The following is a 56300-nucleotide window of genomic DNA, read 5'->3' on the forward strand; positions in this document are numbered from 1 at the left end:
AGGAGCGGAGCGGGCGGGAGGGAGGACCGCAGCGAAGGCCCAGCGGAGCGGGCTTCGCGAGGACCGGACCTTCCGACCGGCGCAGTGACGTCCCATCGCACCCGACCAACATGCCGCACCACAGGGCTCCCCGCAGCCGACCACCACCCCCACCACAAAGAAAGCCCGCCCCCGGGTGCGTGTCCCCCCACATCGTGACAGTGCCCCACCGCGAGAGCTCCCGCCACCCCGCCACCCAGTCGCCCAGCCGCCCAGTCGCCCAGTCGGCCTTCCTACGCCCGAGGGCCTCCTTATCCCGTCCCCCGTCGGGGCGCCTGAGGGGTCTTCGGCCTTTCTACGTCCACGTGGACGCCGTGAGCCGACACGCCGTGTCGAGCCCTGAAATTCAGGGGCGGGGACCATCGACCGGCCCGGTGCACGCGCGAGAGAATCGGCGGGTGCTTCTGGAGAGACCACGGCTGTGTCTACGCCGCTCCCGGCCTGAGGGCGCGTGGGCGATCGTCGCCTACCGTTCTCGGCCGCGACGCCGGCACGGTGGCGGACGACGCCCTGTACGGCCTGCTCGCCCTGAACTGGCACCAGCCACCAGCACGTGGCGTCGCCGATGTCTCCCACCGGCCGCGAGGCCGGAGATGCGGTTCGGCATCACCGGGTTCACAACCCTCTCCGGTATCTCCGTACTCCGCTCGTGGAGCGTGAGCAGGATGCGGGTCGGTGCCGCTTCGAAAACCGTGGGCCGGTCGAAATGGTCCTCGATATCGGTTCCGCGGGAGGCGTTGCGAGGAAAGAGTTTCCCCTGGCCGTTCCCCCAATTGCGGTCACTGCCGTTCGCGGAGGGGCGCGCGGAGAGCGATGATCATTTCCGCGCACCGCTGTCGAAAATATTTTCGATACACGAATTCGGTGCGTCTCGGCGCACAATTCGATCTTCATTGGCACCGCCTCGATTTGCGCCTCTGGGTGGCGGCATACCGGCCCCTACCAGCAAGATCGTATTTCGGGAACCCGGCATCGGCGGCGTCCGTTGTGATCTACTGAAGGCATGTCGTCGTTCGAGGTGACTGTGAGAAATGTTTGCGAAGCGTTCCACGGGGTAGACGGGTTCGCGAGTTACCCTGGAAGGGCTGACGGAATTGACGATGAAGACATACGTGCCCGGCCTCCACATTATCCAGCCAACAACACTTAAACGGCCGGGCGTGTCGGCGGGGGTTCGCTGAATCGTCGATTACGGTCCCGCATGTCGGGACGAGCCCGGAAAAGGACAAGCCGGAAAAGGACGAACCGATGGGGGCTGTGCGCAAGGTGGCGAGCTACCTTGGCCTGGGTGGGGCAGAGCAGTACGACGACGAGACCTATGCCGAGGACGAGTACGAGGACGACTGGATGCCGGCGGCCGAGCGTGCCGCCAAGCGCTGGCAGCCCAACGCCGACCCGGCCCGTATTGTTATGGTCCGCCCGCAGAAGTATGACGACGCCCTGACGATCGGCCGCCACTTCCGCGAGGGCCACACGGTGGTCATGGACGTGGCGAGCATGTCGACGGCGGAGGCCACGCGGATGGTGGATTTCGCCGCGGGTTTGGCCTACGGCTGTGAGGGACGTATCGAACGGATCGCGGACAAGGTCTTCCTGATCACTCCGGCGACGGTGGAGGTCTCCACCGCCTGAACCGGCCGGTCCGAGTCCGAGTCCTGTGCCCGCCGCCCGCTCGGTCGGCGGGCACTGTCGTCTGCGGAACCGGCTCTTGCATCGTCCGCAAACCTGGCGCAGGCGCCGGCGTCCCAGGGGTTCGCGGGCTCCATCGAAGGCGCCGCGTCCCACGCGGGCTACGTGGAAAGCGCCGGCGTCCCACGCGGGCTCCATCGAAGGCGCCGCGTCCCACGCGGGCTCCGCCGAAGGCGCCGCGTCCCACGCGGGCTACGTGGAAAGCGCCGGCGTCCCACGCGGCCCGCGCGGGCTCCGTGGAAGGCGGCGAGGTCCTACGTGCGGCCTGCAGGCCGCAGTGAAGTCACCAACGTTCTACGCGGCCCGGCAAGCCTCCGCGCAGGCCCTGGCGCGAGCGCAGGCGTCCTACGCGGCCCGCGGGCCCCGGCGCAGGAGCGTGGACACCTCTGCCAGGTCCCGGGCGGCGGTGGTGGCGCGCTCCTCGGACTCCCTGGCGTACTCGTGCAGGGCCCAGACGGCCTTGTCGGCGAGGTCGGCGAGCTTGCCCGCCCGTGTCTGGACGTACCGCACGTCGGAGTGTTCCCGGACGCGGTGCCGCCACAGCAGGTGGCCGCCCACGGCGGCGATCAGCAGGCCGACGAGGGCGAGCGGCGGCGAGACCACGAACCCGGCGGCGAAGACGACGACGGCGAGGACCAGGAGGACGTATCCGGGCCAGGGCCGGGTGCGCTTCGGCACGCACTCGGTGACGAGCCGCTGCTCGGCGGCCGCCATCGACTCCTGGTCGGGGCCCTCGGGTCTGAGCGTGATCGGGTAGCCGAGGATCGGCACGTCCAGAGTGTCGGGCGGCGGCTCGCGCACCACCTCGACGAGGGACTCCGCCGCCGCCCTGACCGCCGGCGCCGCCACGTGCAGGGCGAGCGCGGCCATGTGGGGATCGGCGTCGGGACCCAGGTCCTGGAGGAGATGCCCGGTGAGCGAGCTCAGCGGCCCTTCCTGGCCGCTCTGGCCGGCCAGGGCGTGGAGCACGGCCAGCGGCTCGTCCTCGGCCCACACGGTGCCGCGTACGACCTTGGTGACCTCGCCGGCCTGCCGGGTGGAGGTGATCTCGGTGCAGCGCTCGCGCAGGCGGCGCAGGGTGACCGACGCCCGCAGCGACCGCTCGATCTCGGCGACCTTCGCCAGTTCTGGGAACGCCTCCAGTGAGGCGGGCACGGACGTCTCCGGCAGACCGGGCACGAGGGCCTTCAGCCACCGGTCGTCGGTGGCCGGCACGTCCACAGCGTCCAGCTTGCGCAGGACGAAGATCTTGCCGACCGGTCCGTACGCCCCTCGGGCGGCGGCGAGCCACAGCGCCCGCTGGCCGGGGGTCACCGGACGGTCCTCGGACAGGTCGCCGAAGGCGGTGCCCAGCCAGGAGGCGTGGATCCGGTCGCCGTGGCCGCAGACGGCGAGGGCCAGACACAGGAACAGGGCGGTGCGCCGCTCGTCCAGCTGGTTGGCCAGGGCCAGCGGCTCCAGAGCGTCCTTGCCGGACATGATGAGGACGAGGGCCTCGACGGCGGGCCCCAGCCAGTAGCCCGGCACGTCGGTGATCCCCGGCGGCAGGTCGGGCGCGCTCCCGTCGGCCGCCAGGCTGACGATCAGCGCCTCGGCGTAGCGGTGCAGCTCCGTGGCCTCGGCCAGGTTTCCTGGGTCCGGACTCGTGGTCAGGTCCATGCTCACGCGGAACGCTCCCCGAGGGGTCGGCTGGCACTCCCTTGACCGCGCCAGACTAGACGCTTGGTGCGACTGTCACGGACGAGGCGCGCCGTGGACGACCCTGACCGGCGGAAACCGGGGAGCCGGTCCGCCCTGGATCGGTCCGCCCTGGATCGGTCCGCCCTGGATCGGGGGGCAGCGGTATGGGCGGCCGGCTGTGGCCGGCCGGGGACGCCGTCCCCGGCCTCAGGGACGGCGTCCCCAGCGTCGGAGACGCCCTCCCCGGTGTCCGCGGAAGCGGAGTCGGGCACCCCGCTCACATCCGCTCGGGGACTTCGATGCCCAGCAGGTCGAGCCCGCGCAGCAGCACACGCAGGGTGAGTGCCGACAGGGCCAGACGCGACTGCCGTACGGACTCCTCCTCGGCCTTGAGAACCGGGCAGCTCTCGTAGAACGAGGTGAACGCCTGGGCCAGGTCGAACAGGTAGTTACAAAGCCGGTGGGGCTCGGACAGCTCGGCGACGGCGGCGACGACCGAGCCGAAGCCGAGCAGCTGCAGCGCGAGCGTCCGCTCGGCCGGATGGCCCAGCGTGATCGGGCCGGTGACCGACTCAGAGTCGATCCCGCCGTTGCGGAAGATCGACCGGATGCGGGCGGTGGCGTACTGGAGGTACGGCCCGGTGTTGCCGGTGAGGGCGAGCATGCGGTCGAAGTCGAACACGTACTCGCTGTCGTGGCTGACCGACAGGTCCGCGTACTTGACGGCGCCCATGCCGACCTGGCGCGCGATCTGCCGGCGGGCCTCCGGGTCGTACCCACGGTCGGCGATGACGGCCTCGGCCCGGACGACGGCCTCGTCCAGCAGCTCGGTGAGCTTGACCGAGGCGCCGCTGCGGGTCTTGAACATCTTGCCGTCGCTGCCGAGCACGCTGCCGATCTGGACGTGCTCCGCCTTGACGTCGTCGTGCAGCCAGCCGGCCATCCGAGCCGCCGCGAAGACCATCTGGAAGTGGAGCGACTGGGTGGCGCCCACGACGTACATGATCCGGTCGGCCTTCAGGTCGCGCACCCGGTAGCGGATCGCGGCGAGGTCGGTCGTGGCGTAGCCGTACCCGCCGTCGCTCTTGCGGACGATGAGCGGCAGCGGCTGGTCGTCCCGGCCCTTGAAACCGGGCGGGAACACGCACAGCGCGCCCTCGCTGATCTCGGCCACGCCCGTGCGCTCCAGTTCGTCGCAGACGTTGGCGAGCATGGGGTTGTACATACTCTCGCCCGCGATGTCGTCGTCGGTGAGCGTGACACCGAGCGTCCGGTACACCTTGTTGAAGTAGCGCTTGGTGTATTCGATGAACTCGTGCCACAGGCGCAGGGTGGGCGGGTCGCCGCCCTGCAGCAGCGGCACTCTCCGGCGGGAGCGCTCCTCGAACTCCTTGTCGGTGTCGAACTTGTGCCGCGCCTCCTGGTAGAAGGCGTTGCCGTCGCCCGCGGCCAGCCGGCCCAGCGCCTCCTCCTCGCCGATGTCGAGCAGGTGCTCGATGAGCATGCCGAACGGCGTGCCCCAGTCGCCGAGGTGGTTCTGCCGGATCACCTGGTTGCCCAGGTGCTCGTGGGTGCGCGCGAGGGTGTCGCCGACGATCGTGGTGCGCAGGTGGCCGACGTGCATCTCCTTGGCGGCGTTCGGCGCCGAGTAGTCGACGATCACGGTCTGCGGGGCCGGCTGCGGCACGCCGATGCGCTCGTCGAGCAGCTGCTGCCCGGCCTGCTCGGCGATCCAGCCGTCACGAAGCGTCAGGTTGAGGAACCCGGGCCCGCTGACCTCCACGCTCACGTCGGCCGTGGCGAGGTGGTCGGCGATGGCCTGGGCGACCTCCCGCGGGGCACGTCGGAGCCGCTTGGCCAGGCTGAGTGCGACGTTCGCCTGATAGTCGGCGAACTGGGAGGGCCTGATCAGCGGGTCTTCGGTGGCGTACTCCGATCCGAAGGCGGAACCCAGCGCCTGCTGGACCCGCTCGGTGAGCACGAGCTGCGGGTCGGTCATGCACCAAGCTTATCGGCGCGCGCCTTCCGCCCGCCGTTCCATATCCGGCGGTCACCAGCGGCGGTGCGACTTGTTGGTGGAGGCGATCCGCTCGCCGATTCTGGTCACGATGCCCTGGGCCGACAGGCGGGCCGCGAGCTCGCAGGCGGCGGCCACGCCACGCGCCCGCGACGAGCCGTGTGCGATCACCACGGTGCCGTTGAGGCCGAGCAGCACGGCCCCGCCGTGCGCCTCCGGATCGAGCCGGCCGGCAAGCTCCCGGAGCCGGGCACGCTGCAGCATCCCGCCGATCCTGGCCACCCGGCTCTCCGCGATCGTCTCTCTGAGCTGCTCGAAGGCGTACCGCACGGTGCCCTCGACGGTCTTGAGCGCCACGTTGCCGGTGAACCCGTCGGTGACGACCACGTCGACCTTCCGGGTGAGCAGGTCGTGCCCCTCGATGTTGCCGGTGAAGTCGACGCCGGGCGTGGCGGCGAGCAGTTCGTGGGCCCGTTTGGCGAGCTTGTTGCCCTTTTCGGCCTCGGCGCCGATCGTGAGCAGGCCGACGCGCGGACGACGCATGCCGAGCGCCGTCTCGGCGTACGCCACGCCGAGGTGGGCGAACTGCACCAGCATCTCCGGTTTGGCGTCGGCCGTGGCGCCCGCGTCGAGCAGCACGGTCGGCTGGGGCAGGGTCGGCAGGCCGACCGCGATCGCGGGCCGTACGACTCCCTGCTGAGCCCGAAGCCGCAGCCGGCCGGTGGCGACGACGCCCGCCGTCGACCCGGCGGACACGACCGCGCAGGCGTCGCCGCGGCGTACGAGGTGGCAGGCGATGGCGATGCTGGACCGGGGCCGTCTCAGGCTCGCGAGCGCGCCCTCGTCCATCGCGAGCGCCTCCTCGGCGCGCACGATGGGGACCTCGGTGACCGCGTCGTGCCGGGCCAGCTCCTGGTAGAGCAGGCGGGGATGGCCGACGAGCACGACGGGCACGCCCCGCTCCCGCACGGCCTGTACGGCTCCCGCGACGATCTCTCCGGGCGCGTTGTCGCCGCCCATGGCGTCGAGGGCCACGGGCAGCGCACGGCCTGCGGGCTGCATGGCCGCATCGTAGGCCGTCAGCGACGCGTCCCGCGGTAGACCACGATCTTGCCGAAGCGCGCGTTGCCGGTGACGCGGATCAGCGGGCCGTCGCCATCGCCGTTCCCTCCGGTCACCGAGCGCTTCGAGAAGAGCGCGCTGCCCTCGTCGACCACCCTCGCGTTGGCCGGCACGGTGACGATGAGCTTGCCGCAGAAGGAGTTCAGCTCCAGCGTCACCTCGCGGCCGGGAAGGACCGCGTCGCTGAGATCCACGATCAGCGCGCCGAAGACCGAGCTGAGTTCGGTGTGCCGCCCGGCGACCCAGCGTCCGCGCCGTATGATCTTGCTGAACACCGCGGAGACCCGGTGTCTCTCGGTGGAGAGCGCGGCCGTCGGGTGAGACGCGTCGGGCAGATCTCTGATCAGGGGCGCGAGGTCGCCGATGGTCACGGCGCTGTAGGCGGCGTCGAGCCTGTCGGCGTGCTCGACGCTCGTCAGGCGGCCGGTGGCCAGCGCCTCGCCGAGGACGGCCGCGACCTGGTCGCGCTCGGTGTCCGAAGCGCGCTGCGCGGGGTCGTCGCCCGCGTACGGTGTGAGGGAAGTCACCTCGCCAGCGTAGCTCTTATCGAGATATGTCGCGATAGGCCGGGTTGGTGGCCGGTCCTGGCCGGGCCGCGCCACCCCGCCGGGTCGCATCACGCTCCCGAGTCGCGTCGCGTCACGCTCCCGGGTCGCGTCACGCCGCTCGGGTCCGTGACGGCTTCGGCAGTGCCGCGTCACGCCGACGGTCGGCGCGTCGCTAAAAGTGAGCGGAAAGATCTGCCGCAGGGCCTGGGCGGCGTGTTTACCGTCGCTTTCTCCGGAGGCGGGATTGGGGTGACCGCGAAGTGGTCGTCCGATGCTCGATATACCGACTTTCCCGGCGGGCCCGCCGCCGGGCATCCCCTGGTCGGCAGGGCTTTCCGCCGTGATCGGCAGTGATAGAAATGCCGACGTCTTTGTCGGCGTGCTCGCCGACGCACGGGGGTTCTTGGGTTCGTCATTCCCACTCTCGTGAAAAGGAATATGAACCGGGGGCAAGTCAATGAAACGAGTGGTTAGGACAGCCGTCGTCGCCGTCACGATCGGCATCGCCGGCATGCTCGCCGCGCCCGCGCAGGCCGACGTGTGCGCTCAGAAGTGCACGGAGCACCGGGTCGCGACGCTGGCGAGGCTTCTGGCCGATCTGCAGGGCACGGCCGTCGCCGGGGCGACGAGCGGCGTCGTCGCGCAGGCCGACGCGGCCGCCGAGGTGGCGGTGAGCCTGACCGCTGACATCAGGGCCGACCTCGTCGCGGTCGCGAATCTCGCCGGCACCGTGACGGCCGGTCTGTCCGCCGAGGCGAACGCGCAGATCAACGCGGCCGCCGAGATCGCGACCGACATCGTGGCCGACGCCGACGGCAACGCCAACGCCAACGTCTTCGCCAGGCTGGAGGCCCACCTGACGGCCGCCCTGACCGCGGTCGCGAACGTCAACGCCGACGTCAGCGCGGCCGTCGCCGCCAAGGTGAACGTCGCCGCGGACCTCGCCGCCCAGGTCGGCAAGCCGGTCGTCGCGGCCTCCGGTCAGACCGCCGCGGCTGTGGACGCCTCGGCTGCGGCCGTCGCCACCGCGGGCGCCGCGGTCCGCGCCGGGCTCAACGTCACCGCCAGGCTCAACGCGCTGCTCAGCCTCAAGGGCGCCGTCGGGGCGGCCGCCGGCAGCGCGGGCGGTTTGCTGGCGCTGGTGCCGTGCGACACTCCGGCCGACGGCGCGATGAGCAGCACTCGGACGACGGCCGCCGAGGCCGCCGCCCGGGCCGACGCCAACGCCCACGCGGCCACCAGGACCGTACGGAGCACCACGGACGCTCCGGCGCAGGGAGCCGCCGCGACGACGGGAGCGGCGGCCGGGCTCGCCACCTCCGCCACGGCCACGGCCGACGCCGCGGCGTCGAGCGCGGTCTCGTCCGCCCCCGGCACGGTGTCCAGCGTCGCGCCGCCGACCGCGCGCCAGGGCGGGTACGGCAGGTGACCCACGCCTGAGGGCCTGCGTCACCGTTGAGGCGACATGCCGGGCGGCGCCGGAGGCCCCGCGTACGGCAGGACCCGGAAAAGGACCGCGGCAACGGGACGGCAGCAACAAGGACCGCAGCAACGGGACCTCAGAAACAGGACGTCAGCAAACGGGCCTCAGAAACAGGACCACGGAAAGACGCCGATGACGGAAGCGGCCGGCGCCCCCGAGGGGCGCCGGCCGTCCGGCGTCACGTCAAGGTGCACGCCGCAGAGCGTACGCACCGGGACCGCAGGCGCCCGCGACAGGCTCTGCGGACCGCTAGTTCGGCGAGTGCGGCGAGTCGAAACGAGCGCGCAGGTGGGTGCGTCTGGCGATCTGGGCCTGCAGGCGGGCCATCTGCCAGTGCAGCTCGATGAGCTGCTCGGCGATGAGCCCGACGGGAAGCTCCGAGGGATCTTCGGCGGCCAGATTGTCGATCGCCGTCGCCAGGTCGCTCATCCGCCCCTCCCCTATGTCGAATCTCCGTTCGAATCATAGTGGAACGAGCGGCCCTCACGCATCAGGTTTCGTACACAGGTGCGATATGGCCGCGGGCGAGCGTGTTGGCGGTGATGTTGAAGCCGACCACGGCGGGCGGCGTGTCGGTGTCCACGCCCAGGGACTCCACACCCAGAGCGTGCACGGCGAACAGGTAGCGGTGCGGGTGGCCGGGGGGTGGTGCCGCTCCGCCGTACTCCTTGGTGCTGAAGTCGTTGCGCGCGTGCTTGGCGCCCTCCGGCAGCCCCTTGAAATCGGGGCCGTTGCCCGCGCCCGCAGGCAGTTCGGTGACGGTGGCCGGGATGTCGTACAGCACCCAGTGCCAGAAGCCGCTGCCCGTGGGCGCGTCCGGGTCGAAGCAGGTGATGGCGTAGCTCTTGGTGCCCTCGGGGGCGCCCGACCAGCGCAGATGCGGGGAGACGTTCTGCCCGCTCATGCCCCAGTCGTTGAACACGTGGGCCTCGGGGAGCCGCTCGCCGTCGCGCACGTCGTCGCTCTCGACGGTCAGCGCGGGCACCTCGGGCAGATGGTCGTACGGGATCGGTGGCGGCGTCGGCACGTTCGCCCCTCCGTTTCTCTCAGGCCTTGTTGTACGCCTCCAGGACCTCCTGGGGGTCGCCTTCCATTCTGATCTTCCCCTTGTGCAGCCAGATCACCCGGTTGCACGTCTCCTCGATGACGTCGAGGTTGTGGGCGACCAGGAAGACGGTGCCGGCGGCCTCGCGCATCTGCTTGATGCGCTGCTGGCTCTTCTTCTTGAACTCGCGGTCGCCGGTCGCGAGGGCCTCGTCGATGAGCAGCACGTCGTGCGTCTTGGCGGAGGAGATGGCGAAGCGCAGCCGGGCGCCCATGCCGGACGAGTACGTCGACATGGGGAACTGGACGAAGTCTCCGATACCGGAGAAGTCCACGATCTCGTCGTACTTCTCGCGCACCTCGGTAGGGTTCATGCCCATCGCGTAGCAGCCGAGGATGATGTTGCGCTCGCCCGTCAGCTCCTTCATGAGGGCCGCGTTGACGCCGAGGAGCGACGGCTGGCCGTTGGTGTAGACGGCGCCCTTGTGCGGGGGCAGGAGGCCGGCGATCGCGCGCAGCAGCGTCGACTTGCCCGAGCCGTTGCGGCCGATGATGCCGATGGCGTCGCCGTGGTGGGCGACGAAGCTCACGCCCTTGACGGCGTGGACCTCCTTCATCTGCGGCCGGCCCTGCCGCCGCAGGATGCGCATCAGCGCGCTGGCCGCGTTGCCCTTCTCGGAGTCGCTGGCCGAGCCGTACACCTTGTAGACGATGTGGAGGTCGTCGACGATGACGGTCGGGGTTCCGGCCTTGGGGTTCTGCGGGTTCTGCGTCTCTGGGGTTTGGGGCGCCACCTGCGACAGCTCCTTGGTCAGCTCAGCCACGGCCGTACCTCTCCTCGGCCCGCCAGAAGTACCAGAAGCCGACGATCAGCGCGAACACTGCCCAGAATACGCATGTCACCCACGCCCAGCGCTCGGGGAACCGCTGGTAGATCAGCAGGTCGCGCATGAACTCGATGTAGGCGGCGGCGGGGTTGAACTCCAGAGCCCAGCGCAGGATGTCGGGCAGGTCCCTGGTCTTGTCGTCGATGGCGTAGAAGACGCCGGAGGCGTAGAGCCAGGTGCGCGTGATGAAGGGCAGCAGCTGGTTCATGTCCCGCATGAACGCGCCCAGGCGGGCCATGAACATGCCCATGCCGATGTTGAAGACGGTCTGCATGATCAGCACGACGGGGATCAGCAGCCAGAGCCAGGTGATCGGCTCCTGTGTGACGAGCACCAGGAGGAGGAGCACGGCCATCGAGTAGCCGAGCTGCTGGAGCTCCTGGATCGTGTACGCCAGCGGGAGGGCGGCCCGGGGGAAGTGGAGTGCCCGGATGAGCGACAGGTTCGACGAGATGGACTTGGCCCCGCTGATCACCGTGCGCTGGGTGAAGGTGAATACCATGACCCCGGTGATGAGGAACGCCGGGTAGTTCTCGATCGACTTGCTCTGCCCGAGGATGACGCCGAACATCAGCCAGTACACCGCGGCGTTGAGCAGCGGGGTCAGCACCTGCCAGAGCTGGCCGAGCATCGACTCGGAATACTTCGAGACGTTGCGCGAGGTGGCGTACGTGAGGACGAAATGCCGCCGGTCCCACAGTTGGCGCAGGTAGGCGGGCATGCTGGGGCGTGCGATGGCGCGTCGTAGTCCGTGACGCTCGGCGAGCGCGGCCAGCGACTCCGGGGCTCGGCCGCCACCCTGGGCCTCCGCGAGCGCGGATTCCGGCTGGCTCATGGCATGGACTCTATTGGATGGAGGTCGGTGGGACGGCTGTCGCACCGAACGTGGCTGCGACTGGTCAAAGGTAGCCCAGGACATCCCGATCGGGGGACCGGGGACGGGGTGTCGCCCCGCCCCTTGGTCAAAGGACCTTCCGGTTGTCGGTATATGTACTCTAAAGGGGAGTTTGATGCCGTGCTGGGCATTTAGGGTTGGGCTCACAAGAATGTGTGTGACGCCCGACTGACGCACGTGTGACCGAACTGCAACGTGCCGGAGACTCCTCTGGTGCGTCCGGTGAGGGATGCTCCGGACGACTGGCAGGACGTCAGCTGGTTTGACGATGCCCGGCAAACCGGGTGCTAACCAGCGCGAACGCCCATCCTTAGAGGGAGGACCAATCCACTATGCGCGTGACTAAGGGCGCAAAGATCGCCACCGGCACCGCGCTGCTTGCGCTCGGCGTCGCCGCGTGCGGCGGGGGCGGCGGCTCCAGTAGCGGCGGCGGGGACAACCCCCGGGCCGCCACGGGGACCGTCTACATCCGTGGTTGTGAGCCGCAGACCGGCTTCGTCCCCGGAAACATCAACGAGACCTGCGGCGGCACGATCAACGGATTCGTGTACAGCCGGCTCGTCAAGTACAACTCGGACACGGCCGCTCCCGAGCTCGACCAGGCCGAGTCGATCGAGACCACCGACAACAAGGTGTGGACGATCAAGCTCAAGCCCGGTCTGAAGTGGACCGACGGCACGCCGGTCACCGCGAAGAACTACGTCGACGCGTGGAACTACACCGCCTACTCGCCGAACGCCCAGCTCGGCAGCTTCTGGTTCGGCGACATCGTGGGCTACGACAAGGTCAACACGGCCGACCCCGACGGGCCCGACGGCCCGAAGGAGGCCCCCAAGCCGGAGACCGACAAGCTGGAGGGCCTGGAGGTCGTCGACGACCTCACCTTCAAGGTCACGCTGACCGCTCCCGTCGCCGTTTTCCGCACCAAGCTGGGGTACACGTCCTTCGCGCCGCTGCCGGAGGCGTTCTTCAAGGACCCGAAGGGCTTCGCGCAGAAGCCGATCACCAACGGCCCCTTCAAGTTCGTCCAGTGGGACCACAACTCGCAGGTCATCGTCGAGGCCAACCCCGACTACGCCGGGCCGGAGAAGCCCAAGGTCAAGAAGATCGTCTACAAGATGTACAAGGACGACAACGCGGCGTACGCGGACCTGGTCTCCAACAACCTCGACTTCACCGAGCTGATCCCGCCGTCGGCTCTCGCCGGCGACAAGTGGAAGACCGACCTCGGCGACCGCGCGATCGAGGGCCAGCAGGGCGTCATCCAGACGATCACGTTCCCGGTGTACAGCAAGGAGTGGGGCGGCAACGCGGACTTCCGCAAGGCGGTCTCCCTCGCGATCGACCGGAAGACGATCACCGAGAAGATCTTCAACAAGGGCCGTACCCCGATCAACGGCTGGGTCTCCCCGATCGTCGAGGGCTTCAAGGACGGCGCCTGCGGCGACCTGTGCACCTACAACCCCGCCAAGGCCAAGGAGCTCCTCGCCAAGGCCAAGGCCGAGGGATACACCCCGCCGGCCGAGTTCCCGATCTGGTCCAACGCCGACGGCACTCACAAGGACTGGATCGAGGCCACGGTCAACAGCATCAACCAGGCCTTCGGTCCCGACGCCGGCTTCAAGTTCGTGCACAAGGACATGCCCACCTTCGCCGAGCTGCGCGACGTCGTCACGCAGCACAAGCTCAAGGGCGTGCACCGCACCGGGTGGCAGATGGACTACCCGCACATCGAGAACTTCCTGAACCCGCTGTACAAGACCGGCGCCTCCTCCAACGACGGTCTCTACAGCAACAAGGAGCTCGACAAGAAGCTCCACGAGGCCGACACCGCCACCGACCCCGCCCAGGCCAACGCCCTCTACCAGGAGGCTGAGGCTATGCTGCAGCAGGACATGCCTGCGATTCCGCTGTGGTCGTACGGCCTGCAGGCCGGCACCTCGAAGTGGGTGACCGGCGTGAAGGTCACCCCCTTCGGCGAGCTCGACCCGCTGTCGATCGCGATCAAGGAAGCGTAGGAACAGCTCGTACGCGTTTCCCCCGAGGCCGGTTCCCTACCGGGGCCGGCCTCGCGGGCTGTCCGTTCGCGATCTCCCGTGTTGACCCGCGGGGGGCGCATGTACGACCTTTAGCGTCAGATCGGAGGTGCACATGGGCCGATACGCGATCCGGCGCCTGTTGCAACTCGTGCCTGTCGTGCTGGGCACGACTTTCATCATCAACTACATGGTCTGGCAGCTCCCGGGTGACCCGTTCGCCGGGAGATGCGGCCAGCGGCCCTGTCCGGACAGCTATGTCACGGCGATGCGCGAGCAGTTCGGCCTGGACCAGCCCATCCTGCTGCAGTACTGGAACTTCCTGAAGAACCTGCTCACCGGCAACATGGGCACCGACTTCAACGGTGTCTCGGTGGCGAGCCAGCTCGGCGACGCCTGGCCGATCACCATCAGGCTCGCGCTGATGGCGGTGCTCTTCGAGGCGCTCATCGGGATCGGCGCCGGCGTGCTGTCGGGGCTCAAGCGCGGCGGCTTCGTCGACAACGTGGTGACGCTCTCCACGCTGTTCCTGCTGTCGCTGCCCATCTTCGTCACCGCTTACCTGCTGCAGTGGATCCTCGGCGTGCAGTTGCACGTGATCGAGCCGACCGTGACGGACGCGGCGACGGTCCCCGAGCTGATCGTCCCGGCGCTCGTGCTGGCCAGCCTCAACATGGCGTTCACCGCGCGGCTCACCCGTACGAGCATCGTGGAGAACCTGCGGTCCGACTACGTCCGCACCGCCGTGGCCAAGGGCCTGACCAACCGGCGGGTGGTCGGGATCCACCTGCTGCGCAACTCGCTCATCCCGGTGCTGACGTTCCTCGGCACCGAGGTCGGCTCGCTGATGTCCGGCGCCATCATCACCGAGGGCATCTTCAACATCCACGGCATCGGCGGCCTGCTGTGGCGGGCCATCAACGGTCAGGACTACACGATCGTGGTCCCCGTGGCCACGCTGCTCGTGCTCGTGTACCTGATTGCCAACCTGCTCGTCGACCTCCTCTACGGCGTGCTCGACCCGAGGATCCGCTATGAGTGACCCGACCGCGACGCAAGACCTGATCAAGGGGGCGGACGAGCCGGCCGCGAGCCCGGTCGCGGTCCGGGACAACCAGCGCAGCCTCTGGCGCGACACGTGGGACATCCTGAAGCGGCGCAAGATCTTCTGGATCTCGCTCGTGATGCTGGTCGTGTTCCTCCTGATGGCGGCCTTCCCGTCGCTGTTCACCCACAAGGACCCGGAGTACGCCACGCTCGCCAAGAGCATGGAGCTGCCGAGTTCGGACGCCTGGTTCGGCTACGACCTGCAGGGCCGGGACGTGTGGGCCAGGACCATCTACGGCGCCCGCACCTCGATCATCGTGGGTGTGCTGGCCACGCTGGCCACCGTCCTGCTCGGCGGCCTGACGGGCGTGGTGGCGGCGTACTTCGGACGCTGGCTCGACGCGATCATCTCACGCGTCGGCGAGATGTTCCTCGGCCTGCCGTACGTGCTGGGCGCGATCATCATCCTCGGCACCATCGCGCCGGCCCAGTCGAACCCGGGCAAGGTGACGATCATGGCGGTGGTCATCATCGTGCTCGCCCTGCTGGGCTGGCCGATCCTGATGCGCATCGCCCGCTCGGCCGTCATCCAGGCCAAGCACCAGGACTACGTGCAGGCCGCCAGGGCGCTCGGAGCCGGACCGATGCGGATCATCTTCAAGCACCTCCTGCCGAACTCGCTGGCGCCGATCCTCGTGTACTCCACGATCACGATCGGCAGCTTCATCGGCGCCGAGGCCACGCTGTCGCTGCTCGGCATCGGCCTGCGCTCGCCGGTCATCTCCTGGGGCATCGCGATCGCCGACCACAAGGACTACCTCAGGACCGGGCCGCACGCGATGTTCTTCCCGGCCGCGTTCCTGTCCCTGTGCGTGCTGACCTTCGTCATGCTCGGCGAAGCCGTACGCGACGCCCTCGACCCGAAGCTTCGATGAGGAGGCACAGCGAGTGACGGAAGTGCTTTCCGAGCAGGTGGGCAGAGGCTCCCACAGCGGCGCCCTGCTGGAGGTGGAGGACCTCCACGTCGAGTTCCGCACCCGGGCGGGCGTGGCCAAGGCCGTCAACGGCGTGACCTACAGCGTGGACGCCGGCGAGACGCTCGCCGTGCTGGGCGAGTCGGGCTCGGGCAAGAGCGTCACCGCCCAGACCATCATGGGCATCCTCGACATGCCCCCGGGGAAGATCACCGGTGGTGAGATCCGCTTCCGCGGCGTCGATCTGCTCAAGCTCCCGGAGGACCAGCGCAGGAAGATCCGCGGGGAGGGCATCTCCATGGTCTTCCAGGACGCGCTGTCCGCGCTGAACCCGGTCTTCCCGGTCGGCTGGCAGATCGCCGAGATGTTCCGCATGCACCGCGGCACCTCGCGGGCGGAGGCCAGGAAGAAGGCCATCGAACTGATGGACCGGGTCAGGATCCCGGCCGCCAAGGACCGGGTCAACGACTTCCCGCACCAGTTCTCCGGCGGCATGCGGCAGCGCATCATGATCGCCATGGCGATCGCGCTCGACCCGGAGATCCTGATCGCCGACGAGCCGACCACCGCGCTCGACGTGACCGTCCAGGCCCAGATCATGGGCCTGCTCGCGGAGCTGCAGCGCGACAGCAACATGGGCCTGATCCTGATCACCCACGACCTCGGCGTCGTCGCCGACGTCGCGGACAAGATCGCCGTCATGTACGGCGGGCGCATCGTCGAGAACGCCCCGGTGCACGACCTGTACAAGAACCCGGCCCACCCCTACTCGAAGGGACTGCTGGAGTCCATCCCCCGGGTGGACCACAAGGGCCAGGAGCTGTACGCGATCAAGGGTCTGCCGCCCAACCTGCTGGAGATGCCGACGGGCTGCGCCTTCCACCCGCGGTGCCCGTACCGGCGGGACAACTGCGTGACCGACGTTCCCCCGCTGTACGCGATCAGTGGCACCCGCGGCAGCGCCTGCCACTACTGGAGGGAGGTCATCGATGAAGGCGAACGCTGAGTCGATCCTCGAAGTCCGCGACCTGGTCAAGCACTTCCCGCTCACCCAGGGCATCGTCGTCAAGCGGCAGATCGGCGCGATCAAGGCCGTGGACGGGGTCTCCTTCGACCTGCACCGCGGTGAGACGCTCGGGATCGTCGGCGAGTCGGGCTGCGGCAAGTCCACCCTGGCCAAGCTGCTGATGGCGCTGGAGCGGCCCACGTCGGGCGCGGTGCGCATCCACGGCAGGGACATCACCACGGCCAGGGGCGCCGAGCTCAAGCGGATGCGCCGCAACATCCAGATGGTGATGCAGGACCCCTACACCTCGCTGAACCCGCGGATGACCGTCGGCGACATCGTGGGGGAGCCGTTCGAGATCCACTCGGACGTCGTGCCGAAGGGCGGCCGGCGGCGCCGGGTGCAGGAGCTGCTCGAGGTGGTCGGCCTCAACCCCGACCACATCAACCGCTACCCGCACCAGTTCTCCGGTGGCCAGCGTCAGCGCATCGGTATCGCCCGCGGGCTGGCGCTCCAGCCTGAGATCATCATCTGCGACGAGCCGGTCTCCGCGCTCGACGTGTCGATCCAGGCCCAGGTCATGAACCTGCTGGAGCGGCTGCAGAACGAGTTCGACCTCGCCTACATCTTCATCGCGCACGACCTGTCGGTGGTCCGCCACATCTCCGACCGGGTCGCGGTGATGTACCTCGGCAAGATCGTCGAACTGGGCAGCGACGCCGAGATCTACGACAGCCCGACGCATCCGTACACGCAGGCGCTGCTGTCGGCCGTGCCCGTGCCCGATCCGGAGGGCCGGGAGACCCGCCAGCGGATCATCCTGCAGGGCGACCCGCCCTCGCCGGCCAACCCGCCCTCGGGCTGCCACTTCCGCACGCGGTGCTGGAAGGCGCAGGACATCTGCGCCGAGCAGACGCCCGCGCTCGAGGCGCGCCCGGGCAGCGACCACCCCAGCGCCTGCCACTTCGCGGAGGCCCGCGACGTGGTGAACGCCCAGTAGGACCCGCGGTCAGCGCCCGGGCGACAGCCGTACGTGCGCGCCCGGGGGCAGACCCAGGCGTTCGGCGGCGTCCCCGGCGTTGATCGCCATCGCGACCAGGCCGGCGGAGTCGGCGAACGCCACCAGGTCGCCGGGCGGCACGGCGGTGAACGTCTCCCGGAACGGCACGGCGACCTGGCGGCGCCCGAGCCACACGACGATGGTGTCGCCGAGCTTTACGCCGAGCTCGGCCAGGTCGGAGGCGGTGATCGACAACTGGACGTTGCCGTGCCTGTCCACCGACATCACCTCGCCCTCGGCCGCGCCGTCCCGCAACCGGCAGGTCGGCGCGGGCAGGGTCACCAGGCGCTCCACCGGCATCGGCGGCCCCACGTCGGCGGCCGCACGCCCGGTGCACAGGTGGGCGGCCACCGGGGCGAACAGGTCCCGTCCCGGGAAGGTCGGTGAGACGCTGGCCAGGAACAGGTCCTTGTTCGTTATCTCGTAGGCCGCCTCGGCGCCTCCCGCGGCGCGGACGGCCCACGAGAGGATGCCGTTGTCCGGGCCGAGGAACACCCGTCCCCCCGCCTCCACGGCGACCGCGCGCCGGTTCACGCCCACGGCGGGATCGACGACCGCGAGATGGACTCCGGCCGGTAGGTAGGGCAGGGTCTGCGCGAGGATGGCCGCGCCGCGCCGTACGTCCCCGGCGGGGACGAGATGACCCACGTCGATGATCCGAGCCTGCGGAGCGATGCCCGCGATCACGCCGTGGCACGCGGCGACGAACCCGTCCTCCAGCCCGTAGTCGGTCAGAAGCGTGATTACAGAGCTCACACCACGTGACATTACGTCCGTCCCGCCCGGCCTGAACACCCCGGGTTCGTCTCGCGGGCTTGGCATTACCATGGGACGGGCTCGCGAGCCGATCGAGGAGGAGCGGATGGACACCGAACCGGCCGGCGGCGACGGGCTCGACCTCTCCGACCGCGACCGCGAGATGCTCGCGTTCGAGCGCCAGTGGTGGCGTTACGCGGGTGCCAAGGAGCAGGCGATCAGGGAGGCCTTCGGCATCTCCGCGACGCGGTACTACCAGTTACTCGGGGAGCTGATCGACCGGCCGGAGGCGCTGGAGCACGACCCCATGCTCGTCAAGCGGCTGCGCCGGATGAGAGCCGGCCGGCGGCGCGACCGCTCGGCCCGCCGCTTCGGACTGAACCCCTGATTCCCGTTGGTTTCTTCCCTTGCACGGATGAGCCCCGCTCCCGGGGCATGAGGCCGTCGAGGCGTACGCACCTGACCCCCTTCGGAGTGAGGCCATGACCCTGCCCGCGCACGCAGGAATCGACGCGATCGTCAACGATCCGGCCGGCGCCGTGATCGGACTCGACTACGACGGCACGCTCTCCCCGATCGTGCCCGACCCCGCGGCCGCCCGTGTGCATCCCCGCGTGCCCGGCGTGCTGGCCGCCCTCGCCCCGCTGGTGCGCGCCGTCGTGATCGTCACCGGCCGCCCGCCGCGTACGGCGCTCGCCCTCGGCGAGGTCCCCGGGGGGCCGTCCCTCGCCGGCGTGCCCGGCCTGGTGATCCTCGGCCACTACGGGCTGGAACGCTGGGAGGACGGTCGCCTGACGGCCCCGCCACCACCGCCGGGGCTCGACCTCGTCCGCGCCCGGCTGCCCGAGCTGACGGCCGGACTGGACGGCGTCTGGATCGAGGACAAGGACAGGGCCGTCGCCGTGCACACCCGGCGGTGCGCCGACCCCGCGGCGGCGCTGGAGGCGCTGCGCGGGCCCGTCGCGGCGCTGGCCGAGGAGGCCGGGCTGGCGGTCGAGCCGGGCCGCATGGTGCTGGAGCTGCGGCCTGCCGGGATGGACAAGGGGCGGGCCCTGTCGGCCTTCCTCGCCGAGCGGGACGCCCGCTCGGTCATGTTCGTCGGCGACGACCTGGGGGACCTCGCCGCCTTCGACGCGGTCGAGTCGGCCGGGATCCCCGGCGTACGGGTGTGCAGCGGGTCCACGGAGGTGACCGCCCTGGCGGAGCGGGCCGACGTGGTGGTGGACGGGCCCGAGGGCGTCGTGGCCTTCCTCGGCGACCTCGTGGCAAGGTTCGGCAAGCCGTCTGCAAGCGGCCGGGCGTAACGTCCGGGGCATGAGGAAGACGATCTCGGCCGCGGCGGCCGGCCTGGCCGTGCTGGCGGCGTCCCTGGCGGCTCCGGCGGCGGCGTACGCGAACGACGGCGCGGCCACCAAGTCGCTGCACCTGCGCAAGGGTCTGACCTTGCGGATCCCCGCCTCCTGGAAGGTCGACGCCAAGGACAAGGACTGGGTGCGCGTCATCACCGGCTCGTGCCCCACCAAGGGCACGAACACGTACGGCTTCCGCGACTCGGGGTGCCACAGCTTCTGGGTCATGGGACCGGGGGCGATCAAGGTCGGCCACGAGCATTTCGACGCGTACACGCCGGACGGCCCGTTCTACCCGGCCACCGACGTCGGGCCCTGCCCGGTGAAGAAGAACATCTACATCGGCCAAACCAAGCTCGCCGAGAAGGGGCTGCGGCAGGTGGGGCCGGGGCACAAGGCGCACTACCGCGACTGGGCGGGGACCTGCACGTCCCTGACCTCGTCCAAGGTGAAGGCCCGCTTCAACCAGCGCGAGTGGTTCCTGCCGACGTCGAAGATCCTGGTGATCGACCAGTGGAAGACTCCGGGCCTGAGCACGATCCTCAAGAACGCGACCTGGAACTGACCTCGGGTTCGGTGATCTCTTTCATACCGGGCCACAAGCGGTGTGCAAGTGGCCGCCGGTAACGTCCGGGGCATGAGGAAGACGATCTCGGCCGCGGCGGCCGGCCTGGCCGTGCTGGCGGCGTCCCTGGCGGCTCCGGCGGCGGCGTACGCGAGCGAAAGCGGCGGCACCAAGAAGGTCCACCTGCGGGGCGGCCTGACCCTCACGATCCCCAAGTCGTGGAAGGTGGACAAGGACGACAAGGACTGGGTGCGCGTCATCACCGGCTCGTGCCCCACCTACGGCACGGAGGACTACGGTTTCCGCGACTACGGGTGCCACGGCTTCTGGGTGCTGGGCCCGAAGGCGCTCAAGATCGGACTCCGCACGTTCCAGGCATACAAGTCGAAGTACGGATTCGACCCGGCCACCGACGTCAGCATCTGCCCCAAGAGCTACAAGCTGTACAAGGGCGAATGGAAGCTCGCGGACAAGGGGCTGCGGCAGGTCGGGCCCGGCCACAAGGCGGACTACCACAAGTGGGCGGCGACCTGCGTCGACAAGAAGTGGCGAGTGAAACTGCACTACAACCAGCGCGAGTGGTATCTGCCCACGTCGAAGATCCTGGTCCTGGACCAGTGGGACCACCCGCAGCTGGACGCGATCCTCAAGAACGCGACCTGGAACTGACCGGCCTGGGGCCCGCGAGGGCTCTGAGCGCGGAAATCGGCCATGCCCTCAGAAGCCGGCTGCCGTCACTGGCAGGCGGGGATGATCACCGGGTGCGGCGGCGCGGTCGCGGTTCCACGCGGCGGCCGCGCACCCGTCCCACCAAGCGGCGAGGCGGTGCCGCCGTCCACCGGGCGACCGCTTATGAAACGCCTTCCGCCCCCGACGCGGGCCCAGCCGCCGGCTGCCCGCTTGCCTTCCCGGTCCAGTACGGGAGTTGGTCTGGTGGTCGGCGGGTTGTGGTGTTGGGCGCTCGGATCGGCCCGGCTCTGCCGCCACTGCTCCATGACCTGCCGGAAGGGCGAGCCCCCCACCGTGGCCGACATGGCCCGCAAGATCACCGCAGCCCTCGACGCCGCGTGACAGGACGTCCCGGAGTTCCCTGAGAGTGGTCGCCGGACCGGAACGAAGGGCACGTTCCTGGCGCCGATTCAGGAACGCGTCCTGGAAGCGGCCACTCCGCCCGCGGCCATCGCGATCAGGGCGGGCGCGAGCAGGAACGCCGTGTGCGTCCCGAAGCCGTCGCCCAGCGCGCCGAGCACGAACGGCCCGCTGCCCGAGCCCATGCCCGCCCAGATCGAGGCCGTGCCCGACGCCTGGTCCGGCCGGCCTCCCGACACCTCGATCATGCGCGTCAGGCCCATGGGGAACTGGACCGAGATGCCGAGCCCGCTGAGCGCGAGCCCGGCGTAGCAGACCGGCGCCGAGGTCCCGGTCCAGAACAGCGCCCAGCCCGCCAGGGTCACCACGAGCGAGCCCAGCAGCATCGACCCCGGCGCGAAGCGCAGGGCCAGCCGGGCGCCGCCGAACCGGCCCACGGCCATGCCGGCCAGCATCGCGGTCAGCCCGGTCGCCGCCAGGCCGGGCGACAGCCCGGTCCGCTGGGAGAGCAGCTCGGCGGCCCACAGGTTGAAGGCGAACTCGATGGCCACGCAGCACAGCAGGACCGCTCCGGCGACGTGGAAGCGCCAGCCGTACGGGAGTCTGCTGGAGGTCGGGGAAGGCGACGGCGGCGGGGCGGGCACCGGCGGCACCCAGACCCGGCCCATGAGCAGGGCCAGCAGGAGGGTGGAGGCCACCGGCACGAACAGCGCGGGCCGCCAGCCGACCGGCGACTCGGCCACCACGCTGAAGGCGTAGGTGGTGGCGATTCCGGCGGTGACGGCGACCGCGTTGGCCTCGCTGATGACGGCCGCCCCTGCCGGGCCGTGGTGGTCGCTGAGCACCGCCATCATCACGTACAACGCTGTCGAACCGCAGGCGCCGGCGAGCGTGAAACCGGCCAGGGTGAACGGGAGCGCGTGCCCGAACGCGACGAGGAGCACCCCGGCGTTCATCCCGGTCAGGCCGGCCCAGGTGACGACGCGGCGCCCGAACCGCCTGGTGAGTGCGGGCAGGGCCAGCCCGCCACCGATGCCGCCGAGTGCCATCCCGGTGCCGTGCAGCCCGGCGACGGCCTGGGACACGCCGAGCTCGGCGCGCAGGAGGGGCATGGCGGCGGACAGGCCGTACAGGTAGGTGGCGAAGGTGGCGAGCTGGAGATAGATCAACCAGGTGGGGCTGTCTCTGGTGACCTTTATGTTGCGGTCCAAAACCAGGCAAGGGTAGCGCAGCAGATCATTCGGGACGAGAGCCGATCACCCGGTGCGGCGACCGGCGTGGCGGTCAGCACGCTGCGCCGGCCGGGTCAGCACACCTGCGGCCGGCCGGGGTCAGCCCACTGCGTCGGCCCGGGTCAGCGCAGCGCGGTGAGCTGGTCCTCGAACCAGCGCTGGGGCGGCAGGGCGGTGGCGGCCTCCCGCAGCCGCAGGCCACGTGTGAGCCGCTCCTGCTCCGGCAGTGTCAGCGCCTCGTGCAGCGCCGCCGCCGTGCCGGACACGTCGTACGGGTTGACGAGCAGCGAGTCGGCTCCCAGCTCGGCCGCCGCGCCCGCCTCGCGGGACAGCACCAGCGCGCACCGGGGCGACAGGATCGGGCCCTCCTTGGCCACCAGGTTCATGCCGTCCCTGATCGGGTTGACGAGCAGGACGTCGGCCAGCCGGTAGGCGGCCAGCGAGCGCGGGTAGTCGTCGTTCACGTTGAGGATCAGCGGTTCCCAGTCCTCGGTCGCGTACTCGTCCTCGATCTCCTTGGCGCAGCGCTGCACGGCCGCCGTGTACTCGCGGTACTCCGGCAGGTCGTGCCGGGAGGGGTAGGCGAACGCGAGGTGGACGACCCGGCCGTGCCATTCGGGATGGGCGGCCAGGAACTCCTGATAGGCCCGCAGGCCGCGCACGATGTTCTTGGACAGCTCGGTGCGGTCGATGCGCACGATCAGCTTGCGGTCGCCCACGAGGTCCCTGATCACGGTCATGTGCGACTCGACGTCCGGCTCGGCGGCCCGGGCCAGCAGCGCCTCGCCGTTCACACCGAGGGGGTGGACGCCGATCCGCGTGGTCCGCCCGTCGTACGTCACCGTACGGGCGGCGTGGTCCACCCTGGCCCCGAGCAGCGTTTCGCAGCAGTCCATGAAGGCGCGGGCCCAGCGCGCGGTGAGGAATCCGGCGTGGTCGGCGCCGAGGATGCCGGTCAGCACCTCCGCCACGACGTCCCCGGGCAGCAGCGCGAAGTATTCCGGCGGCGCCCAGGGCGTGTGCGAGAAGTGGGCGATGCGCAGGTCGGGCCGCTCGACCCGGAGCATCGCCGGGGTCAGCGTCAGGTGGTAGTCCTGCACCATGACGCGCGCCCGGTGCGCCGCCTCCTCGGCCAGGGCCAGCGCGAAGGCGCCGTTGTACGTGCGGTACGACTCCCACTCGCGCCGGAACCGCGTGCCGAACTCGGGGGCGAAGGGCGTGTTGTAGAGCAGGTGGTTGACGAACCAGAGGGTCGAGTTGGCCACGGCGTTGTAGGCCCGGTGGAAGACCGCGGGCGGGATGTCCAGCATGCGGATCGGCCCCGTCTCGAAGGCCCGGTCGAGCCGCCCGGCGGGCGCCTGACGGACCGCGCCCCGGTCGCCGTCCGACAGCGCCGCGCAGACCCACAGGACGTCGGTGCCCCTGACCACCTCGGACAGGCCGGAGACGAGCCCGCCCCCGCCTCTGCGCATGGTCAGGCCGCCGTCTTCCGACAGCGTGAAGGACACCGGGCCCCGGTTGGACGCGATCAGAACGGTGCTGCTCATCTTGGGGTTCCCTCGATCAGAGCGGGCGCGCATGCCGGAAGATTAATAAAAGCCGACCTCTGTCAATAGGATGTCAACCGATCGCGGGAGGGCTGGATACGGCATGGCACTGGACGATACGACCGAGGACCTGGCCCGATCGGCTGCCCAGGGGGACCATCGCGCGCTCGGCGAACTGCTGCGGCGCATCGAGCCCGACGTGTTGCGGCACTGCGAGCGGCTTCTACCGTATCGGCAGGACGCCGAGGAGGCCGCGCAGGACACGCTGCTCGCCGTGGCGCGCAACATCGCCAGGTTCGAGGGGCGGGCCAAGTTCAGCACCTGGCTGCACATCGTGACCGTGAACTGCGCCAGGACCACCTACCGCTCGCTCAAGCGGCGCTCGTCCGAGCAGGCGGAGGAACTGCCCGAGCAGCGTCCCGATCCCCGGCGGGTGAGCGTCATCGCCGGGTCGCGGCTCGACCTGCTCGACGCGATGGAGGCGCTGGAGGCCGAGCGGCCCGACCTCGCCCAGGCGCTCGTGCTGCGCGACATCTGCCAGCTCGACTACGCGGAGGTCGCCGATCAGCTGAAGATCCCCCTCGGGACGGTCAAGTCCCGTATCCACCAGGCGCGCAAGTACGTGCAGAGCGCCCTCGGCGAGGCGTACGGCTGATACGAATCGTCTCGCCATGCGAGACGTCGGAACGGACACCGGGGACGCCGGGGTACAGTGCTAGGGACCTTCCTGCGAAGGTCGCACAACTGAACATGCTCATCCAGAGGGGTGGAGGGACCGGCCCTGCGAAGCCCCGGCAACCTCCCCGGTGTCGCACTCGTGCCCACGAGGCCCGGCCGGGACAGGTGCCAATTCCGGCTCGCGGCCAGGGTGGTCGCGAGCGAAGATGAGGGAAAGGCCTCGCTTCATGGCGCACACCAGCACTGCCGCTAACACTGCCGCGAACCCCGTCGAGTTCGGCCCCGCCACCGGTCTTTCGTGTCGCGAATGCGGCGCTCTCTACGACCTCGGCCCGATCTTCGCCTGTACGGAGTGTTTCGGCCCCCTTGAGGTGGCGTACGACTTCGGCGAGGTTCGCCGGGAGGACATCGAGTCCGGACCGGCGAACATCTGGCGGTACCGCTCCCTGCTCCCCGTTCCCGCCGGCGTGGCGGCCAAGCCCAACCTCCAGCCCGGCTGGACCAAGCTCGTGAAGGCCGACAGGCTGGCGGCCGAGCTGGGCCTGCGGTCGCTCCACGTCAAGGACGACTCCGGCAACCCGACCCACTCCTTCAAGGACCGGGTCGTCGCGATCGCGGTCGAGGCCGCGCGCAACTTCGGATTCCACACCCTGTCGTGCTCCTCCACCGGCAACCTCGCCGGCGCGGTGGGCGCCGCCGCCGCCCGGGCCGGCCTCGACTCCTGCGTGTTCATCCCCGCCGACCTGGAGCCGGCCAAGGTCACCATGGCGGCGGTGTACGGCGGCCGCCTGGTCGCCCTCGAGGGCACCTACGACGAGGTGAACCGCTTCTGCTCCGAGCTCATCGGCGATGAGCTGGGCGAGAAGTGGGGCTTCGTCAACGTCAATCTCCGGCCCTACTACGCCGAGGGTTCCAAGACGCTCGCGTACGAGATCGCCGAGCAGCTCGGCTGGCGGCTGCCGGACCAGATCGTCATCCCGATCGCCTCCGGCTCGCAGCTCACCAAGATCGACAAAGGCTTCCGTGAGCTGATCAAGCTGGGGCTGGTCGAGGAGCGGCCCTACCGGATCTTCGGCGCGCAGGCCGAGGGCTGCGCGCCGGTCTCCCGGGCGTTCAAGGCCGGGCAGGACGTGGTGCAGCCGGTGCGGCCCGACACCATCGCCAAGTCCCTGGCGATCGGCAACCCGGCCGACGGTCCGTACGTGCTCGACATCGCCAGGCGGACGGGCGGCGCGGTGGAGGACGTGAACGACCAGGAGGTGGTCGAGGCGATCCGCCTGCTGGCCAGGACCGAGGGCGTCTTCGCCGAGACCGCGGGCGGCGTCACGGTCGGCGTGCTGCGCAAGCTGGTGCGCGAGGGCCGTCTCGACCCGGACGCGGAGACCGTGGTGCTGAACACCGGCGACGGGCTCAAGACGCTCGACGCGGTCGCCGAGCACGCCCGCCCCGCCGCCGTCATCCGTCCCTCTCTCGACGCCTTCCGTGCGGCATTCGCCAACTGAAAGCGTTTCAAAAGGCCCATCGGCAGTAACGAAAGCGAGTGAACAATGAGCGTTTCCGTGCGGATTCCGACGATTCTCCGGACGTACACCAACGGCGCCGCGGAGGTGAGCGGGGAGGGGGGAACGCTCCGCGAGGTCCTCCAGAAGCTGGACGCGGACTACCCCGGCATCGGCGGGCGCATCCTGGACGAGACGGGCAAGATTCGGCGTTTTGTCAACGTCTACGTCGGGGAAGAGGACGTCCGATTCGCCGAGGGTCTGGACACTGCCACGCCGGACGGGGTGCAGATTTCGGTCATCCCCGCCGTCGCCGGAGGCTGAGCCGCCGCGGCGGGGCCGCGCACCTGACATGCGCTTCTATCGCGTGAAGAAGCATGTGATGCCATGGCAAAAGGTGCAGCTCTCAACTATTCAACAGCAAAGTGAATATTCTTCGATCCCGCTTTGAGCGAACGCCAAGTAGTAGTTTGCGGATTGACTCTGTTGTCCTACGCCTTGACACGGGTATGGTCGAGGACGATCGACAAAACCGGGGGCTTCTTGGGTGTGGTCCCCAGCCCAGCAAGAGGAGTCGGAAGTGGCGCAGGGCACCGTCAAATGGTTTAACGCGGACAAGGGCTACGGCTTCATCGCGGTAGACGGTGGGAAGGACGTGTTCGTCCATTACTCGGCAATCATGATGGACGGCTACAAGGCCCTCGAGCAGGGTCAGCGGGTTGAGTTCGACATCACGCAGGGTCAGAAGGGCCCGCAGGCGGAGGCCGTACGGGCCGTCTGATCTCGTCATCGACCTTGGAAGGCCCGGCACGCGGATTCCCGCGGGCCGGGCCTTTCGCCATGTTTCCCGCTTCGCTCGTCGGGGCGCTCTTGCCCGCCGGGTCGTGCCGGCCGCGCGCCTCTGGCTCGCTCATCTGGACATACCGTCCAAGCTGGTCAGGACGGCTTCCGCTTGCACTCCCAGGGGTAGAGTGCTAAATACTTGTTTGGCACTCTGAGGTCGAGAGTGACAACAACCGGGATCGGGGCGATGGGGCTCGCGCAGGGATAGCGGGTCCATGCCGTCGCGGGCGTCGGCTCGGTCCGTTGAAGACACCCTGCTACTGGGAGGTCTAGCCTAATGGCAGCCAAGATGATCGCGTTTGACGAGGACGCCCGGCGCGGTCTCGAGCGCGGTATGAACCAGCTCGCCGACGCCGTGAAGGTGACCCTCGGCCCCAAGGGCCGCAACGTCGTGCTGGAGAAGAAGTGGGGCGCCCCCACGATCACCAACGACGGTGTCTCCATCGCCAAGGAGATCGAGCTCGAGGACCCGTGGGAGAAGATCGGCGCCGAGCTCGTCAAGGAAGTCGCGAAGAAGACCGACGACGTCGCCGGTGACGGCACCACGACGGCCACCGTGCTCGCCCAGGCGCTGGTTCGCGAGGGTCTGCGCAACGTAGCCGCCGGCGCCAACCCGATGGCGCTGAAGAAGGGCATCGAGGCCGCCGTCGAGCGGGTCAGCGAGGAGCTGTCGAAGCTCGCCAAGGACGTGGAGACCAAGGAGCAGATCGCCTCCACCGCCTCCATCTCCGCCGCCGACACCGAGATCGGCGCCCTCATCGCCGAGGCGATGGACAAGGTGGGCAAGGAAGGCGTCATCACCGTCGAGGAGAGCAACACCTTCGGCCTGGAGCTGGAGCTCACCGAGGGCATGCGCTTCGACAAGGGCTACGTGTCCGGCTACTTCGTGACCGACCCCGAGCGCATGGAGGCGGTCTTCGAGGACCCGTACATCCTGATCGTCAACTCCAAGGTCTCGGCGAACAAGGACCTGCTGCCGCTGCTCGACAAGGTCGTGCAGTCCGGCAAGCCGCTGGTCATCATCGCCGAGGACGTCGAGGGCGAGGCCCTGGCCACCCTGGTCGTCAACAAGATCCGCGGCCTGTTCAAGTCCGTGGCCGTCAAGGCTCCGGGCTTCGGCGACCGCCGCAAGGCCATGCTGGGCGACATCGCCATCCTCACCGGTGGCCAGGTCATCTCCGAGGAGGTCGGTCTCAAGCTCGAGAACGCCACCCTCGACCTGCTCGGCCGCGCCCGCAAGGTCGTCATCACCAAGGACGAGACCACGATCGTCGACGGCGCCGGTGACGCCGAGCAGATCGCCGGCCGGGTCAACGAGATCCGCGCCGAGATCGAGCGCACCGACTCCGACTACGACCGCGAGAAGCTCCAGGAGCGCCTCGCCAAGCTGGCCGGCGGCGTCGCCGTCATCAAGGCCGGCGCGGCCACCGAGGTCGAGCTCAAGGAGCGCAAGCACCGCATCGAGGACGCCGTCCGCAACGCGAAGGCCGCGGTCGAGGAGGGCATCGTCCCCGGCGGTGGCGTGGCCCTGCTGCAGGCCGGCGCCAACGCGTTCGACAAGCTCGAGGTCAACGGCGACGAGGCCACCGGTGCCGCGATCGTCCGCAAGGCCCTCGAGGAGCCGCTGAAGCAGATCGCCGTCAACGCCGGCCTCGAGGGCGGCGTCGTGGTGGAGAAGGTCCGCAACCTCCCGGCCGGTGAGGGCCTCAACGCCGCGACCGGCGAGTACGTCAACATGTTCGAGTCCGGCATCATCGACCCGGCCAAGGTCACCCGCTCGGCGCTGCAGAACGCGGCGTCCATCGCGGCGCTGTTCCTGACCACCGAGGCCGTCATCGCCGAGAAGCCCGAGAAGGAGAAGGCCCCCGCCATGCCCGGCGGCGGCGACATGGACTTCTGATCCATCTGCCTGCTTCGTCTCAACGGAAGGGCGGTTCCCCCTCGGGGGAACCGCCCTTTCCCGTGCCATGCCTCAGGGGAGGCGCCTGACCCAGCGGGCGCAGTCGGTCTGCATCGTGTATCCCGCCGCAGTCCAGGCGTGGTGCGCCAGGGCGTTGTCGTGCAGGACCATCGCGTCCGCGCGGAACGCGCCGAACTTCCGGAACCGCTCCTCGGCGGCCCGGATCAGCCTCGATCCGATGCCCATGCGCCGGTGGGCCGGGTCCACGGCGAGCCGGTAGAGGTGGGCGCGCCAGCCGTCCCACCCGGCGATGAGCGTGCCGGCCACGCGGCCGTCGATCTCGGCGATGAGCAGCGCCTCGGGATCGCGCTCGATCAGGGCCACGACCTTGCCGGCGTCGTCGTGCCTGTCGGTGTTCTCGGCGGCCTCCAGCCAGAACCGCAGCACGGTCTCCACGTCGTCGAGCGCTCCGTGTCGGATGCGTACGTCGGGCAGGTTCATCGCAGTTCCTCGGGCAGGTCGCGGCTGTGCAGGACGGTCAGTGACGTTACCGCCCGGGTGAGGACCACGTAGAGGCGGGCGAGGCCGCGCTCCTCCGCCTCCGCGATCGCGGCCGGCTCGGCGACGATCACGTGGTCGTACTCCAGACCCTTGGCGAGCGTCGCCGGCACCAGCAGCACCCGGTCGTCGCCCGTCGAGTCCGGGCCGAGCACCGTGTGCGGCACCGCGGCGGCCTCCAGGGCCGCCGAGAGCGCGGGAAGGCCGGAGTCCGCCGCGATGACCGCGATCGAGCCCTCGTGCGCGAGGGCCTGCCGTACGGCCCCGGGAAGGGCGGCGGCGACGTCGGCCTCGCGGCGTACGGACAGAGAACCGGCGCCGGGACGCAGCGAGCGCGGCGGGGCGAGCTCCGGCGCGACGGAGGGCAGCAGCCGCGCGGCGAAGTCGAGGATCTCGCGGGGCACGCGGAAGCCGAGCGTGAGCTCGGTGACCTCGCCCGAGGGCTGGCCGAGGTGGTCGAGCACGGTCTTCCACGAACGCGCGGACCAGGGCGTGGTGCCCTGTGCGAGGTCGCCGAGCACCGTCGCCGAGCCGTTGCGGCAGCGGCGCCCGAGGGCCCGCAACTGCATGGCCGACAGGTCCTGCGCCTCGTCCACCACGAGGTGTCCCTGGGGCGGCGTCCGCTCGATCAGGTCGCCGAGCTCGTCCAGGAGCGCCGCGTCGGCGGCCGTCCACTTGGCCGACCGGTGCGACTTGTACGGCTTGCGCCACACGATGAGCTGCTGCTCCTCCGGCGAAAGGTCCGACCGGGCCGCCTTGGCGAGGAACTCGGGGTCCGACAGCAGCCGGAACAGCACCTGCTCGGGGGTGAGCTTCGGCCAGGCGGCGTCCAGGACGGCCTTGACCGGCTTCGACCGGGCCACCGCGTCCTGCACCCGGTCGTCGGGCGACTCGCCGCGCCGTTCCATCTGCACGAGCACGGCGTGGGCGAGCCGCTGGGCCAGGGTGGCGCGGCCGGGGCCGTACCTCGTCGTGCCGCGCAGCGAGGCGACGATCTCACGGACCTCGTGATCGGGCACCCGGTAGCGGTTGATGCCCTTGGTGAACAGCACGCCTTCGGCCGGCTTGGTGACGTGCAGCCACAGCGCCCGCTTGACGACCTCGGCCATGCGGGCGTCGCCCTTCACGGCCGCCACCGCGGGGTCCTCGGGATGGGCGTGGTCGCCCAGGACGCCGGCCACCGTCGTCTGGTCGACCTTCACCTCGCCGAGCGCGGGCAGCACCGAGGAGATGTAGGAGAGGAAGGCCCGGTTGGGGCCGACGATCGTCACGCCCGAGCGCGACAGCTTCTCGCGGTGGGTGAACAGCAGGTAGGCCGCGCGGTGCAGGCCCACGGCCGTCTTGCCGGTGCCCGGCGCGCCCTGCACGCAGACGGTCACGCCGAGGTCGGCGCGGACGATCTCGTCCTGGTCGGGCTGGATGGTCGCCACGATGTCCCGCATCGGGCCGGTGCGGGGCCGCTCGATCTCCTCGGTCAGCAGCCTGCTCTGCCCGAGCGCCCTGCCGTCGAGCGGTTCGTCCTCGTACGCCGTGAGGTCGCCGCCCTGGTAGCCGAACCTGCGGCGTAGCGCGACCCCCATGGGGTCGGCGGGGCTGGCCTGGTAGAAGGCACGCGAGATCGGGGCGCGCCAGTCGATCACGAGGGGCCGGCTGCTCTCGTCGTGGACGTGCCTGCGGCCGACGTAGACCGTGCTCGGCAGGTCGTCGCCGGCCGCGCGGTCCAACCGGCCGAAGAACAGCGGCGCGTCGGGGTGGTCGGCCAGGGCGGCCACCCGCTGGTCGAGCAGGCCCTGCAGGACCTGCTGAGACACCCAGTCGCCGGCGGCGTCCGCCGACAGCGACTGCGCGTGCTCACGCATCGCTCGCAGGGCGGCGCGGGAGGCCGCGAGATGGGCGCGCTCATCTTCGAGCACATTTCCGGGCATGCGGAAGCTCCTCCGGGCATGACGGGGACAGGACTGGTGGAAGCGGGAAGCACAAGAGCTTAGCGATGCGCGCCGCGATGCCGAAACGGTATTTCTCTCGCGTGTCGCCGTTTCCCGGGGCGGGTATCTGTAGCCAGGTGACGCGCACCGTGGTTCCTCCGGAGATCCTGGCGGCGGCGAGCCTGCTGCTCGCCACGCTGTGGGGGTTCGCGGTCTTCGGCGGCTGGAGCAGGCAGGCCTTCTGCACGACGGGCCTGGGGTCGTCGCCGGACTGCGCGGACCGGATCGCCTCGGTGATCGCGCTGTCCGTGATGGTCGCGATGGTCGCGGCGTGCGCCACGGGGGTCGCCTGGCTCGGCCGGCGCGAGTCCCTGCACGGCGTCGCCGTGATGGCCTGGATCGTCGCGCTGGCGGTGCTGTTCGTCGGAGGCCTGGCCGCCCAGTGACCGCGTCCCGGTGACCGGCACGGAAAGCTTCCCGGCGGAGACGGTGGAGGGCTCCATCGTCAGGCCGCGGGGGGAACGGCATGCAGTAGTGGGGTGATTTGTCCTGATATGCCGTGTTGAGTGAGCCGTCGGTGCTCACCGGCGGGCAGGTATCGGGCGGCAGAAACCAGGAGTAAGACGAAAAATGCGTATATTGCGTGATTCGCCTTGTCTGCTGGGTATTGCCGCCATCACGACTGCATCATGTGAGGGTAAGGCGCGAGGGGGTGATGTGGTGACAAGGCCCAAGGGCATCTCCTGGACCTAGCGCTGTCCGCGCACGTCAACCGGGCTCGGAGAGTGGAGCGGGCTTCGCGGGAACCGAGGGTTTTTCCGGCGCGGTGCCCGGCCCGGCCGACGTTCGTGGACACCCTGCTGAGTGCCGGCCGTGTGGATGGCCGGCCGCCCCTCACTCAGGGGCCTGGATCTTACCGATGCCGAGTGTGGTGACGGCGGGCAGCAGGCCCGACTCGAACACGGCCCCGAGCAACGGCCGGTTGAGCTCGGCCAGCCGCTCGGCCCCTGCCTCGCCGAGCGCCCGCCACGGGCCCGCCGCCAGCTCGTCGGTCATGCGCTCGACCTGGTCGCGCAGCGCCTGCCCCGCCGGGGTGGCCGTCCCCTCGTCGTCGATCAGTCCGCGTCCGGCGAGCCGGTCGCGCGCGGCGGCCCATTCCTCGTCGCTCCAGCCGCGGCCGGCGAAGTTCTCTGCCGGGGCCGCCCCGACGGCGGCGAAGGAGACCAGGGCCTCGCAGGCGTCCAGGCCGGCGGCGTGCAGGGCCGTAAGGTGCCCGTCGCCGCGGTGCTCGCGCAGCACCGTGTACGCCTGCCACAGCGCCACGTGCGGTTCCTCCGCCCACGGGAGGTCGAGGTTGGCCGCGGCGAGCGGCCGGTGGGCGACGTCCACGCTCTCCGCCGCCCTGATCGCCAGCTCGGCCGCCTCCTTGACGCCGTCGTCGATCCGGTCGCCGAGGAGCCCGCGCAACGTCCGGTCCATCGCCCGCAGCCGCGCGTCGAGCACCTGTGCGGGAGTCGCGGTCTCCCAGACGCCCGGCACGTACTCGGCGATCATGCTCGGGCTGAAGCTGTAGTAGGTGGCGGCCACCAGCGCGGGTCCCGCCGCGCCCAGCGGCGCGGTGCGCCAGGCGAAGTAGCTCGGCCAGCGCGTCGTGACGTCGTAGCCGAGCGCGGCGGCCTCCTCGAAGGCCTGGGGACTGAAGTAGAGCGTGGCGTGGACCGGCTCGATCTGATGCCACATGGTGCGGGCCAGGCGTACGGACATCCCTCAAACCTCACTGTCTAGATAAGCTACGACAGTGACGATAGAGCCGTGGCGCATCACTGGTCAATCCGAGATAGACAGTTATGTCGGGAGTAGGGTGGATCTCGCCGTCCTCCTGGTGAACGCCCTCGCCGCCGAGTCGGTGCACGGCCGCCCTGTCACACCGCCGCAGACGGGCGGCGAACGGCTCGCCGCGATCCACACCGGCCTCGCCGCCGCCGGTCGCCCTCCGAGTGGGCTCACGGCGGCCGACGCCGACCGGCTCGCGGAGGTCGCCGCCGAGCTGCGCCCGCTGTACGGCGCGGGGGACCGCCTGCCCGAGGCGGCCGAACGGCTCAACGACCTCCTGGCGCGGCACGGCGCCGTGCCCACCCTGCACGGCGACCCGGGAAAGCCGCTCCAGCTGGCCTTCCACCGGCCGGGCGCAACGCTCGTGGACGCCTGGGCCGCCGACATGGGCACCGCGCTCGCCATGGTCATCGGGGTGGGCCAGGGGGCGCGGCTCGGCGCGTGCCAGGCCGCGACGTGCTCCCTGGTCTTCTTCGACACCACCCGCAACGCCTCGCGCCGTTTCTGCGATCTGTCGTGTCAGAACCGGGCCAAGGCCAGCGCCTACCGCGCCCGGCGCCGTACGTGACCGGAGGCCGTACGCGATTGGAAGCCGTACGTGACCGGAGAAGGTCAGCGGGCCGGGTCCTCCTCGTCCACGTCGTCGGCGTCGATGATGTGGTAGGCGTACCCCTGCTCGGCCAGGAACCGCTGCCGGTGCGCGGCGAACTCCTGGTCGACCGTGTCGCGGCTGACCACCGAGTAGAACCGCGCGCCGCCGCCGTCCGCCTTGGGACGCAGCACGCGGCCGAGCCGCTGGGCCTCCTCCTGGCGCGATCCGAACGTGCCCGAGACCTGGATCGCCACGGCCGCCTCGGGCAGGTCGATGGAGAAGTTGGCGACCTTCGAGACCACCAGCACCCGGATCTCCTTGTCGCGGAACGCCTGGAACAGGCGCTCGCGCTCCTTGACCTTGGTCTCGCCCTTGATGACCGGCGCGTTCAGGTGCTCGCCCAGCTCGTCGAGCTGGTCGATGTACTGTCCGATGACCAGCACCTGCTCGTCCGCGTGCCGCCGCACCAGCGCCTCGGTGACCCTCGTCTTGGCGGGCGTGGTCGAGCAGAACCGGTAGCGCTCGTCGCTTTCGGCCATGGCGTAGGCCAGCCGCTCGTCGTCGCCGAGCGTCACCCGCACCTCGACGCACTCGGCGGGGGCGATGTAGCCCTGGTTCTCCATCTCCTTCCAGGGCGCGTCGTACCGCTTCGGCCCGATGAGCGAGAAGACGTCGCCCTCCCGGCCGTCCTCGCGCACGAGGGTGGCGGTGAGGCCGATGCGGCGGCGGGCCTGCAGGTCGGCGGTCATCCGGAAGATCGGCGCGGGCAGCAGGTGGACCTCGTCGTAGACGACGAGTCCCCAGTCGCGGGCGTCGAACAGCTCAAGGTGCCGGTAGGTGCCCTGCCGCCGGGTCGTCATGACCTGGTAGGTGGCGATCGTGACCGGGCGGATCTCCTTCTTGGTGCCCGTGTACTCGCCGATCTCGTCCTCGGTCAGCGAGGTGCGCCTGAGCAGCTCCTGCTTCCACTGGTGGGCCGAGACCGTGTTGGTGACCAGGATCAGCGTGGTCGCCCGGGCGTGCGCCATGGCCGCCGCGCCCACGATCGTCTTGCCCGCGCCGCACGGCAGCACCACGACGCCGGAGCCGCCGTGCCAGAACGCGTCGGCCGCCTCCTTCTGGTACGGCCGCAGTGACCAGCCGTCCTCGCGCAGGTCGATGGGGTGGTGCTCGCCGTCGACGTACCCGGCCAGGTCCTCGGCCGGCCAGCCGAGCTTCAGCAGCGTCTGCTTGATGTTGCCGCGCTCGGATGGGTGCACGGCCACGATGTCGGCGCCGTAGCGCTCCCCGACCAGCGGCTGGATCTTCTTGGAGCGCAGCACCTCCTCCAGCACGGCGCGGTCGGTGCTGGTGAGCACCAGGCCGTGGATGGGGTGCTTCTCCAGCCGCAGCCTGCCGTACCGCGCCATGGTCTCGGCGACGTCCACGAGCAGCGCGTGCGGCACGGGATAGCGGCTGAAGCCGATCAGCGCGTCGACCACCTGCTCGGCGTCGTGCCCGGCGGCCCGGGCGTTCCACAGCGCGAGCGGGGTGACGCGGTAGGTGTGGACGTGCTCGGGCGCGCGTTCGAGTTCGGCGAACGGTGCGATCGCCTTGCGGCACTCGTCCGCCCTCGGGTGGTCGACCTCCAGCAGCAGCGTCTTGTCGGACTGGACGATCAGCGGCCCGTCACTCAATGCCTGCCCCCCTCATGCCTGCCCGCCCCTCATGCCGGCTCCCCTAGTACGGGCTACCGCATATCAAACACGAGGCCGGGCCGAATCAGTCCCAATCGCGGGAATCAGTCCAGGTAGCCGTTGACCCCGGCCCAGATGAACCCGCCGATCCCGAGCACGAACAGGACGACGTTGACGCCGATGGCGATCCACGTCCACTTCAGCAGATTGCGAGCCTGGTCCGGCGCGGTGTCCACCTTGCTGAGCGCGATCCCGGACAGGATCGCCCCGGTGATGCCGCCGAGGGTGATGTAGCAGCTCAACGCCAGCACGAGGCTGATGACGAGGGCCACGATCGCGTGCGTGCGCGGGCCCTCCTGCCTCGGCGGGTAACCGCCCGGCGGGTAGTAGCCGTACTGCTGCTGGTAGGGATTCGGCCCCGGCTGCCCGTACTGACCCGGCTGCCCGTACTGACCCGGCTGCCCGTACTGACCCGGCTGGCCATATTGCCCGTATTGTCCGTACTGTCCGTACTGCTGGTTCGGGTCGGGGCCCGGCGGCGTGCCGTACGGCCCGTACTGCTGCTGTCCGTAGGGGTTGGAGCCGGACGGCTGTCCGTAGGGGTTGGAGCCGGACGGCGGTCCATAGGGGTTGGACGGGGTCTGCCAATCCTGGGGTCCCTGCCCCGGCTGCTCTGGAGTCGTCACCCTGAAATCCTTTACTGCGAGAGGCCTCAAGGTTTACCACGGATATGTCATCGGCCGATCTCGGCGATGCCCGTGATGCGGTGCAGGGCGAAGCGGTGGACCGTCGCCCGGGTCTCGTCGTACGCGGTGAGGTAGCCGCCCTCCATCCGAGCCGGTTCGAGGATGCGGCTCGTGGCGTGTCCCTGCGAGTCGAGGTAGCCGATCCACACCCGCGCCCCCTGCCGGATGGCCTCCTGGAGCGCGCTGATCGTGGCGGTCGCGGGGGAGCGGGGCACCTGGCCCTCCGGCGCCTCGACGGGCCGCCGCCGCGAGTCTCCCGCCCGCATCGCCCGTACGGCCGCGGCGAGCACCTCGGGGTCTGGCGCGGTGTTCGCGGTCAGGCGGGCGACGAGCTGCCCCTCGGTCCGCCGGGCGTCGGCCCGCGCGACGACCACGTCGCCCTCCAGCGACTCGGCCACCGGCGCGTATCCCATCGCCCGCAGCGAGTCGACCAGCGCGGCCCGGGACGTCTTGGACGCCAGCACCGTCGGTGCGAGCCGCCGCAGCCGCAGCAGGTGGGCCCGCTTGTCGGCGAGCACCTCGTCGAGCAGGGCCGGGTCGTCGCACCGGATGTAGGCCGACGCCGTGCCGACCCGGATGCGGCCGTGGCGGCGGGCGACGTCGGTCACCAGGTATGACAGCGGCTGGGGGACCGGGGTGGCCGAGTGGCGCTCCAGCATGGCGAGCAGGTCGCCGGCCGAGTGTCCCGCGTCGAGCGCCCGGCGGATCGACTGCTCGGAGAAGCGGTACACCGTCGCCCCGCCCTTGCTTTCCACGTCGGCCGTGAGCGCGAGCCTGCGGCCGAGGTCGGTGGTCAGCGGGCCCGGCGCCACGGCCGTGAGGTCGGCCTGCAGCAGCACGTGGTCGACCGGCTCCGGCAGCAACGGCGCCAGCAGGCCGGCCGCCCCGCCGTCTCCGCGCGCGACCGCACGGCCGTGGGTGGCCGGCACGCCGAGCCCGGTCACGCCGATGTGCTCGGCCTCGCGCAGCGCGAAGCGTACGAGCCGGTCGCGCAGCGCGGGGCGGCGGCGGGGCTGCTCCCAGGCGAGCCGGGCCAGCACGGACTCGGGCGTCGGCGCGAGGCCGGGCGGGGCCGACTCCAGCACGGCGAGCGTGCGCGCCCGCGTCTGGGCGGCCCCCGGCCTGCGCAGGTCGGGGTGGAGGGCGTTCAGCGGGCGGTCGCGGTCGTCCCGCTCGCCGATCAGCCCGGGGGCGCGTTCCATTGCGGCCCAGGCGTCGGCGAGCACCGCCCAGCGGTCCTCGGTGGCCTTGATCCGCCAGCCGTCGTAGCCGCCCGTCGGCAGCCATTCCCCCTCGCCCGCGGCGACCAGCCCGGCCGCGTGCGCGACCTCGACGACCAGCCCCGCCGCCCACTCCGGCAGGTCGAGGAGCTGGGCCGTCCGCCTGAGGTCCCGTACGGCGAGGCCGCCCGCGCGCAGCACGCCCGGCGGGTCCACGCTCCACACCTCGCACAGCTCCTCGACCGTGCGCACGAATGTGAACGCCTGCCCGGCGGCCGTGCGGTCGGCCAGATCCTGGTCGCGTACGGGCCCCTCCAGGGCGGGCGGGCCGGGGGAAAGGTCGCGGTGCACCCGGCCGTCGCGCAGCACGAGGGCGACCTCGCGGGGGAGAGCGACGGTCTCCTCCCCGGTCGCGCCCAGCAGCCCGCGGGCCAGCAACTGTTCGATGGGCGACTGCGCGCTCGCCGCGTCCACCTCGCGGCGGGCGTTCGGCAGCCGCCCGCTGGCCGGGCCCCAGACGAGCTCGTCCAGGGCCGCCCTGGCCTGCGGGGAGACCTCGCCGACGAGGCGGGCGACCGTCGCGGGATCGGCCAGCAGCGCCGCGAGTCGCTCCCTGGCCGGCCGCCCTCCATCCACCTCCCCGCCGCCCTCGTACGCCGGGTCGATGTCGCGCAGGAGCACGTCGAGCCGTTCCGGCGGGTGGTGGCGGAACACCTCGCCGGCCGGCGGCCCCAGGGAGGCCGGGGGTTCGAGCGCGTCGGCCACTCCCGGCGCGGGCAGCAGCGCGTCCTCGGGCCCGTAGACCAGGGCGCGCGTGGTCAGCAGGTCGAGCGCCGCGTCGAGGGCGGGCCCGACCGCCTCGCCGTCCGGATCACCGGGAACGGCACGGCGGAGCAGGGACAGCAACGTCTCACGGTCGGCGGGGCCGGGCCGCAGGGCCAGCGTCTCCAGCACGGCGAGCGAGAACCGGTCGAGCCGGTCGAGCGCCCGGCCGATGGCCGAGGGGCTGCAGGCGCGGGTGGCGAGACCGTCGATGTGGGCGGGGACGGGCGTCACGAGCTCGGGCCGCGCCGCCACGAGCGCCCGCAGTCGCTCGTCGGAACGGCCGCGCAGCCACTCGCTGAAGTCCGTGCCCGTCATCCTCTCCATGGTAGGGCGGGGCGTTCATCCGGCCGCCGGAGCGCCCTTGCGGCAGGGAATTTCGCGCACTCACACGGCTCCGCGACAGAAGATCCACAAGAATCTCGTCATGGGATGCTTGATTGGCCATGGAGTGGGTCCACGGGGCCTGTCTCGGGGCATAACCTACCTACAGTCACCTTCACGACAGTCTGAACGAGGTCACCCCTGTGCCGAGTGGCAAGGTCAAGTGGTACGACGCCGACAAGGGTTTCGGCTTCCTCACCCGCGACGACGGCGGTGAGGTCTTCGTGCATTCCTCCGCCCTGCCCAAGGGGGTCGAGGCGCTCAAGCCCGGGCAGAAGGTCGAGTTCGGTGTCGCCGAGAGCCGCCGCGGCCAGCAGGCGCTCTCGGTGCGGGTGATCGACCAGCCCCCGACGCTGGCCAAGACCGCCAAGGGCAAGACCAAGCGGAAGAAGCCCGACGAGATGGTCGTGATCGTCGAGGATCTGATCAAGCTGCTCGACGACATCTCCAACTCCTACCAGCGGGGCAAGCACCCGGACGCGGCGCACGCGAAGAAGATCGCGACCGTGCTGCGCGCCGTCGCCGACGACCTGGACGCCTGATCGCGTGCCTCCCCGCCGCCCGGCCAGGCCTGGGCGGCGGGGAGCGGCGAGGGCGGCGGGTGTGGCGGGCTCGGGAGTTCAGGTGACCGCGGCGGCGCGGGCGGCGATCCTGCGGCGGCGGAGCACGACGAGGCGGCCGAAGGAGAGCGCGAGGGCGGCGGACATCACGCCGAGCCCGGCGGGACCGGCCACGAACAGCGACATCACCAGGCCCAGCAGGCCGCCGAGGACCCAGGCGATCTGGAGCAGCGTCTCGGCGACGCCGAACGCCGAGGAGCGCACCTCCTCGCCGATCTCCCGTTGCACGATGGCGTCGAACGCGAGCTTGCCGAGGCCCTGGGCGAACGCGCCCACGAGGGCCACGGCGGCGGCGGTCCACACGGTGAAGAAGAACGCCGCGGCGACGGTGGCGACCGTGGCCAGCGCGAGCGTGGCCATGACGGTCAGGTGCGGTGACCGCGAGCGGGACCAGGAGCCCGCGGCGGCCCCGGCCAGGCCGCCCGCGCCCGCGGCGGCGGCCAGCAGCGCCAGCGCGACCTTCGGGTCCACACCGCGCAGGTGGCCGTCCTGGACGAGGAACAGCAGGAAGAACACGAGGAAGCCCGACTGGACCCGGATCGCGGCGTTGGCGCCCATGGCCTCGCCCACCACCGGGCCCAGGTTGAGCACGGTGCGCCAGCGGGGGCGTGGCTCGGCCTCCTCCAGGTCGGGCGCGTCCACGTGCCGCGGCAGCCGTACGGCGAAGACCCCGGACAGCAGGAACAGCGGCACGGCGCCGCGCAGCACCCAGTCGGCCCCGGCGGCGGCGGACAGGCCGGTGGCCACGCCGGCGCCGACGCCGGCCGACACCAGCGCGAACAACGCGACCCTGGCGTTGGCGGTCACCAGCGGGATGTCGGCGGGCAGCACGCTCGGCATGATCGCCGCCCGGGACACGTTGTAGGCCTTCGACAGGACCAGCACGGCGAGCGCGGATGGGAACAGCGTGACGGCGTCGGAGGTGTGGATCGCGCCGGCCATCCCCCAGCACAGCAGGCCCCGCGCGAGCAGGGTGCCGGCCATGATGTAGCGGCGGCCCGAGCGGAGCCGGTCGAGCACCGGCCCGACGAAGGGCGCCACCACCGCGAACGGCAGCATGGTGATCAGCAGGTACGCCGCGACCTGGCCGCGGGCCTGGCCGACCGGCAGCCCGAACAGCAGCGCCCCGGCGAGAGCCACGGTGACCAGCGCGTCTCCGGCCGAATGCGCGGCCGTCAACTCGATGAGGCGGCCGAGGCCGGTGCGCCCCGCTCCCTGGGCGTGCGTGAGCCGGCGCGTCGCCCGCGCCGGCGCTCTCACAACACGCGTAACTTTCGCCCAAATCTTCACCATAGGCACCGAGGGTCCTTCCAAGATTTGCCCATCGAGCCGGTGCGGTCCGCTCGCGGCGTGGGTGAAAATGGAGTGTGAGTCGTACCCGAATCCGTAGCACTCCAGTCGACCAGGCCTGTGCGGCGGCGGTCGACCTCGCCCGCCGGGCCGCCGAGGAGATCGCGCGCCCCGGGGAGGTGGGAGAGCACCTGGGCTTCGACAACGAGGGCGACCGGGTCGTCACCCATTACTTCGAGTGCCTCGACCGCGCCTACCTCGGCTGGCGCTGGGCGGTCACCGTCGCCCGGGCCTCCCGCGCCCGCGTCGTGACCGTGAGCGAGACCGTGCTGCTGCCCGGCTCGGGCGCGCTGCTCGCTCCCGCCTGGGTGCCGTGGAACGAGCGGCTGCGCCCGGGTGACCTCGGCGTGGGCGATCTGCTGCCGGCCGAGGCCGACGACGACCGGCTCGTGCCCGGGTTCGCCTCCGCCGACGAGGACATCGACAAGCAGATGATCTTCGAGTTGGGCCTGGGACGCGCCCGCGTCCTGTCGGTGCTCGGCCGCGACCTCGCCGCGCGGCGCTGGGCCGCCGGTGAGGCGGGACCGCACACCCCGATCGCGCACGCCGCCCCCGCGCAGTGCTCCACCTGCGGCTTCTACTGGCCGCTCGCCGGAGCGCTGGGCCTCGGCTTCGGCGTCTGCGCCAACGAGTACGCGCCGGACGACGGCCGCGTGGTGTCCGCCGACCACGGCTGCGGGGCGCACTCCGAGGCGACCACCGTGCCCTCGATGGTCATGGACCCGGCGCCCCCGATCCTGGACGACATGGGATACGACATCATCGAGTCGGGCTCCGTGGACGAGGCCGGCTCCGAACCCCTGGGTCACGCCTGATCATGTTCGACACCGCGCGCCTGCGTGACACCGTTCTCGCGGCCTGGACGGCCTCGCCTGCCCGCTTCCGCGAGGACGCCAACGCCGAAGAGGACTTCGCCCTCGGCGGCTACCGCGACCGGCTGGTCGTGGAGCTCGCCCAGAACGCCGCCGACGCCGCGCTGCGGGCCGGCGTGCCCGGCCGCCTGCGGCTGACGCTCGCCGACGGCGTGCTGCTGGCCGCCAACGTCGGCGCGCCGCTCGACCAGACCGGGGTCGAGGGCCTGTCCACCCTCCGGGTCTCCGGCAAGAAGGACGAGGCGGGAGCGGCCGGCCGGTTCGGCGTCGGCTTCGCCGCCGTGGTGTCGGTCACCGACGCGCCCTCGATCGCCTCCAGAGCGACTGGAGGAGTGCGCTGGTCCCGGGAGGAGACCGCCGCACTGGTCGCCGCCCGGCCGGAGCTCGCCGCCGAGCTGGAGGGCCGCGAGGGGCACGTCCCGCTGCTGCGGCTGCCGTTCTCCGACGACTCCCTCGACGTTCCCGAGGGCTTCGACACGCTGGTCCGGCTCCCGCTGCGCGACCAGGCCGCCGAGCAGGCCGTACGGCGGATGCTTGAGGAGGCGGGGCCCGCGCTGCCGCTGTCGATGCCGGCGCTGGAGACCGTCGAGATCGAGGTGGACGGACGGACCCGCACGATCTCGGCCGAGGGCTGGCACGTGGTCGCCGAGTCCGGCACGTTCACCCCGGAGCAGGTGGCCGAGCTGTTCGCCGACCGGCCGACCGAGGAGCGGGCCCGGCCCTACTGGGAGGTCCGCTGGGCCGTCCCCGGCGACCGCCGCGGTGACGTCCGCGGGGTTGTGCACAGGGTGGTGCACGCGCCGACGCCGAGCGACGAGCCGCTCGACCTGCCCGCCCTGCTGATCGCGTCGTTCCCGATGACCACCGACCGGCGGCACGTCGCCCCCGGGCCGCTCACCGACTTCCTGGTCGCCCGGGCCGCCGAGGCGTACGTACGGCTGCTTGGGGAGCTCCCGGCGACTCCGGACCTGCTCGACCTCGTGCCCGGACTGATGGGCAAGGGCGCGCTCGACGCGGCGATCAGGCGGGAGATCGTCAGGGCGCTGCCGGACACGCCGCTGCTGCCGACGATCTCCGAGGGCGTCGTGCCGGGAAATCAGGCGCGGGCGGTCGAGGGGACGGCCGAGTTCCTGGCGAGGATCGCCGGCATCGTCCCCGGGCTGCTGCCCGCGGGCTGGGCCTCCCGGCATCCGGCCCTGACCACGCTCGGCGTGCGCCGGGTCGACCTGGCCGACGTCGTGGACATGCTCTCCGGCGAGGCCGTGGAGGACAAGGACCCGGCGTGGTGGCGGGCGCTGTACGAGGTGCTGCCCGCCGACGACCTGGAGGCGGTCGGCGCGATCGCCGTGCCGCTGGCCGACGGCCGCCTCGTGCGTGGCCCGCGTGGCACGCTCGTGCTGTCGCAGGAGTCGGGCTCTCTTGACCCTGCTCTGCTCGCGCCGCTCGGGCTGCGGATCGTCCACCCGGACGCCGCACACCCGCTGCTGCTGCGGCTGGGCGCGGCCGAGGCGACCCCGCGTACGGTGATCGAGGACCCGCTCACCCACGCGGCCGTGTCCGAGTCGCTGAACAGCGCCGACCCCGAGCCGGTGGCCCAGGCCGTGCTGGCCCTGGTCGACGCGGCGGGCCTGACCGCGGGAGAGGCCCCGTGGCTGGCCGAGCTGGCGCTGCGCGGCGCCGACGGCGAGCTGTACGCGGCGGGCGAGCTGCTGCTGGCCGAGGGCTCGCTGGCCGGCCTGATCGACCCCGAGGTGCCGTTCGGCGTCGCCGCCCCCGACCTGGTGGAGAAGTTCGGCCCGCACGTGCTGGCGGCGGCCGGGGTGCTCGACGGCTTCGCCGTGGTCAACGACTCCGACGTGCTGCTCGACCCCGCCGAGTGCGACCACGACCTCGACCTTGAGGACGAGTGGCTTGAGGCCGTGCTCGACCTGCTGCACGATTCACTGAACACCGGCCTCGACGTGCCGCCGGTGGTCCGCGAGTTCACCGCCGTGCGCGACCTGGAGTACGTCGCGGACTGGCCGAGCGCGCTCGCGCTGCTGTCGCGGCCCCCGCTGCGCGCCGCCCTGCGGCCCATGCGGGTGCTCGCCGCGGGGGAGACCGTCGAGGTGCCGTCGTACACGGCCTGGTGGCTGTCGCGGCACCCGGTGCTCGGCGGGCGCAGGCCGACGGAGCTGCGGCTCCCGGCGGGCGACCCGCTGCTGTTCGGCCTGTACGGCGAGGCGCCCTCGGGGATCGACGGGGACGCGCTGAAGATGATCGGCGTCCGGTCCACCCTCGCAGAGCTGCTCGACTCGCACGGCGGCCCGGAAGAGCTGCTCGACCTGCTGGCCGACTCGTCCCTGGAGGTCGACCGGGCCCAGCTGCGGTCCCTGTGGATCGCGCTGGCGGCCGTGGATCCCACCCGGGTGAGCCCGCCCGAGGCCGTACGCGCCGTGCTGAAGGGCACGGTCACGGTCGCGGACGTCGAGGACGGCCCGGTCGTGGTGGAGGCGCCCGACCTGCTCCCCCTGGTCGAGGACCGGCCGCTCGTGCTCGCGCCGTTCGACCTCGCCGAGGCGTTGTCGGAGGTGCTCGACCTGCCGCTCGCCGGGGAGGTGGTCACCGGGGCGGTCACCTCGGCCGGGACCGACAAGCCCGTGCCGCCCGAGGTGCGCTCGCTGCTGCCCGGCGCCCCCGCGACGTACGTCGAGCACGACGAGCTGCTCGTGGACGGCAGGCCGGTGCCGTGGCGGTTCTTCGAGGGCATGGTGCACGCCACCGGCGTCGACGGCCTGGCCAGGGGCCTAGCCTGGGCGTCCGGCCAGTGGGGCGACCGCCTCGCCGTGGCGGCGCTCCTGCGCGACCCGGCGCGGGTCCCCCTGCTGCTCGCCGAGGCCGACCTCGACCCCACAACCTCAATCCAACCGTCGTAGGAGATTCGGCCGGACGCGGCGAGGCACGGCGCGCCCCCGGCCTCAGCGCAGGACCGGCAGGTCGTAGTCGGGCAGGTCGATGTTCGACGCCTTGGCGAACTGCGAGGCGATCAGATTCCGCATCGGCCAGCGCGTCATGACGCGCATGGAGGCGGTCCGCATCCGGATCGCGAGCGCGGTGGAGGGCGCGAAGCCGTTGACGCCGCCGGGCGGCAGCTTCTGCGCCTCGCCGACGTAGGGGTGCATGATCCGTTCGTAGTTGCGCAGCGCGACGCGGTGGTCGCCGGTGGCGGCGAGCTCGCCGGCCAGGACGTACGCGCCGACCAGGGCGAGGCTGGTGCCCAGACCGGTCAGCGGCGTCGGGCAGTAACCGGCGTCGCCGAGGAGCACCACCCGGCCGTGCGACCACCGGTCGAGACGCACCTGCCCCACGGATTCCAAGAGGAAGTCGGACCCCTTCGGCCATCGCGGTGAGCAGCCGCGGCGTCTCCCACCCGGCGCCCGCGAAGCGGTCGGCGACGATCGCTTTCTGCGCGGCGACGTCCCGGCGGTCGTAGGTGATCGGCGCGGAGCGGAAGCCGAAGCTGACCTTGACCTCGCCGGGCAGGCGCCCGGGCCGTGCCGAGGCGACGAGGCCGCCGGGGGCGTTGTACATCTGGTACCAGCCGTCGAGGTCCAGCTCGTCACGGGCCGTGAACCACGAGATGTAAAGACCCAACGGGTGGATGCGGTGCGCCTGCGGGCCGAAGGCCAGCGCGCGTACGGCCGAGTGCAGCCCGTCCGCGCCGACGACCAGCGCGAACCGGCGCGGTGCGGACTTCTCGAAGGTGACGTTCACCCCGTCGTCGTCCTGCTCCAGTCCGGTGACAGTGTCGTCGAACACGTACTCGGTGTGCGGAAGCGACGCCTCGTAGAAGAGACGGGCGAGATCACCCCGCAGGATCTCGATCTCGGACACGATGCCCTCGCCGCCGAAGCTGTCGGCCGGGAGGCGGGCCCTGTCGCGGCCCTTTTTGTCGACCACGGCGATGCCGCGCTGCTCGACGGCGATCGCCCGCGCCTGGTCGAGCAGGCCCATCCGGGCGACCACCGTACGGCCCGCGCCGCGCAGGTCAACGGTCTGACCGCCCGGGCGGGGAGCGGGCGCGCGCTCGACGATCGTGACGGCGAAGCCCGCCCTGCCCAGCCAATAGGCCAGCACGGGTCCGGCGATCCCGCCGCCGGATACGAGGATTTCCTGGTTCGGCATAGTGCAGACTGTACGGCGTACGCATTGGACGGACAAGCCACTTTCAGTAGGGAAATATGGGATACAGCACTAGTGCACTGGTGGTCCGTGAGTGGCAGTGCGCGGTGTCGCCGCAACGTACGCGGCTACAGTGGTGCACTAGTGCGGGAGGTGTGGTGACCGGTCCGGGCGCAGGGCGTTACCAGGAGATCGCCGCGGAGATACGCAGGCGGATCGAGGCGGGCGAGCTCCGGCCGGGCGACCGCGTGCCGTCGACGCGGGAGATCGTCCGGGAGTGGGGAGTCGCGATGGCGACCGCGACGAAGGTCCTCACCGAGCTGCGCCGCGATGGGCTCGTCCGCGCCGTACCGGGCGTTGGCACGGTCGTCGGCGCTGGTGATCGTCCGGTGCGGCCGCCCGCGGACGGCTACGGCGGGGTGGCCTCGGCAGGGGCGCCCGCCCGTGCCACGCGGCGGAACATCCCGGACGGACTGCTCACGCCCGAGCGGATCACCATGACGGCCATCGCGGTCGCCGATGCCGAAGGGCTCGGGGCGGTCTCGATGCGCCGTGTGGCTGCCGAGCTCGGGGTGGCGACGATGTCGCTGTACCGGCACGTCGCGGACAAGGACGCCCTGCTGCTCCAGATGATGGACACGATCTTCGGGCGGATGCGGTTGCCCGAACAGCCGCCACGGCACTGGCGCGACAGGATCGAGCTGGCCTCCCGGATGCTGTGGGCGACGTTCCGGCGGCATCCGTGGCTCGCGCCGGCGATGTCGGTGACACGGCCGCAGCTCATCCCCAATGCGTTCCCGTTCATGGAATGGGTGCTCGGGGCTCTCGACGAGCACGGCCTCGACCCGGTGACGATGTTCACCGCCTACATCACCGTGTTCAACCACATCCGTGGCACCGCGATCAACCTGGAGTTCGAGGCGGAGGCCGAGGCGCTCACAGGGCTGAACGCCGACGAGTGGATGGACGCCCACCAGCCGGCGTTCGAGGCGATCACGGCCGGCGGTGGGCTGCGGCTGTTCGAGCGGCTCAGCGCGGCCGGCGGATTCGACTTCGACATGGACGCCCTGTTCGAGTTCGGCCTGCAGCGACTTCTCGACGGCATCGCGATGTTCCTCGCCGAGACACGCTGAGCGGGGGCCGCGGTCAGGGGCGGTGGGGTTCTGACTCGCCGACCTCGGCGGCGGGGGCGGTCTCGCGCAGCCGGGCGTCGCGGCGGCGGATGTACAGGAGCCCGAACAGGCCGAGGCCGATCCCGGCGACGCAGACCCAGACCGGTCGCGGATCGGCCGGTCTGACCACCAGCAGCACGACGGCCAGGGCGATCACCCACAGGGCCGTCCCGACCAGGATCGTGGGGGTGTCCCTCGTCCTGAGAGGCATGGGGTCCGGCCGGCGCTCGCTCACGGCAGCCAGCTTAGAAGGTCGCGGCAGCGAGCCGGTATTTTTATGACAAACCAGTCACGAAAGGACAACGCTGCTCCCCTGGCTCTTTCCGCGGATGGTAAGGGCCTGCGACTCTGCGCGCGTGAATGCGAACCCCATGAACACCCCTAATTTCCTCGATCGATACTTCTCCATCTCCGCCCGTGGATCCACCGTCGGACAGGAGGTCCGCGGCGGTTTCGCCACCTTCTTCACGATGGCCTACATCGTGGTGCTCAACCCGCTCATCATCGGCACCGTCGCCGACAAGACGGGCCAGTTCCTCGGCGACGGGGAGAACCCCAACATCGCGCTGGTCGCCGCGGCCACCGCGTTCGCCGCCGGCATTCTCACGATCATCATGGGCGTCTTCGGCCGGGTGCCGTTCGCCCTGGCCACCGGCCTCGGACTGAACGCCTTCCTCGCCTTCGGCATCGCCAGCCAGATGTCGTGGGAGGACGCGATGGGCCTGGTGGTGCTGGAGGGCATCGTCATCGCGATCCTCGTGGTGACGGGCTTCCGGGTGGCGGTGTTCCATGCGATCCCGGCACAGCTCAAGACCGCGATCAGCGTGGGCATCGGCCTGTTCATCGCGCTGATCGGGTTCGTCGACGCCGGTTTCGTCCGGCGCATGCCCGACGCGGGCGGCACGACGGTCCCGGTCAAGCTCGGCGCGCTGGGCAACGGCTCGCTGACCGGGTGGCCGACCCTCGTCTTCGTCGTCGGCCTGCTCGTGACGGCCTTCCTCGTCGCCCGCAGGGTCAAGGGCGCCATCCTGCTCGGGATCGTCGGCACCACCGTGCTCGCCATGATCGTGGAGGCGATCGGCAAGATCGGAGCGCAGACCCCCGACGGAAGCAACCCCAACGGGTGGTCGCTCAACGTGCCCGCGTGGCCGAAGAACTTCATCGAGCTGCCCGACCTGTCGCTGCTCGGCCAGTTCAGCCTGTTCGGCAGCTTCGCCAAGATCGGCGGCCTGGCGGCCGTGATGTTCGTCTTCACCCTCATGCTCGCCGACTTCTTCGACACGATGGGCACGATCGTCGGTGTGGGCCGCCAGGCGAACCTGGTCCAGGAGGACGGGACCGTCGAGCGCACCAAGGAGATCCTGCTCGTCGACTCGCTCGCGGCGGCGGCCGGCGGCGCGGCCAGCGTCTCGTCCAACACCACCTACATCGAGTCGGCGGCCGGTGTCGGCGAGGGCGCGCGTACCGGCCTGGCGAGCATCGTCACCGGCGTGCTGTTCCTGCTGGCCATGTTCTTCGCCCCGCTGACGGAGATCGTGCCGTTCGAGGCGGCGACCCCGGCCCTCGTGGTCGTCGGCTTCCTCATGATGACCCAGGTCAAGGAGATCGACTTCAGCGACTTCGAGACCGCGATCCCCGCGTTCCTGACCATCGTGCTCATGCCGTTCACGTACTCGATCACCGCCGGAATCGGCGCGGGCTTCGTGAGCTACATCGCCATCAAGGCGTTCCGCGGCAAGGCGCGCGAGCTCCACCCCCTGCTGTGGCTGGTGGGCGCGCTGTTCGTCGTGTATTTCGCGCTGGAGCCCATCAAGAGCCTGCTCGGCCTGGGCTGACCCGCTCCCCGGGAGGCCGCCGCGGCGAGACGCCGCGGCGGCCTGTTCGTCTTTCCGCGTTAGGGTCGTGACGTGGCTGTGAGGGGACAGCGGACGGTGCCGGTGGAGTTGCTGCCGCGGCTGCGCCTGGCCAGGGACCGCATGGACCGCGACTACCAGAGCGAGCTCGATCTCGACGGGCTCGCGGCCGTCGCCGGGGTCTCCAAGTTCCACTTCGTCCGCTGCTTCGAGGCGGCGTACGGCGAGACCCCGATGCGTTACCTCACCCGGCGGCGGCTGGAACGCGCCCAGGACCTGCTGCGTTCCGCCAACCTGACGGTGACCGAGATCTGCATGGCCGTGGGCTTCAGCAGCCTGGGCTCGTTCTCGGCGAAGTTCCGCCGGATGGTGGGGGAGAGCCCGAGCGAGTACCGCGACCGGTGGGCGGCGCGCGGCGGTCCCCGCGTCCCCGGCTGCTACCTGTTCATGAACGGGGTGCTCGACCTTCGGGGCACGCCGGCCGAGGATTCCGCAATTTTGAAGAAGCCCAGGTCAAAGGGGTAGACGTAGCTTCGTCGGCATGATTGAGAACGTCTCCTTGATCACCCTCTACTGCAGGGATCAGGACGAGGCCCGCGACTTCTACGTGAACGTCCTCGGCTTCGTGTCCAACACCGACATCCAGATGGACGGGTTCCGCTGGGTGACCATCAGCCACCCGAACCAACCCGAGCTCGAGATCACGCTCATGAAGCCGGGGCCGCCGCTCGACGACGAGGGCGCCGACTTCTACCGCAGGCAGCTCGACAAGGGCCAGGCGGGCGGCCTGGGGCTGCGCGTGGACGACTGCCGTAAGACCTGCCAGGAGCTCACGGCCAAGGGCGTGACGGTCCTGCAGGAGCCCGCGGATCGGCCGTACGGGGTGGAGGCGGTCATCCGCGACAACCAGGGCAACTGGCTCGTCCTGGTTGAGCCGAAGGAGTTCACGCCGGAGGACTTCGCCTGACGCGCCCGCATGTCCGGGAGGCCCGGTCCCCACCCGGGGGCCGGGCCTCCCGGACGCAGGGCGGTCAGAGGTAGGACACCAGCCTGTCGGCGAGCTCGGCAGGACGGCTGAGGGCGACCAGGTGGCCCCCGGGCATCTCGTCCACCTCGACGCCGAGCCGTTCGCGGACCACCCGGCGCTGGAACTCCAGCGGGAACAGGCGGTCTTCACGACCCTGGAGGAAGCGCGTCGGCACGTCCGGCCACCTGTCCACCGGCCACGGGTGCGCGAACGGCGTGCCGGACTGGACGGTCTCGCCGTCGGCCAGGATCTTCTGTGTCACCTCGGGTGGCACATCGTGGAAAAAGTGGATCAGCGGGTCGACGCCGTCGCTCGCGGCGCGCCCCTCGCGCGCGGCCTGGCTCGCCATCGCCTCGGCCTGCCCCGTGGCCTCCCACCACTCTCCGGCCGTCTCCCCCGGGCGCGGAGTCATGGCGTTCAGCAGCACCACCAGGGCGACCGGCACGCGCAGGCACACCAACGGCGCGGTGTAGCCGCCCATCGACTGGGCGACCAGGACGGGCCGGGGAGTGTTCCCGACGGCCTTCACCACCGCGTCGGCGTACTCCTCGAATCCCGCGGAGTCGTCGGCGGCCGGAAGTTCCACGGGTATGGCCTCGTGACCTCGGCCGCGCAACTCCGGGACGAGTCGCTGCCAGTAAGAGGCGTTGCCGCCCGCCCCAGGGATGAGCACGAACGTCGCCATGCTCATCGCTCCCGTCTTGTCGAATACATGATCCCAATTTAGGTGGTCGTACGCCGTCGCAGGCCGGGCCCGCCCGCAGCCGCCGCCGCCGCCCAGGCGTACGAGCCGACCGAGCGGGGCGGGAAGTGGGCGACATCCTGCTCGCGCACGTCCCGATCGCCGTCGGTCCCGCGCCGGTACGGTGTGTCGCGATCACCGTGCAGAGATCGTGCAGAGCCGGACGATTTGGAGGAATGCGGACATGCGCCATATAGTTAGCAAAGGTAATGAGTCATGCTAACGAACATCCAGAACTTGCGCAGCGACGCCGCTCTCGCGTCCGCCCTGCGCGTGTCCCTCGCCCGGCTGACGCGGCGGATGCGCAAGCAGGCCGCGCACCACTCGCTGACGCCCACACAGCTCGCGACGCTCGTCGCCGTCGAGCGCCACACCGCAATGACCCCTGGCGAGCTCGCGGAGCACGAGAAGGTGCAGCCGCCCTCGATGACCCGCGTGATCGCCAAGCTGGAGGCCCGGGGTCTGCTGGAACGCAAACCACATCCGACCGACCGCCGGCAGGTGACGGTCAGCGTGACGCCGCAGGGGGCGGCGCTGCTCAAGGAGGAGCGCCGGACCAAGGAAGCCTGGCTGGCGCAGCGGCTCAAGGACCTGACGCCGGAGGAGAGGGCGACCCTGCGGGCGGCGGCGCCGATCCTGGAGAAGCTGTCCACGATGTAGGCGGCATGTTCCGCTCGCTGCGGAACTACAACTACCGCCTGTTCGCCTCCGGCGGCGTCGTCTCCAACGTCGGCACCTGGATGCAGCGCACCGCCCAGGACTGGCTGGTCCTCGACCTCGCACACGGCCGCGGCTCGGCGCTCGGCGTCACCGTGGCGCTGCAGTTCCTGCCGACGATGCTGTTCGGGATGTTCGGCGGGGTGATCGCGGACCGCTACCCCAAGCGCCGGATCCTCATGGTGGCCCAGACGCTCATGGGGCTGCTCGCGCTCACCATGGGCGCGCTGGTCCTCACGGGGACGGCCCAGGTCTGGCACGTGTACGCCATGGCGTTCACGCTCGGCCTGGTCTCCTGTGTCGAGGTGCCCACACGGCAGTCGTTCGTGGTCGAGATGGTGGGCCGGCGGGACCTGCCGAACGCCATCGCACTGAACAGCTCGACCTTCAACCTCGCCCGGGTCGTCGGCCCGGCGGTGGCCGGTCTGCTGATCTCCTGGATGGGCACCGGCCCGATCTTCGTGCTGAACGCCGCGTCGTTCGCCGCCGTGATCACCGGGCTCGCGCTCATGCGGGTGTCGGAGCTGCGCTCGCCTGAGCCCGTGCCGCGCGGGAAGGGACAGCTCCGCGAGGGCCTGCGCTACGTCGGCGGCCGGCCCGACCTGCTGCTGCCGCTGCTGCTCGTGGCGTTCATGGCGATCTTCGCGCAGAGCTTCTCGACCAGCATCGCGTTGATGGCCAAGCAGGCGTTCGGCGCGGGCGCGTCCTCCTTCGGTGTGGCGTCCAGCGCGTTCGCCGTCGGGGCGTTCGGCGGGGCGCTGCTGGCCGCGCGCCGGGTCAAGCCGAGCCGCCGGTTCCTGATCGCCGGGGCGCTGTGCTTCGGGCTGTTCCAGGTCGCCGCCGGGCTCGCCCCCGCGTACGCGGCGTTCCTGCTGATGCTGGTCCCCGCGGGCATGGCGATGATCACGGTCAACACGACCGCGAACACGATCGTGCAGCTCGGCGCCTCGCCCGAGATGCGCGGCCGGGTCATGGGGATCTACGTTCTGGTCTTCACCGGGGGAGCCCCGATCGGGGCGCCGCTGGTGGGCTGGCTCGCCGAACTGGCAGGTCCCCGGGTCTCGGTCGTGGCCGCCGGCGTGCTGAGCATGTGCGGCGTCTGCCTGGCGGTGCTGGTGACCCGGATGGTCGCGGCGCGCGTGGCGCGCAGGGAAGAATCGGCACGTGAGCAGATTGTTCGTGGCGCTGCTGCCGCCGCCTGAGGCGCTGGCGGAGCTCGCCACGGCGGTCGATCCCGTACGCGCCGAGTGGTCGGAGCTGCGCTGGGTCGATCCGGCGCTCTGGCACGTGACCGTGGCCTTCCTCGGCGAGGTGCCCGACGAGGTCCTGCCCGAGCTGCGCGTGCGGCTGACCCGCGCGGCCGCCCGATACTCCCCCGAGACGGTGTCGTTCGGCGGCGCCGGCGCCTTCCCCTCCGCCTCACGGGGACGCATCTTCTGGGTCGGCCTGGACGCCGGCCCGGCGCTGACGAGGCTCGCCGGGTCGGTGGCGGCCGGTGCCCGGCGAGCCGGGGCGGCGGAGACGGACCGCAAGCGGTTCCATCCCCACCTCACCCTGGCCCGGTCCAGGACCCGGTCACGCCACGGCGACGACCTGCGTCCCCTGGTCGGCGCTCTGAGCGCCTTCGGCGGGCGGCGCTGGGAGGTGTCGTCGGTGCACCTCGTACGCAGCCACATCGGGGCGAGCGTGCGGTACGAGCAGGTCGAGGCGTACCCATTGGCAGTCCGCGACTAGGCTCCATGACGTGGATCGTCCTCGTCGCTGGCTGTTGCCCACGGTGCTCGCGCTGCTCGTGCTCATCGTGATCGTCGGCGCGTTGCTCAACAACGCCTGATCACCAGGCGTACTCCTCCGGGGCGGTCTTGAAGCCGGGGAAGATCTCGTCGAGCCGGGCGAGCGCCTTGTCGTTCAGCTCGATCTCCAGCGCCCGGATCGTGCCGTCGAGCTGCTCGACCGTGCGGGGGCCGATGATCGGCGCGGTGACCGCCCGCTGGTGCAGCAGCCACGCCAGCCCCACGTTGGCCGGGTCCTCGCCGAGCTCGTCGCAGAACGCCTCGTACCGCTCGATCTTGTCGCGGTGCCTGTCGAGCTGGGCGACGATGTGGTCGGCCGCCGAGCGGCCCTTGTCGATCTTGCGGAGGATGCCGCCGAGCAGGCCGCCCGCGAGCGGGCTCCACGGGATCAGCCCGAGCCCGTAGTCCTCGCAGGCCGGGATGACTTCCAGCTCCGGCGCGCGGACGATCAGGTTGTAGTGGGACTGCTCGCTCACGAGGCCGAGCGAGTTGCGGCGGCGGGCCGACTCCTGGGCCTTGGCGATGTGCCAGCCGGCGAAGTTCGACGAGCCGACGTACAGGACCTTGCCCTGCTGCTTGAGGATGTCCATGGCCTCCCAGAACTCCTCGAACGGGGTGTCCCGGTCGATGTGGTGGGCCTGGTAGACGTCGATGTAGTCGGTCTGCATCCGGCGCAGCGAGGCCTCGGCCGCCCGCCGGATGTTCAGCGCGGACAGCTTCTCCTCGTTCGGCCAGTCGCCCATCGAGCCGTACAGCTTGGTGGCGATGACCGTCTTCTCCCGGCGGCCGCCGCCCTGGGCGAACCAGCGGCCGATGATGTTCTCGGTGATCCCCTCGCCCTTCACCCAGCCGTACACATTGGCCGTGTCGAAGAAGTTGATGCCGAGCTCGTGGGCGCGATCCATGATCGCGAAGGAGTCCTCTTCCGTGGTCTGCGGACCGAAGTTCATGGTCCCCAGGCAGAGCTTGCTGACCAGCAGGCCGGTGCGGCCAAGGTGTCCGTATTCCATGCCCTCCACCCTAGGTACCTGGAGTGGACTCCAGGCGAGTCCCGGCACGTGTCAGATGCGGAAGTCCCAGGTGAGGCGGCCCTCGCTCAGGTCGTCGACGAGGCCGCGCACGAACTCCAGCTCCGAGGTGACCTGGGCCCGTTGATACTCCGACTCCACGAGGAAGAGGCGGGACACGAAGGTCAGGCTCTCGGCGATCTCGGCGTCGAGCGCGGACAGCCGTGTCTCCAGCGCGGCGATCCGCTGCCGCAGCGCCGCCAGCGCCTCCTCCGGCGTCAGCACGGGCAGGAAGGCGAGCGCGGCGGGAAACTCCGGGAACTCCCGGGCCGGGGTGGACACCATGGTCCGCATCCACTGCCTGAGCGTCTCCCGGCCCGTCTCGGTGGCCTCGTAGACGGTCCGCTCCGGCCGGTTCTCCTCGCGGGTGGTCTCGCGGACCGCCAGCAGCCCGTCGCGGAGCAGGCGCTCGATCGTCTGGTAGACGCTGTTGCGCTGCGCGACGTTGACCACGTCGTCCTGGTGCCGTTCCTTGATCAGCTGCTGCATCCGGTACGCGTGCATCGGCGACTCGCAGACCAGGGCGAGCACTGCCGTGGCCAGGGGAGAGCGCCGTGTCGACATGGCGCCCATCATAGAGGCCTTGCCAGCGAATAGTCATAATATGTATAGTTATTGCATGACCAAGAAGGCTCTGATCATCGGCGGCGGGATCGCGGGTCCCGTCACGGCCATGGCGCTGCGGCGCGCCGGGATAGACAGTGAGGTCTTCGAGGCCTACGACCGGGGCGCCGACGGCGTGGGCGCCTTCCTCACGCTCGCGGTCAACGGGCTGGAGGCCCTGCGCCTGCTCGACCTCCACGACCTCGTCTGCGACCTCGGCATGGACTCGCCGGTCATGGAGATGCTCAACGCCCGCGGCAAGCTGCTGGCGACCACGAGGCAGCCGAGCCGTACGGTCCGGCGTGCCGACCTCTACCGGGAGCTGCGCGACGAGGCCGTACGGCGGGGCGTGCGCATCCACTACGGCAGGCGGCTCGTCGACGCCTCGGCCACCTCGAACGGGGTGCGCGCGGTCTTCGCGGACGGCAGCGAGGCCGAGGGCGACCTGCTGGTCGGCGCCGACGGGCTGCGCTCGCGCACCCGCGCCCTCATCGACCCCGGCGCCCCCCGCGCCCGGTACGTCGGGCTGCTGAACACGGGCGGCTTCGCCGAGGGCGTGCGGGTGCCGGGCCGGCCGGGCGTCTACCACTTCATCTTCGGCAGGCGGTGCTTCTTCGGGTATCTGATCCACCCGGAGGGGTCGGTGTGGTGGTTCGCCAACCCGCCGAGCCGCAGGGAGATGACCTCGGAGGAACTCGCGGCGATCGGTCCCGAGCAGTGGCGGGCCAGGCTCATGGACCTGTTCGAGGGCGACGCGGGGCCGATGCGCGAGATCATCGCCGCGACCTCGCACATCCTGCCGGGCTGGAACACCTACGACTTCCCGACCGTGCCGAAGTGGTCCACCGACCGTATGGTCATCCTCGGAGACGCCGCCCACGCCACCTCGCCGTCGTCGGGACAGGGTGCGTCGATGGCGATCGAGGACGCCGTCGTGCTCGGGAAGTGCCTGCGTGACGTGCCGGACACCCCGGACGCGTTCGCGGCCTTCGAGCGGCTGCGGCGCGAGCGGGTCGAGCGTGTCGTGGCGCACGGCAAGCGCAACGGGGACGGCAAGGCGCCGGGCGCCGGCGGGGCCTTCGTCCGCGATCTCGTCCTTCCGGTGATCATGCGGCAGGTGGAGAAGCGGAACGCGCTGGCCTGGATGCACGACTACCGCATCACCTGGGACGACCGGGTGGCGGCTTAATCGACCGATCGTTCCTGAATAGCCTAGGGTCGGGGTCATGGCGAGGGCCAAGGAGTTCGACCCCGACGTCGTGCTGGAGCGGGCCCTGGACCTGTTCTGGCGGCGCGGCTACGAGGCCACGTCGATGGCCGACCTGGTCGAGCACCTCGGCATCGGCCGCGCCAGCCTCTACGCCACCTTCGGCGGCAAGCACGACCTCTACGTGAAGGCGCTGGAGCGGTACGCGCAGATCCGCGACCCGAACCCCATCGAGTTGCTGTCGCAGCCCGGCCCTGCCCTGCCGGCCGTACGGACCCTGGTCGAGCTCTACACCGAGGACTCGATCCGCGACCGCGACCGGCGGGGCTGCATGATCGTGAACGCGGCGGCCGAACTCCTGCCGGGCGACGAGCC

53 protein-coding genes, 1 pseudogene and 1 riboswitch (1 of these 55 running past the window's edge) are annotated in these 56300 nt (G+C 70.7%); of the genes and pseudogenes, 30 read left to right on the top strand and 24 right to left on the bottom strand.

What is annotated here, in order from left to right; all coding sequences use genetic code 11:
* Positions 1-1287 precede the first annotated feature (1287 nt).
* Positions 1288-1671 carry a cell division protein SepF gene (locus tag ABZ857_RS25225; RefSeq protein ID WP_139578677.1) on the top strand — a complete coding sequence of 128 codons (384 nt, stop codon included), beginning with the start codon at positions 1288-1290 and terminating at the stop codon, positions 1669-1671.
* Between the two features lie 402 nt (positions 1672-2073).
* Here the strand turns inward: ABZ857_RS25225 and ABZ857_RS25230 are convergent, their stop codons facing one another.
* The 4 genes from ABZ857_RS25230 to ABZ857_RS25245 form a co-directional block, all read right to left on the bottom strand.
* On the bottom strand, positions 2074-3387 hold the full coding sequence (locus ABZ857_RS25230) for a hypothetical protein (RefSeq protein WP_357047117.1): 1314 nt from the start codon (positions 3385-3387) through the stop codon (positions 2074-2076).
* 298 nt (positions 3388-3685) lie between these two features.
* Positions 3686-5407: an arginine--tRNA ligase gene (gene argS / locus ABZ857_RS25235; RefSeq protein WP_357046805.1), complete on the bottom strand. Its 1722-nt coding sequence runs from the start codon at positions 5405-5407 to the stop codon at positions 3686-3688.
* Between the two features lie 51 nt (positions 5408-5458).
* Positions 5459-6487: a phosphate acyltransferase PlsX gene (gene plsX / locus ABZ857_RS25240; RefSeq protein WP_357046807.1), complete on the bottom strand. Its 1029-nt coding sequence runs from the start codon at positions 6485-6487 to the stop codon at positions 5459-5461.
* A 17-nt stretch (positions 6488-6504) separates the two neighbouring features.
* Positions 6505-7074 (bottom strand): DUF1707 domain-containing protein, encoded by a 570-nt coding sequence (locus ABZ857_RS25245; RefSeq protein ID WP_357046809.1) that lies wholly within the window; start codon positions 7072-7074, stop codon positions 6505-6507.
* 487 nt (positions 7075-7561) lie between these two features.
* Between ABZ857_RS25245 and ABZ857_RS25250 the strand changes: the two genes are divergently transcribed.
* Entirely contained in the window at positions 7562-8524 is a 963-nt protein-coding gene (locus ABZ857_RS25250; RefSeq protein WP_357046811.1) for a hypothetical protein, read from the top strand.
* Between the two features lie 303 nt (positions 8525-8827).
* Here the strand turns inward: ABZ857_RS25250 and ABZ857_RS25255 are convergent, their stop codons facing one another.
* The 4 genes from ABZ857_RS25255 to ABZ857_RS25270 all read right to left on the bottom strand — a co-directional run bounded on the left by ABZ857_RS25255 (position 8828) and on the right by ABZ857_RS25270 (position 11344).
* Positions 8828-9007: a hypothetical protein gene (locus ABZ857_RS25255; RefSeq protein WP_357046813.1), complete on the bottom strand. Its 180-nt coding sequence runs from the start codon at positions 9005-9007 to the stop codon at positions 8828-8830.
* A gap of 61 nt (positions 9008-9068) precedes the next feature.
* Positions 9069-9605, bottom strand: coding sequence for a YbhB/YbcL family Raf kinase inhibitor-like protein (locus tag ABZ857_RS25260; protein ID WP_357046815.1), 537 nt, complete (start codon positions 9603-9605; stop codon positions 9069-9071).
* Positions 9606-9624: 19 nt separating this feature from the next.
* Positions 9625-10416: an ABC transporter ATP-binding protein gene (locus tag ABZ857_RS25265; protein WP_357047119.1), complete on the bottom strand. Its 792-nt coding sequence runs from the start codon at positions 10414-10416 to the stop codon at positions 9625-9627.
* Between the two features lie 22 nt (positions 10417-10438).
* On the bottom strand, positions 10439-11344 hold the full coding sequence (locus tag ABZ857_RS25270) for an ABC transporter permease (RefSeq protein WP_357046817.1): 906 nt from the start codon (positions 11342-11344) through the stop codon (positions 10439-10441).
* A gap of 398 nt (positions 11345-11742) precedes the next feature.
* Between ABZ857_RS25270 and ABZ857_RS25275 the strand changes: the two genes are divergently transcribed.
* The 5 genes from ABZ857_RS25275 to ABZ857_RS25295 all read left to right on the top strand — a co-directional run bounded on the left by ABZ857_RS25275 (position 11743) and on the right by ABZ857_RS25295 (position 17467).
* A complete protein-coding gene (locus tag ABZ857_RS25275; protein ID WP_357046819.1) occupies positions 11743-13422 on the top strand; it encodes an ABC transporter substrate-binding protein in 1680 nt (559 codons plus the stop codon).
* A 133-nt stretch (positions 13423-13555) separates the two neighbouring features.
* The gene (locus ABZ857_RS25280) at positions 13556-14482 is read left to right on the top strand and encodes an ABC transporter permease (protein WP_357046821.1); all 927 of its coding nucleotides are present in this window, start codon (positions 13556-13558) and stop codon (positions 14480-14482) included.
* On the top strand, positions 14475-15422 hold the full coding sequence (locus tag ABZ857_RS25285) for an ABC transporter permease (protein ID WP_357046823.1): 948 nt from the start codon (positions 14475-14477) through the stop codon (positions 15420-15422). Before ABZ857_RS25280 ends, ABZ857_RS25285 begins: the two co-directional genes overlap by 8 nt.
* A 13-nt stretch (positions 15423-15435) precedes the next feature.
* A complete protein-coding gene (locus ABZ857_RS25290; protein WP_357046825.1) occupies positions 15436-16467 on the top strand; it encodes an ABC transporter ATP-binding protein in 1032 nt (343 codons plus the stop codon).
* Entirely contained in the window at positions 16451-17467 is a 1017-nt protein-coding gene (locus ABZ857_RS25295; RefSeq protein ID WP_357046827.1) for a dipeptide ABC transporter ATP-binding protein, read from the top strand. The genes ABZ857_RS25290 and ABZ857_RS25295 overlap by 17 nt, the downstream gene beginning before the upstream one ends.
* A 9-nt stretch (positions 17468-17476) precedes the next feature.
* On the opposite strand, the gene ABZ857_RS25300 is transcribed toward ABZ857_RS25295, so the two are convergent.
* Entirely contained in the window at positions 17477-18283 is an 807-nt protein-coding gene (locus ABZ857_RS25300; protein WP_357046829.1) for an SAM-dependent chlorinase/fluorinase, read from the bottom strand.
* A gap of 106 nt (positions 18284-18389) precedes the next feature.
* On the opposite strand from ABZ857_RS25300, the gene ABZ857_RS25305 reads away from it, so the two are divergent.
* The 4 genes from ABZ857_RS25305 to ABZ857_RS25320 all read left to right on the top strand — a co-directional run bounded on the left by ABZ857_RS25305 (position 18390) and on the right by ABZ857_RS25320 (position 20866).
* Positions 18390-18671, top strand: coding sequence for a DUF3263 domain-containing protein (locus ABZ857_RS25305; protein WP_357046831.1), 282 nt, complete (start codon positions 18390-18392; stop codon positions 18669-18671).
* Between the two features lie 94 nt (positions 18672-18765).
* On the top strand, positions 18766-19587 hold the full coding sequence (gene otsB / locus ABZ857_RS25310) for a trehalose-phosphatase (RefSeq protein ID WP_357046833.1): 822 nt from the start codon (positions 18766-18768) through the stop codon (positions 19585-19587).
* Between the two features lie 10 nt (positions 19588-19597).
* Positions 19598-20197 (top strand): hypothetical protein, encoded by a 600-nt coding sequence (locus tag ABZ857_RS25315; protein WP_357046835.1) that lies wholly within the window; start codon positions 19598-19600, stop codon positions 20195-20197.
* A gap of 72 nt (positions 20198-20269) precedes the next feature.
* Positions 20270-20866 (top strand): hypothetical protein, encoded by a 597-nt coding sequence (locus ABZ857_RS25320; RefSeq protein ID WP_357046837.1) that lies wholly within the window; start codon positions 20270-20272, stop codon positions 20864-20866.
* A 470-nt stretch (positions 20867-21336) separates the two neighbouring features.
* On the opposite strand, the gene ABZ857_RS25325 is transcribed toward ABZ857_RS25320, so the two are convergent.
* Positions 21337-22497: an MFS transporter gene (locus ABZ857_RS25325; protein ID WP_357046839.1), complete on the bottom strand. Its 1161-nt coding sequence runs from the start codon at positions 22495-22497 to the stop codon at positions 21337-21339.
* A gap of 143 nt (positions 22498-22640) precedes the next feature.
* Entirely contained in the window at positions 22641-24065 is a 1425-nt protein-coding gene (locus tag ABZ857_RS25330; protein ID WP_357046841.1) for a trehalose-6-phosphate synthase, read from the bottom strand.
* A 103-nt stretch (positions 24066-24168) separates the two neighbouring features.
* Between ABZ857_RS25330 and ABZ857_RS25335 the strand changes: the two genes are divergently transcribed.
* From ABZ857_RS25335 to groL, 5 genes are all read left to right on the top strand, one after another.
* Positions 24169-24720, top strand: a complete 552-nt coding sequence (locus ABZ857_RS25335; RefSeq protein ID WP_079319296.1) for a sigma-70 family RNA polymerase sigma factor — start codon at positions 24169-24171, stop codon at positions 24718-24720.
* A gap of 96 nt (positions 24721-24816) precedes the next feature.
* Positions 24817-24956: riboswitch (SAM riboswitch) on the top strand.
* A gap of 14 nt (positions 24957-24970) precedes the next feature.
* The gene (gene thrC, locus ABZ857_RS25340) at positions 24971-26245 is read left to right on the top strand and encodes a threonine synthase (RefSeq protein ID WP_357046843.1); all 1275 of its coding nucleotides are present in this window, start codon (positions 24971-24973) and stop codon (positions 26243-26245) included.
* A gap of 45 nt (positions 26246-26290) precedes the next feature.
* The gene (locus tag ABZ857_RS25345; protein ID WP_142650919.1) at positions 26291-26566 is read left to right on the top strand and encodes a MoaD/ThiS family protein; all 276 of its coding nucleotides are present in this window, start codon (positions 26291-26293) and stop codon (positions 26564-26566) included.
* Positions 26567-26822: 256 nt separating this feature from the next.
* Positions 26823-27023, top strand: a complete 201-nt coding sequence (locus ABZ857_RS25350) for a cold-shock protein (RefSeq protein WP_030509192.1) — start codon at positions 26823-26825, stop codon at positions 27021-27023.
* A gap of 339 nt (positions 27024-27362) precedes the next feature.
* Positions 27363-28985 (top strand): chaperonin GroEL, encoded by a 1623-nt coding sequence (gene groL / locus ABZ857_RS25355; RefSeq protein WP_183543035.1) that lies wholly within the window; start codon positions 27363-27365, stop codon positions 28983-28985.
* Positions 28986-29057: 72 nt separating this feature from the next.
* On the opposite strand, the gene ABZ857_RS25360 is transcribed toward groL, so the two are convergent.
* The gene (locus ABZ857_RS25360; protein ID WP_357046846.1) at positions 29058-29486 is read right to left on the bottom strand and encodes a GNAT family N-acetyltransferase; all 429 of its coding nucleotides are present in this window, start codon (positions 29484-29486) and stop codon (positions 29058-29060) included.
* On the bottom strand, positions 29483-31468 hold the full coding sequence (locus tag ABZ857_RS25365) for an AAA family ATPase (RefSeq protein ID WP_357046848.1): 1986 nt from the start codon (positions 31466-31468) through the stop codon (positions 29483-29485). Before ABZ857_RS25365 ends, ABZ857_RS25360 begins: the two co-directional genes overlap by 4 nt.
* Positions 31469-31605: 137 nt before the next feature.
* Here ABZ857_RS25365 and ABZ857_RS25370 point away from each other — a divergent pair, with 137 nt between their 5' ends.
* Entirely contained in the window at positions 31606-31914 is a 309-nt protein-coding gene (locus ABZ857_RS25370; RefSeq protein WP_357046850.1) for a hypothetical protein, read from the top strand.
* 448 nt (positions 31915-32362) lie between these two features.
* Here ABZ857_RS25370 and ABZ857_RS25375 read toward each other — a convergent pair whose 3' ends face one another.
* Positions 32363-33232, bottom strand: coding sequence for a hypothetical protein (locus ABZ857_RS25375; RefSeq protein WP_357046852.1), 870 nt, complete (start codon positions 33230-33232; stop codon positions 32363-32365).
* Between the two features lie 97 nt (positions 33233-33329).
* Between ABZ857_RS25375 and ABZ857_RS25380 the strand changes: the two genes are divergently transcribed.
* Complete coding sequence (locus ABZ857_RS25380; RefSeq protein ID WP_357046854.1) at positions 33330-33869, top strand: CGNR zinc finger domain-containing protein; 540 nt, start codon at positions 33330-33332, stop codon at positions 33867-33869.
* 44 nt (positions 33870-33913) lie between these two features.
* Here the strand turns inward: ABZ857_RS25380 and ABZ857_RS25385 are convergent, their stop codons facing one another.
* The 3 genes from ABZ857_RS25385 to ABZ857_RS25395 form a co-directional block, all read right to left on the bottom strand.
* Positions 33914-35569: a DNA repair helicase XPB gene (locus tag ABZ857_RS25385; RefSeq protein WP_357046856.1), complete on the bottom strand. Its 1656-nt coding sequence runs from the start codon at positions 35567-35569 to the stop codon at positions 33914-33916.
* Positions 35570-35673: 104 nt separating this feature from the next.
* Positions 35674-36255, bottom strand: a complete 582-nt coding sequence (locus tag ABZ857_RS25390) for a hypothetical protein (protein ID WP_357046858.1) — start codon at positions 36253-36255, stop codon at positions 35674-35676.
* Between the two features lie 47 nt (positions 36256-36302).
* Positions 36303-38675, bottom strand: a complete 2373-nt coding sequence (locus ABZ857_RS25395; RefSeq protein WP_357046860.1) for a helicase-associated domain-containing protein — start codon at positions 38673-38675, stop codon at positions 36303-36305.
* A 209-nt stretch (positions 38676-38884) separates the two neighbouring features.
* Between ABZ857_RS25395 and ABZ857_RS25400 the strand changes: the two genes are divergently transcribed.
* Positions 38885-39283 (top strand): cold shock domain-containing protein, encoded by a 399-nt coding sequence (locus ABZ857_RS25400; protein ID WP_357046862.1) that lies wholly within the window; start codon positions 38885-38887, stop codon positions 39281-39283.
* 78 nt (positions 39284-39361) lie between these two features.
* Here the strand turns inward: ABZ857_RS25400 and ABZ857_RS25405 are convergent, their stop codons facing one another.
* A complete protein-coding gene (locus ABZ857_RS25405) occupies positions 39362-40621 on the bottom strand; it encodes an MFS transporter (RefSeq protein WP_357046864.1) in 1260 nt (419 codons plus the stop codon).
* A gap of 107 nt (positions 40622-40728) precedes the next feature.
* On the opposite strand from ABZ857_RS25405, the gene ABZ857_RS25410 reads away from it, so the two are divergent.
* Both ABZ857_RS25410 and ABZ857_RS25415 read left to right on the top strand, forming a co-directional pair.
* The gene (locus tag ABZ857_RS25410) at positions 40729-41526 is read left to right on the top strand and encodes a DUF3027 domain-containing protein (RefSeq protein WP_357046866.1); all 798 of its coding nucleotides are present in this window, start codon (positions 40729-40731) and stop codon (positions 41524-41526) included.
* Positions 41527-41528: 2 nt separating this feature from the next.
* The gene (locus tag ABZ857_RS25415; protein WP_357046868.1) at positions 41529-44498 is read left to right on the top strand and encodes a hypothetical protein; all 2970 of its coding nucleotides are present in this window, start codon (positions 41529-41531) and stop codon (positions 44496-44498) included.
* 42 nt (positions 44499-44540) lie between these two features.
* Here ABZ857_RS25415 and ABZ857_RS25420 read toward each other — a convergent pair whose 3' ends face one another.
* On the bottom strand, positions 44541-44930 hold the full coding sequence (locus ABZ857_RS25420) for an FAD-dependent monooxygenase (RefSeq protein ID WP_357046870.1): 390 nt from the start codon (positions 44928-44930) through the stop codon (positions 44541-44543).
* 382 nt (positions 44931-45312) lie between these two features.
* A pseudogene (locus ABZ857_RS25425) lies at positions 45313-45747 on the bottom strand (FAD-dependent monooxygenase); the annotation flags it as partial.
* A gap of 155 nt (positions 45748-45902) precedes the next feature.
* Here ABZ857_RS25425 and ABZ857_RS25430 point away from each other — a divergent pair.
* A complete protein-coding gene (locus ABZ857_RS25430; protein WP_357046872.1) occupies positions 45903-46877 on the top strand; it encodes a TetR/AcrR family transcriptional regulator C-terminal domain-containing protein in 975 nt (324 codons plus the stop codon).
* Between the two features lie 13 nt (positions 46878-46890).
* Here the strand turns inward: ABZ857_RS25430 and ABZ857_RS25435 are convergent, their stop codons facing one another.
* Entirely contained in the window at positions 46891-47151 is a 261-nt protein-coding gene (locus ABZ857_RS25435) for a DUF2530 domain-containing protein (protein WP_357046874.1), read from the bottom strand.
* 136 nt (positions 47152-47287) lie between these two features.
* On the opposite strand from ABZ857_RS25435, the gene ABZ857_RS25440 reads away from it, so the two are divergent.
* The 3 genes from ABZ857_RS25440 to ABZ857_RS25450 all read left to right on the top strand — a co-directional run bounded on the left by ABZ857_RS25440 (position 47288) and on the right by ABZ857_RS25450 (position 49736).
* The gene (locus tag ABZ857_RS25440; RefSeq protein WP_357046875.1) at positions 47288-48751 is read left to right on the top strand and encodes an NCS2 family permease; all 1464 of its coding nucleotides are present in this window, start codon (positions 47288-47290) and stop codon (positions 48749-48751) included.
* A gap of 72 nt (positions 48752-48823) precedes the next feature.
* Positions 48824-49294 (top strand): helix-turn-helix transcriptional regulator, encoded by a 471-nt coding sequence (locus ABZ857_RS25445; RefSeq protein ID WP_357046877.1) that lies wholly within the window; start codon positions 48824-48826, stop codon positions 49292-49294.
* A gap of 16 nt (positions 49295-49310) precedes the next feature.
* The gene (locus ABZ857_RS25450; protein ID WP_357046879.1) at positions 49311-49736 is read left to right on the top strand and encodes a VOC family protein; all 426 of its coding nucleotides are present in this window, start codon (positions 49311-49313) and stop codon (positions 49734-49736) included.
* Positions 49737-49800: 64 nt separating this feature from the next.
* Here ABZ857_RS25450 and ABZ857_RS25455 read toward each other — a convergent pair whose 3' ends face one another.
* The gene (locus ABZ857_RS25455; RefSeq protein WP_357046881.1) at positions 49801-50481 is read right to left on the bottom strand and encodes an alpha/beta hydrolase; all 681 of its coding nucleotides are present in this window, start codon (positions 50479-50481) and stop codon (positions 49801-49803) included.
* A 273-nt stretch (positions 50482-50754) separates the two neighbouring features.
* Between ABZ857_RS25455 and ABZ857_RS25460 the strand changes: the two genes are divergently transcribed.
* Genes ABZ857_RS25460 through thpR form a run of 3 tightly spaced genes read left to right on the top strand, consistent with a single transcriptional unit; the run spans position 50755 to position 52989 of the window.
* On the top strand, positions 50755-51198 hold the full coding sequence (locus ABZ857_RS25460) for a MarR family transcriptional regulator (protein ID WP_357046883.1): 444 nt from the start codon (positions 50755-50757) through the stop codon (positions 51196-51198).
* A 5-nt stretch (positions 51199-51203) separates the two neighbouring features.
* Positions 51204-52457, top strand: a complete 1254-nt coding sequence (locus ABZ857_RS25465) for an MFS transporter (RefSeq protein ID WP_357046885.1) — start codon at positions 51204-51206, stop codon at positions 52455-52457.
* On the top strand, positions 52420-52989 hold the full coding sequence (thpR, locus tag ABZ857_RS25470) for an RNA 2',3'-cyclic phosphodiesterase (protein WP_357046887.1): 570 nt from the start codon (positions 52420-52422) through the stop codon (positions 52987-52989). The genes ABZ857_RS25465 and thpR overlap by 38 nt, the downstream gene beginning before the upstream one ends.
* A gap of 100 nt (positions 52990-53089) precedes the next feature.
* Here thpR and ABZ857_RS25475 read toward each other — a convergent pair whose 3' ends face one another.
* Both ABZ857_RS25475 and ABZ857_RS25480 read right to left on the bottom strand, forming a co-directional pair.
* Entirely contained in the window at positions 53090-54058 is a 969-nt protein-coding gene (locus tag ABZ857_RS25475) for an aldo/keto reductase (RefSeq protein WP_357046889.1), read from the bottom strand.
* Between the two features lie 51 nt (positions 54059-54109).
* Positions 54110-54679, bottom strand: a complete 570-nt coding sequence (locus tag ABZ857_RS25480) for a helix-turn-helix transcriptional regulator (RefSeq protein WP_357046891.1) — start codon at positions 54677-54679, stop codon at positions 54110-54112.
* A gap of 55 nt (positions 54680-54734) precedes the next feature.
* On the opposite strand from ABZ857_RS25480, the gene ABZ857_RS25485 reads away from it, so the two are divergent.
* Both ABZ857_RS25485 and ABZ857_RS25490 read left to right on the top strand, forming a co-directional pair.
* A complete protein-coding gene (locus ABZ857_RS25485) occupies positions 54735-55907 on the top strand; it encodes an FAD-dependent monooxygenase (protein WP_357046893.1) in 1173 nt (390 codons plus the stop codon).
* Between the two features lie 37 nt (positions 55908-55944).
* Positions 55945-56300, top strand: the 5' portion of a protein-coding gene (locus ABZ857_RS25490) for a TetR/AcrR family transcriptional regulator (protein ID WP_357046895.1). It continues 226 nt past the right edge of the window; the window shows 356 of its 582 coding nt (coding positions 1-356); it begins with the start codon at positions 55945-55947; the stop codon falls past the right edge of the window.

Source organism: Microbispora sp. NPDC046933 (genome assembly GCF_040644635.1).
Classification (GTDB): domain Bacteria; phylum Actinomycetota; class Actinomycetes; order Streptosporangiales; family Streptosporangiaceae; genus Microbispora.

Bases quoted from the DNA above. Each gene is read 5' to 3' on its own strand.
- ABZ857_RS25295 (WP_357046827.1), top strand. From the start codon at position 16,451: ATGAAGGCGAACGCTGAGTCGATCCTCGAAGTCCGCGACCTGGTCAAG.
- ABZ857_RS25230 (WP_357047117.1), bottom strand. From the start codon at position 3,387: ATGGACCTGACCACGAGTCCGGACCCAGGAAACCTGGCCGAGGCCACG.
- otsB (WP_357046833.1), top strand. From the start codon at position 18,766: ATGACCCTGCCCGCGCACGCAGGAATCGACGCGATCGTCAACGATCCG.
- thrC (WP_357046843.1), top strand. From the start codon at position 24,971: ATGGCGCACACCAGCACTGCCGCTAACACTGCCGCGAACCCCGTCGAG.
- ABZ857_RS25335 (WP_079319296.1), top strand. From the start codon at position 24,169: ATGGCACTGGACGATACGACCGAGGACCTGGCCCGATCGGCTGCCCAG.
- ABZ857_RS25415 (WP_357046868.1), top strand. From the start codon at position 41,529: ATGTTCGACACCGCGCGCCTGCGTGACACCGTTCTCGCGGCCTGGACG.
- ABZ857_RS25440 (WP_357046875.1), top strand. From the start codon at position 47,288: ATGAACACCCCTAATTTCCTCGATCGATACTTCTCCATCTCCGCCCGT.
- ABZ857_RS25450 (WP_357046879.1), top strand. From the start codon at position 49,311: ATGATTGAGAACGTCTCCTTGATCACCCTCTACTGCAGGGATCAGGAC.
- ABZ857_RS25345 (WP_142650919.1), top strand. From the start codon at position 26,291: ATGAGCGTTTCCGTGCGGATTCCGACGATTCTCCGGACGTACACCAAC.
- ABZ857_RS25395 (WP_357046860.1), bottom strand. From the start codon at position 38,675: ATGACGGGCACGGACTTCAGCGAGTGGCTGCGCGGCCGTTCCGACGAG.
- plsX (WP_357046807.1), bottom strand. From the start codon at position 6,487: ATGCAGCCCGCAGGCCGTGCGCTGCCCGTGGCCCTCGACGCCATGGGC.
- argS (WP_357046805.1), bottom strand. From the start codon at position 5,407: ATGACCGACCCGCAGCTCGTGCTCACCGAGCGGGTCCAGCAGGCGCTG.
- ABZ857_RS25305 (WP_357046831.1), top strand. From the start codon at position 18,390: ATGGACACCGAACCGGCCGGCGGCGACGGGCTCGACCTCTCCGACCGC.
- ABZ857_RS25225 (WP_139578677.1), top strand. From the start codon at position 1,288: ATGGGGGCTGTGCGCAAGGTGGCGAGCTACCTTGGCCTGGGTGGGGCA.
- ABZ857_RS25280 (WP_357046821.1), top strand. From the start codon at position 13,556: ATGGGCCGATACGCGATCCGGCGCCTGTTGCAACTCGTGCCTGTCGTG.
- groL (WP_183543035.1), top strand. From the start codon at position 27,363: ATGGCAGCCAAGATGATCGCGTTTGACGAGGACGCCCGGCGCGGTCTC.
- ABZ857_RS25455 (WP_357046881.1), bottom strand. From the start codon at position 50,481: ATGGCGACGTTCGTGCTCATCCCTGGGGCGGGCGGCAACGCCTCTTAC.
- ABZ857_RS25320 (WP_357046837.1), top strand. From the start codon at position 20,270: ATGAGGAAGACGATCTCGGCCGCGGCGGCCGGCCTGGCCGTGCTGGCG.
- ABZ857_RS25360 (WP_357046846.1), bottom strand. From the start codon at position 29,486: ATGAACCTGCCCGACGTACGCATCCGACACGGAGCGCTCGACGACGTG.
- ABZ857_RS25285 (WP_357046823.1), top strand. From the start codon at position 14,475: ATGAGTGACCCGACCGCGACGCAAGACCTGATCAAGGGGGCGGACGAG.
- ABZ857_RS25460 (WP_357046883.1), top strand. From the start codon at position 50,755: ATGCTAACGAACATCCAGAACTTGCGCAGCGACGCCGCTCTCGCGTCC.
- ABZ857_RS25465 (WP_357046885.1), top strand. From the start codon at position 51,204: ATGTTCCGCTCGCTGCGGAACTACAACTACCGCCTGTTCGCCTCCGGC.
- ABZ857_RS25475 (WP_357046889.1), bottom strand. From the start codon at position 54,058: ATGGAATACGGACACCTTGGCCGCACCGGCCTGCTGGTCAGCAAGCTC.
- ABZ857_RS25270 (WP_357046817.1), bottom strand. From the start codon at position 11,344: ATGAGCCAGCCGGAATCCGCGCTCGCGGAGGCCCAGGGTGGCGGCCGA.
- ABZ857_RS25365 (WP_357046848.1), bottom strand. From the start codon at position 31,468: ATGCCCGGAAATGTGCTCGAAGATGAGCGCGCCCATCTCGCGGCCTCC.
- ABZ857_RS25255 (WP_357046813.1), bottom strand. From the start codon at position 9,007: ATGAGCGACCTGGCGACGGCGATCGACAATCTGGCCGCCGAAGATCCC.
- ABZ857_RS25480 (WP_357046891.1), bottom strand. From the start codon at position 54,679: ATGTCGACACGGCGCTCTCCCCTGGCCACGGCAGTGCTCGCCCTGGTC.
- ABZ857_RS25315 (WP_357046835.1), top strand. From the start codon at position 19,598: ATGAGGAAGACGATCTCGGCCGCGGCGGCCGGCCTGGCCGTGCTGGCG.
- ABZ857_RS25485 (WP_357046893.1), top strand. From the start codon at position 54,735: ATGACCAAGAAGGCTCTGATCATCGGCGGCGGGATCGCGGGTCCCGTC.
- ABZ857_RS25375 (WP_357046852.1), bottom strand. From the start codon at position 33,232: ATGTCCGTACGCCTGGCCCGCACCATGTGGCATCAGATCGAGCCGGTC.
- ABZ857_RS25330 (WP_357046841.1), bottom strand. From the start codon at position 24,065: ATGAGCAGCACCGTTCTGATCGCGTCCAACCGGGGCCCGGTGTCCTTC.